At 63.9% G+C, this 57,671-nt stretch carries 43 protein-coding genes, 1 tRNA gene and 1 riboswitch (2 of these 45 cut by a window edge); of the genes, 22 read left to right on the top strand and 22 right to left on the bottom strand.

Annotated features, from left to right (window positions below):
• The 4 genes from AC5RU9_RS11660 to AC5RU9_RS11645 form a co-directional block, all read left to right on the top strand.
• Positions 1-503 carry the 3' portion of a P-loop NTPase family protein gene (locus AC5RU9_RS11660; protein ID WP_494016571.1) on the top strand. 334 nt of this gene lie to the left of the window's left edge, so the window shows 503 of its 837 coding nt (coding positions 335-837); the start codon falls outside the window, past its left edge; the stop codon is at positions 501-503.
• Entirely contained in the window at positions 500-2,536 is a 2,037-nt protein-coding gene (locus AC5RU9_RS11655; RefSeq protein WP_494016570.1) for a YhgE/Pip family protein, read from the top strand. The genes AC5RU9_RS11660 and AC5RU9_RS11655 overlap by 4 nt, the downstream gene beginning before the upstream one ends.
• Complete coding sequence (locus AC5RU9_RS11650) at positions 2,533-3,174, top strand: TetR/AcrR family transcriptional regulator (protein WP_211711443.1); 642 nt, start codon at positions 2,533-2,535, stop codon at positions 3,172-3,174. The genes AC5RU9_RS11655 and AC5RU9_RS11650 overlap by 4 nt, the downstream gene beginning before the upstream one ends.
• 132 nt (positions 3,175-3,306) lie before the next feature.
• The gene (locus AC5RU9_RS11645) at positions 3,307-3,960 is read left to right on the top strand and encodes a hypothetical protein (RefSeq protein ID WP_494016569.1); all 654 of its coding nucleotides are present in this window, start codon (positions 3,307-3,309) and stop codon (positions 3,958-3,960) included.
• 75 nt (positions 3,961-4,035) lie between these two features.
• Here the strand turns inward: AC5RU9_RS11645 and AC5RU9_RS11640 are convergent, their stop codons facing one another.
• The 6 genes from AC5RU9_RS11640 to AC5RU9_RS11615 all read right to left on the bottom strand — a co-directional run bounded on the left by AC5RU9_RS11640 (position 4,036) and on the right by AC5RU9_RS11615 (position 12,388).
• Positions 4,036-5,454 carry an NAD(P)/FAD-dependent oxidoreductase gene (locus AC5RU9_RS11640; RefSeq protein WP_494016568.1) on the bottom strand — a complete coding sequence of 473 codons (1,419 nt, stop codon included), beginning with the start codon at positions 5,452-5,454 and terminating at the stop codon, positions 4,036-4,038.
• A 75-nt stretch (positions 5,455-5,529) separates the two neighbouring features.
• A complete protein-coding gene (gene nikE, locus AC5RU9_RS11635; protein WP_494016567.1) occupies positions 5,530-7,134 on the bottom strand; it encodes a nickel ABC transporter ATP-binding protein NikE in 1,605 nt (534 codons plus the stop codon).
• Entirely contained in the window at positions 7,131-7,988 is an 858-nt protein-coding gene (locus tag AC5RU9_RS11630; RefSeq protein ID WP_494016566.1) for an ABC transporter permease, read from the bottom strand. Before AC5RU9_RS11630 ends, nikE begins: the two co-directional genes overlap by 4 nt.
• Positions 7,985-9,007: an ABC transporter permease gene (locus AC5RU9_RS11625; protein WP_494016565.1), complete on the bottom strand. Its 1,023-nt coding sequence runs from the start codon at positions 9,005-9,007 to the stop codon at positions 7,985-7,987. Before AC5RU9_RS11625 ends, AC5RU9_RS11630 begins: the two co-directional genes overlap by 4 nt.
• Position 9,008: 1 nt before the next feature.
• Positions 9,009-10,694 (bottom strand): ABC transporter substrate-binding protein, encoded by a 1,686-nt coding sequence (locus tag AC5RU9_RS11620; protein ID WP_494016564.1) that lies wholly within the window; start codon positions 10,692-10,694, stop codon positions 9,009-9,011.
• Positions 10,691-12,388 carry an amidohydrolase gene (locus AC5RU9_RS11615; RefSeq protein ID WP_494016563.1) on the bottom strand — a complete coding sequence of 566 codons (1,698 nt, stop codon included), beginning with the start codon at positions 12,386-12,388 and terminating at the stop codon, positions 10,691-10,693. The genes AC5RU9_RS11620 and AC5RU9_RS11615 overlap by 4 nt, the downstream gene beginning before the upstream one ends.
• Positions 12,389-12,564: 176 nt before the next feature.
• Here AC5RU9_RS11615 and AC5RU9_RS11610 point away from each other — a divergent pair, with 176 nt between their 5' ends.
• Both AC5RU9_RS11610 and AC5RU9_RS11605 read left to right on the top strand, forming a co-directional pair.
• A complete protein-coding gene (locus AC5RU9_RS11610) occupies positions 12,565-13,242 on the top strand; it encodes a TetR/AcrR family transcriptional regulator (protein WP_249184127.1) in 678 nt (225 codons plus the stop codon).
• A 119-nt stretch (positions 13,243-13,361) separates the two neighbouring features.
• Entirely contained in the window at positions 13,362-14,840 is a 1,479-nt protein-coding gene (locus AC5RU9_RS11605) for a gamma-aminobutyraldehyde dehydrogenase (RefSeq protein WP_494016562.1), read from the top strand.
• A gap of 31 nt (positions 14,841-14,871) precedes the next feature.
• On the opposite strand, the gene AC5RU9_RS11600 is transcribed toward AC5RU9_RS11605, so the two are convergent.
• Positions 14,872-15,795: an EamA family transporter gene (locus tag AC5RU9_RS11600; protein ID WP_494016561.1), complete on the bottom strand. Its 924-nt coding sequence runs from the start codon at positions 15,793-15,795 to the stop codon at positions 14,872-14,874.
• Between the two features lie 72 nt (positions 15,796-15,867).
• On the opposite strand from AC5RU9_RS11600, the gene AC5RU9_RS11595 reads away from it, so the two are divergent.
• A complete protein-coding gene (locus tag AC5RU9_RS11595; RefSeq protein WP_494016560.1) occupies positions 15,868-16,791 on the top strand; it encodes a LysR family transcriptional regulator in 924 nt (307 codons plus the stop codon).
• On the opposite strand, the gene AC5RU9_RS11590 is transcribed toward AC5RU9_RS11595, so the two are convergent.
• On the bottom strand, positions 16,772-17,296 hold the full coding sequence (locus tag AC5RU9_RS11590) for a SixA phosphatase family protein (RefSeq protein ID WP_494016559.1): 525 nt from the start codon (positions 17,294-17,296) through the stop codon (positions 16,772-16,774). The two genes, AC5RU9_RS11595 and AC5RU9_RS11590, sit on opposite strands and share 20 nt — an antisense overlap.
• 192 nt (positions 17,297-17,488) lie before the next feature.
• Positions 17,489-18,355 carry a winged helix-turn-helix domain-containing protein gene (locus tag AC5RU9_RS11585; protein WP_211711455.1) on the bottom strand — a complete coding sequence of 289 codons (867 nt, stop codon included), beginning with the start codon at positions 18,353-18,355 and terminating at the stop codon, positions 17,489-17,491.
• A gap of 640 nt (positions 18,356-18,995) precedes the next feature.
• Here AC5RU9_RS11585 and AC5RU9_RS11580 point away from each other — a divergent pair.
• From AC5RU9_RS11580 to AC5RU9_RS11565, 4 genes are all read left to right on the top strand, one after another.
• Positions 18,996-19,736, top strand: a complete 741-nt coding sequence (locus AC5RU9_RS11580; protein ID WP_211711456.1) for a response regulator transcription factor — start codon at positions 18,996-18,998, stop codon at positions 19,734-19,736.
• A 3-nt stretch (positions 19,737-19,739) separates the two neighbouring features.
• Positions 19,740-21,239, top strand: coding sequence for a sensor histidine kinase (locus AC5RU9_RS11575; protein WP_494016558.1), 1,500 nt, complete (start codon positions 19,740-19,742; stop codon positions 21,237-21,239).
• A gap of 133 nt (positions 21,240-21,372) precedes the next feature.
• A riboswitch (cyclic di-AMP (ydaO/yuaA leader) is annotated at positions 21,373-21,532 on the top strand.
• 4 nt (positions 21,533-21,536) lie between these two features.
• Positions 21,537-22,379 (top strand): aggregation-promoting factor C-terminal-like domain-containing protein, encoded by an 843-nt coding sequence (locus tag AC5RU9_RS11570; RefSeq protein WP_494016557.1) that lies wholly within the window; start codon positions 21,537-21,539, stop codon positions 22,377-22,379.
• Positions 22,380-22,632: 253 nt separating this feature from the next.
• Positions 22,633-23,760, top strand: coding sequence for a dolichyl-phosphate beta-glucosyltransferase (locus AC5RU9_RS11565; protein ID WP_494016556.1), 1,128 nt, complete (start codon positions 22,633-22,635; stop codon positions 23,758-23,760).
• A 364-nt stretch (positions 23,761-24,124) separates the two neighbouring features.
• On the opposite strand, the gene AC5RU9_RS11560 is transcribed toward AC5RU9_RS11565, so the two are convergent.
• The 4 genes from AC5RU9_RS11560 to upp are packed head-to-tail and all read right to left on the bottom strand — an operon-like array spanning position 24,125 to position 27,341.
• Positions 24,125-25,516: a pyridoxal phosphate-dependent decarboxylase family protein gene (locus AC5RU9_RS11560; protein ID WP_494016555.1), complete on the bottom strand. Its 1,392-nt coding sequence runs from the start codon at positions 25,514-25,516 to the stop codon at positions 24,125-24,127.
• 38 nt (positions 25,517-25,554) lie between these two features.
• A complete protein-coding gene (locus tag AC5RU9_RS11555) occupies positions 25,555-26,250 on the bottom strand; it encodes an HAD-IA family hydrolase (RefSeq protein WP_494016554.1) in 696 nt (231 codons plus the stop codon).
• A 30-nt stretch (positions 26,251-26,280) separates the two neighbouring features.
• Positions 26,281-26,658, bottom strand: coding sequence for a glyoxalase superfamily protein (locus AC5RU9_RS11550; protein ID WP_211711461.1), 378 nt, complete (start codon positions 26,656-26,658; stop codon positions 26,281-26,283).
• Positions 26,659-26,705: 47 nt separating this feature from the next.
• Positions 26,706-27,341, bottom strand: coding sequence for a uracil phosphoribosyltransferase (gene upp, locus AC5RU9_RS11545; protein WP_026542238.1), 636 nt, complete (start codon positions 27,339-27,341; stop codon positions 26,706-26,708).
• 22 nt (positions 27,342-27,363) lie between these two features.
• Here upp and AC5RU9_RS11540 point away from each other — a divergent pair, with 22 nt between their 5' ends.
• Positions 27,364-27,897 carry a nucleoside deaminase gene (locus AC5RU9_RS11540; RefSeq protein ID WP_494016553.1) on the top strand — a complete coding sequence of 178 codons (534 nt, stop codon included), beginning with the start codon at positions 27,364-27,366 and terminating at the stop codon, positions 27,895-27,897.
• A gap of 36 nt (positions 27,898-27,933) precedes the next feature.
• Here the strand turns inward: AC5RU9_RS11540 and AC5RU9_RS11535 are convergent, their stop codons facing one another.
• Genes AC5RU9_RS11535 through AC5RU9_RS11520 form a run of 4 tightly spaced genes read right to left on the bottom strand, consistent with a single transcriptional unit; the run spans position 27,934 to position 31,581 of the window.
• Positions 27,934-29,148: a DNA glycosylase AlkZ-like family protein gene (locus tag AC5RU9_RS11535; protein WP_494016552.1), complete on the bottom strand. Its 1,215-nt coding sequence runs from the start codon at positions 29,146-29,148 to the stop codon at positions 27,934-27,936.
• Positions 29,149-29,175: 27 nt separating this feature from the next.
• The gene (locus tag AC5RU9_RS11530) at positions 29,176-30,165 is read right to left on the bottom strand and encodes a glycosyltransferase family 4 protein (RefSeq protein WP_494016551.1); all 990 of its coding nucleotides are present in this window, start codon (positions 30,163-30,165) and stop codon (positions 29,176-29,178) included.
• Complete coding sequence (locus tag AC5RU9_RS11525) at positions 30,166-30,564, bottom strand: 6-pyruvoyl trahydropterin synthase family protein (protein WP_211711465.1); 399 nt, start codon at positions 30,562-30,564, stop codon at positions 30,166-30,168.
• 3 nt (positions 30,565-30,567) lie between these two features.
• The gene (locus AC5RU9_RS11520) at positions 30,568-31,581 is read right to left on the bottom strand and encodes a zinc-dependent alcohol dehydrogenase (RefSeq protein ID WP_494016550.1); all 1,014 of its coding nucleotides are present in this window, start codon (positions 31,579-31,581) and stop codon (positions 30,568-30,570) included.
• 114 nt (positions 31,582-31,695) lie between these two features.
• On the opposite strand from AC5RU9_RS11520, the gene AC5RU9_RS11515 reads away from it, so the two are divergent.
• Positions 31,696-31,785: transfer RNA gene (locus AC5RU9_RS11515), tRNA-Ser, on the top strand.
• A 1,262-nt stretch (positions 31,786-33,047) separates the two neighbouring features.
• Here AC5RU9_RS11515 and AC5RU9_RS11510 read toward each other — a convergent pair.
• The 5 genes from AC5RU9_RS11510 to AC5RU9_RS11490 all read right to left on the bottom strand — a co-directional run bounded on the left by AC5RU9_RS11510 (position 33,048) and on the right by AC5RU9_RS11490 (position 42,976).
• Positions 33,048-33,608 carry a DUF805 domain-containing protein gene (locus tag AC5RU9_RS11510; RefSeq protein ID WP_494016549.1) on the bottom strand — a complete coding sequence of 187 codons (561 nt, stop codon included), beginning with the start codon at positions 33,606-33,608 and terminating at the stop codon, positions 33,048-33,050.
• Between the two features lie 240 nt (positions 33,609-33,848).
• Positions 33,849-34,202, bottom strand: coding sequence for a hypothetical protein (locus AC5RU9_RS11505; protein ID WP_494016548.1), 354 nt, complete (start codon positions 34,200-34,202; stop codon positions 33,849-33,851).
• A 279-nt stretch (positions 34,203-34,481) separates the two neighbouring features.
• The gene (locus AC5RU9_RS11500; protein ID WP_494016547.1) at positions 34,482-34,796 is read right to left on the bottom strand and encodes a hypothetical protein; all 315 of its coding nucleotides are present in this window, start codon (positions 34,794-34,796) and stop codon (positions 34,482-34,484) included.
• 2,200 nt (positions 34,797-36,996) lie between these two features.
• Positions 36,997-42,546 (bottom strand): DUF6531 domain-containing protein, encoded by a 5,550-nt coding sequence (locus AC5RU9_RS11495; RefSeq protein ID WP_494016546.1) that lies wholly within the window; start codon positions 42,544-42,546, stop codon positions 36,997-36,999.
• A 148-nt stretch (positions 42,547-42,694) separates the two neighbouring features.
• On the bottom strand, positions 42,695-42,976 hold the full coding sequence (locus tag AC5RU9_RS11490; protein WP_026547649.1) for a hypothetical protein: 282 nt from the start codon (positions 42,974-42,976) through the stop codon (positions 42,695-42,697).
• Positions 42,977-43,210: 234 nt separating this feature from the next.
• Here AC5RU9_RS11490 and AC5RU9_RS11485 point away from each other — a divergent pair, with 234 nt between their 5' ends.
• The 9 genes from AC5RU9_RS11485 to AC5RU9_RS11445 all read left to right on the top strand — a co-directional run.
• The gene (locus AC5RU9_RS11485; RefSeq protein WP_494016545.1) at positions 43,211-46,072 is read left to right on the top strand and encodes a hypothetical protein; all 2,862 of its coding nucleotides are present in this window, start codon (positions 43,211-43,213) and stop codon (positions 46,070-46,072) included.
• Positions 46,069-47,412, top strand: coding sequence for a type 1 periplasmic-binding domain-containing protein (locus AC5RU9_RS11480; RefSeq protein ID WP_494016544.1), 1,344 nt, complete (start codon positions 46,069-46,071; stop codon positions 47,410-47,412). The genes AC5RU9_RS11485 and AC5RU9_RS11480 overlap by 4 nt, the downstream gene beginning before the upstream one ends.
• Positions 47,413-47,437: 25 nt before the next feature.
• On the top strand, positions 47,438-51,727 hold the full coding sequence (locus AC5RU9_RS11475) for a type VII secretion EssC family protein (protein WP_494016543.1): 4,290 nt from the start codon (positions 47,438-47,440) through the stop codon (positions 51,725-51,727).
• 19 nt (positions 51,728-51,746) lie between these two features.
• Positions 51,747-53,726, top strand: a complete 1,980-nt coding sequence (locus AC5RU9_RS11470) for a serine/threonine-protein kinase (protein ID WP_494016542.1) — start codon at positions 51,747-51,749, stop codon at positions 53,724-53,726.
• A 92-nt stretch (positions 53,727-53,818) separates the two neighbouring features.
• A complete protein-coding gene (locus AC5RU9_RS11465) occupies positions 53,819-54,376 on the top strand; it encodes an SRPBCC family protein (RefSeq protein ID WP_494016541.1) in 558 nt (185 codons plus the stop codon).
• Positions 54,377-54,502: 126 nt separating this feature from the next.
• Entirely contained in the window at positions 54,503-55,123 is a 621-nt protein-coding gene (locus AC5RU9_RS11460; RefSeq protein ID WP_494016540.1) for a hypothetical protein, read from the top strand.
• A 104-nt stretch (positions 55,124-55,227) separates the two neighbouring features.
• Positions 55,228-55,965, top strand: coding sequence for a YcnI family copper-binding membrane protein (locus tag AC5RU9_RS11455; protein WP_494016539.1), 738 nt, complete (start codon positions 55,228-55,230; stop codon positions 55,963-55,965).
• Positions 55,966-56,070: 105 nt separating this feature from the next.
• The gene (locus AC5RU9_RS11450) at positions 56,071-56,715 is read left to right on the top strand and encodes a DUF4232 domain-containing protein (RefSeq protein WP_494016538.1); all 645 of its coding nucleotides are present in this window, start codon (positions 56,071-56,073) and stop codon (positions 56,713-56,715) included.
• Positions 56,716-56,771: 56 nt separating this feature from the next.
• Positions 56,772-57,671: the start of an Lhr family helicase gene (locus AC5RU9_RS11445; protein ID WP_494016537.1), read on the top strand. The gene runs 4,074 nt beyond the window's last position; the window shows 900 of its 4,974 coding nt (coding positions 1-900); it begins with the start codon at positions 56,772-56,774; its stop codon lies beyond the right edge, outside the window.

Genomic DNA, 57,671 nt, shown 5'->3' with positions numbered 1-57,671 from the left:
AGCCCTGGCTGAAGGTCAACAGCTTTGAAGACATCGCCGGCCTCTGGATCGAACAGCTACCTGCGGGCCGACGCCTCGAACTCCTGTCCGCGCTCGCCCTGGCGGATCCTGCCACCGACCTCCTGGTGGTCGACTCCCCCGATCGGCATAGTGCCGATCCTGCCGCGTGGTTGCCTCGTTTGCAGGCATTGGCGTCCGACGCCGGTCGGCCGCTTGCCGTGGTGGCCGTCGTCGGCGCCCTCCCGGACAACTGGACCGGCGCCGCTGCGGTGATCGGCAACTCAGTCTCGCACCCGCCCGAACCGGAACTGGAACCCACCCCCTCAGCCCCTGAGTTGGACTCGGCCCCCGAACCGGAGACAGCCGTCGAGCCTCAGCCGGCCGCCCAGCCGGCCCCCGAGCCCCACGCCAAGCACGCCGCCGAAGCGGAACCCGACGCACCCGAAGCGGCCGAACCCGCCGCCGAACCTGATACCCAAAACCTCCAAAGGACTGCAAAGTGACTGTTCTGCGGCTCGCCCGCTCCGAACTCAAGCGCATGACCGGCGGGCTGTTGCCCAAGCTGACCATCCTCGCCCTGACCATGGTTCCGTTGCTGTACGGCGCCGTGTACCTCTACGCGAACTGGGATCCGTACGGCAACCTGAACCAGATCGACGCCGCCCTGGTGGTGGAGGACACGGGTGCCACCTCCAAGGACGGCAGCGAACTTCAGGCAGGCAAGAAGGTGGCCGACAGCCTGGTGGAAGGCCATGTCTTCAACTGGAAGCAGGTGGCCAGTGCCGAGGATGCGGACGCCGGCGTCAAAACGGGCGAGTACGCCTTCGCGCTGCGCATCCCCAAGGACTTCTCCGCCAATCTGGTCTCCCCCGGCAGCTTCGACGCCGCCAACCAGGCCATGCTCCACGTCACCACCAACGACGCCAACAACTACTTGCTGAGCACCATCGTGGACAAACTCACCACCGCGGTGCACTCCACGGTCGCTAAAGAGGTGGGCGAAGAGACAGCCAACCAGCTGCTCACCGGTTTCGGCACCATCCATGCTTCAATCGTCAAAGCAGCGGACGGCGCAGGACAACTCGCTGACGGTGTCGGCAAACTCAGCGACGGTGCCGCGACGCTGCATGACGGCACCACCCAACTGGTCACCGGCGCCGACCAACTGGTGGCCGGCCAAACCAAACTGCGCGACGGCGCGGTACAGCTCAACACCGGCGCCAGCCAGCTGAGTTCCGGCCTGACAGAGCTCAAGAACAAGACCTCCACCCTGCCCGCAGACTCCCAAAAACTGGCCGACGGCGCCGCGCAGGTTGCCGCCGGAAACGCCCAGTTGAACGCGAAAGTCCAGGACGTCGTGGGTCAGCTGGAAGCCGCGGACAAGGGTCTGCGCACCCGGGTTGTGGAGTCCAACGCACGGCTGGTGACATCCGGTGTTCTGACGCAGGAGCAGGCCGACAAGGTCCTGGCCGATTTCGATGCCGCCGCTGCATCAAGCCCGGTCACGGACGCCAAGGCGAAGATCTCCGGCGATGCTGCCAAGATCCAGCAACTCTCTGACGGCTCGGCCGCTGTGAGCGCCGGGGCCTCAAAGCTTGCAGCCGCCACACCGACGCTCACGGACGCCATCGCGAAGGCGGCCGCCGGCGCCGGGCAGCTCCAAACCGGCGCAGCCACCCTCGCCGCCGGCCAACAGTCGGCGCTTGACGGGGCGGTAAAGATCGACGACGGCGCCCGCCAACTGGACGACGGCGCCGGGCAGCTCGCAAGCGGTGCAGCGACCGCCTCCGATGGTTCGCACACCCTGGCCTCCGAACTGGCCAAGGGAGCGGGAGATATCCCCAACCCGAACGACGAGCAAAAGAGCAGCGTGTCCAAGGTGATCGCTGATCCGGTCGCAGTGGAGAACGTGTCACAGGCCAAGGCGGGCTCCTATGGCGCAGGCCTGGCTCCGTTCTTCCTGACGTTGGCGCTCTGGATCGGTGTGTTCATGCTGGTCCAGGCCATGCGGCCCATCACCCAGCGGGCCCTGGCGTCGAACGCCCCAGCCTGGAAAATCGCCGTCGGAGGCTGGCTGCCGTTCTTCGTGGTCTCCGTGCTGCAGGCGACCATCCTGACACTGGTGGTGGATTTGGGGCTCGGCTTGAACCCTGCCCACCCGATCGGGATGTGGCTGTTCATGCTGGCCGCGGTGATGGCGTTCAGCGCGATCATCCAGGGGATCGTGGCGCTGATGGGAACGCCCGGCAAGTTCGTGGTGCTGGTCCTGCTGGTCCTGCAGCTGGTGTCGTCCGGTGGCACGTTCCCGTGGCAGACCACCCCGATGCCGTTGCACGTGGTGCATGAAATCCTGCCGATGGGCTACGTCGTCACCGGCATGCGGCACCTGATCTACGGCGGTGAGCTCAGCATGATCTGGCCCACAGTATTGGGCCTGCTTGGGTACACTTTGCTGGGAGCGGCGCTGTCCACCCTCGCCGTCCGCAAGCACAAGATGTGGACCCTGAAGACCCTGAAGCCGGAGATCGCAGTATGAGCACCACCGAGCCGCTCGCTTCCGATTCCGCGATGGGCGGGGGCAAGAAGCTTCGCCCCGAACGAACCAACGCCACCAAGCAACGATTGTTCGAAGCATCCATGGAGCTGATCGGCGAACGCGGCGCTGCCGGAGTGACAGTTGACGAAATCGCCGCCGCGGCCGGGGTTTCCAAGGGAACGGTCTATTACAACTTCGGCAGCAAGTCCGACCTCATCGCCCAGCTGTTGCGGCATGGCGTGGACATCATGCTGGTCCGGCTCCAGGACGTTCAAGGACAAAGCAGCGACCCGCTCGAATCCATGAAGAACATGGTGGGCCAGGCGATGGAGTTCATGGACGACTACCCGTCGTTCGCCAGACTCTGGGTCAGTGAAAACTGGCGGACGCCTGGCGAATGGAGTGCGGTGTTCGCGGAACTCCGTGCAGAACTCCTGGCTGTCATTGGCTCGGCGGTGGCGCGTGTCGCGGAAGGGTACACAGTGGACGAGTCGATCGCCCGCGGAAGCCTCGAAGCGGCCATCTTCGGCGCGATCTTCGTCGTGGGCCTCGACCGGCAAACCTACAACCCCGAGCGCACCCGCGAGCAGAGCGTCGCCGCTGTGATGACCATCATGCACGGCTACGTGATCAAGTAGCCTCACACACGTTGCGAGGCCCGCTTTGAGGGGTATTGCGTGCCCTAAGCCTGTTGAGCGGGCCCCACAACGGTATCCAACTGCAATGTACTACGGCGTGGCGTGGCCACTTGGTCGGAGATGATTAACCCCATGCGTCACATGGGGAACAGCGGAAAGCTAGCGGTCATTGCCGCCTTCGTATCCCTCGGGCTCTTGGTGCTCGCCGCCGTCGTCCTTGAGGAACTGGTCCTGTACCTCTTCCTTGGCGCCGTGCTGGTTTGTTATCTGGCCTGCATCGTCCAGCTCTTCAACCGCCGCAGGTACCTGGTGGTCCTTCTCGGCGCGGTGGGGACCAGCCTGTTCATTGGCTTCAGCATCGCCTTCCTGCGGATGTGGGGGCTGGCGTTCAACCAGGACGCCAACGCCATGGGAAGTGCCGTCAGCACCGAAGACTCGGACATCTACTTCTACCTTGCCGCCGTGGCCGGTGTTGGCACCTTGGCCGTGATGTTCCTCGGAGCCGTGGTGCCGTCCTTCGGATCGCGGGCACCTGCTCCCGCTAAGCGACCGGCATCCGCGGCCAAGCGCAGTCCCGCTCCACGCAAGCCCGCGGCGCGCCCGGTTACGACTGTTGCTCGTCCTGGTACGCCTGCCAAACGCCCGGCTACGACGGCTCCACGAGGCGCCGGAACCTCCAACCCCGCTGCCGCAAAGCGTCCCGCGGCACCCCGGACCCCTGCAGCGGCAGCCAAGCGACCGGCGTCGAGCTCTTCTTCCCAACGCAGGCCGGCACCCAAACGCTAAGCCCTGCGTTGCGGGGCCCGCTCTACACGCTATCGGGTGGTCTAAACGTGCAAAGCGGGCCTCACAACGGGTGGGTCAGGAGTCGAAACCCAACCCCACGGCGTCGAGCGCTTTGAGGATGAGGTTCCGTTTGCCCTGGTTGTGGTCTGCCCTGTCCATGGACCATCGGGTCAGGTTGATGCCCAAGGAAGCCAGCGGTTCGGGCGGGAAGGGCAGTGGCCGTTTCCTGACCATTTCCACGCGCGTGCGCTCCGTGTCCAAGCCAGCCAACAAGTCCAGGAGGACGTCGGCCGCGAACGCCGTTGCACCAACTCCGAGCCCTGTGAAGCCGGCCGCGTACGCCACCCTGTTCTTGCGGGCGGTGCCGAAGAAGGCGCAGAACTGCGTGCTCGAATCGATGGGCCCGGCCCACTTGTGCGTGAACTTCAGGCCTTCGAGCTGGGGGAACGTGGTGAAGAAGTGGGATGCGATCTTCTCCCATGTGGCGGGCTGGTGCTCGTGCCGCTGGTCCACGCGGCGGCCCCAGAAGTAGAGGGCATCGTAGCCACCGAAAAGGATCCGGTGGTCCTTGGTGATCCGGTAGTAGTGGAACTGGTTGGCGACGTCCCCAATGCCTTGGCGCTTGGTCCAGCCGATGGATGCCAGCTGTTCGGCGTTGAGGGGCTCGGTCATGAGCGCATAGTCGTACACGGGCACGGTCATCAGCTGGTTGCGCTTGAGCAACGACGGAAACACGTTGGTGCCCAGGACCACCTGACCGGCTTCGACGTTGCCGCGCTCCGTGACGACGGTGACGCCGTGATCGTGGTCGTTGAGCTCCCTGACGCGGGTACCCTCATGGATCTGGACGCCCAAGTCCGTGACCACGCGCGCCAATTCGAGTCCGAGTTTGTACGGGTGGACCATGGCCACGGAGTCCTGGTGCCAACGGCCTGCGAGGTAGGTGGGTGAGTTGACCTCGGCCCGGATGGCGTCCCGGTCCAGGAAGACGCTCCCGGGACTATCGTCCTCGCGGAGCCAGGCAACCTGATGCGGTTCAACGGCCACGTTGAGTTCGCCCGTGCGCTCCCACTCGCAGTTCATGGCGTACTTCTCCACGGACTCCTGCATGCGGTCCAGGTTCTGCATTCCCAGCCGGTCCAAGGTGTCCAATTCGTCCGGCCACCGGTTCCTGCCGTTCTCATGGCCGTGGGTGAGGCTGGCCTCGCAGAAACCGCCGTTGCGGCCCGACGCCGCCCACGCCACCCGCTCGGCTTCGAGCAGGATCACGGTTCGGCCGGGGTCTCGTTCCTTGGCTCGCAGGGCTGTCCACAGCCCGGTGTAACCGCCGCCAACAATCACCAGGTCGGCGGCAGCATCGCCGTCGAGCTGCGGGTAGTGCGTTGCTTTGTCCTTCATGTCGTCGATCCAAAAGGGCCGGTGCGCGGCACCCTGCAGCGCGGCGGCTACGACGTCGGCCTGCGGGACATTCCGTTCGAAAACGGTGGTATTCACGGAAAACTCTCCTGTTTCTGGGGTAGGTTCTTGGCCGGCATGCTCAGGCAGTGACCTGCTCAGGCGATACGCTGCTCAGGCAGTGACCGGCTCGGCGTCCCACAAGGGCCGGGGACGTGAGGCGATGAGGTTCTTGGTGTAGTCGTCGCCAGGGTCTTCCAGGATCCGTACCGTGGGCCCTTGCTCCACGATCCGTCCCTGGTGCATCACGAGCAGCTGGGAGCATAGGCGCGAGACCACCGCCAGGTCATGGGTGACGAACAGGATGGTCAGCCCAAACTGGTCCCGCAGTTCCTCCACGAGTTCCAGTACCTGAGCTTGGACGGAGACATCCAGGGCACTTGTGGCTTCGTCCAGAACCAGGAGCCGGGGACGTGCTGCGAGCGCCTTGGCCAAGGCGACGCGCTGCCGCTGGCCACCCGAAAGAGCCCGCGGCCGCGCATCCAACCGTTCAGGTCCGATTCCCACTCTGCCCAGGAGTTCCGCGGCGCTGGCCTTGGCTTGCTTGCGTCCTTGCCCCTGGTGGAGGCGGAACACATCGGCCACAGCGTTGCCCACGGGAATCCGCGGATCCAGGGACAGGTAAGGGTCCTGGAAGACGATCTGGACATCCTTGGCCAGGATCTTGCGCTCGGAGGCTTTGAGTGACCGCCGGGGCCTGTGGACACCGCCCAGTGTGAGCTCGCCGTCGGTGGCGGTTTCGAGTGCCACCACAAGGCGGGCCAGGGTGGATTTACCGGAGCCCGACTCCCCCACCACGCCCAAGGAACCGCCTTCGGGGAGACTGAAACGTGCGTTGTCCAAAGCGGTAATGACTTCGCCACCGGGCAATTCGTAGCTCTTGGTCAGCCCGGAGACATCAAGCAAAGCCGACGCCCCAGCCTGTGGTTCGGGGATGTCGCCCAACTCGATGACGGGCGTCGCCTCCACTAGTTGCCGGGTGTACTCCTGCTGCGGCATCTGGAACACCGTCCGGGTAGGACCCTGCTCCACCACCTTGCCGCGACGGAGCACGTAGACGCGTTCGCAGAGGCTGGCCGCGAGATTCAGGTCGTGGGTAATGAACAACATGCCCATCCCCCGTGACTGCTGCTCTTCGCGGAGGAGCCGCACTATTCCGGCCTGGGTCGTGACATCCAAGGCAGTGGTGGGCTCGTCGCACAGCAGGAGGTCGGGAGAATTGAGCAGTGCCGCGGCGATCATCACGCGCTGGAGCATCCCGCCCGAGAGCTGGTGCGGGTGCTGGTCCATGAGCTCCTTGGCCCGGCGCAGTCCAACCTGCTCGAGTTGCTTCACGGCCCGTTCGGTAGCTTCGGCACGGGACAGCCCGTCGAACCGCAGCAGCGTCTCGGTAAGGAAGTCCCCCACCGTCCGGACGGGGTTGATGCCTGCCCTGGGGTCCTGGAAGATCATGGACGCGTGGCCGCGCCGGAGCTCCATAAGGCGTTGTTTGCTGGCCGTCAGGGTATCGAGATCTTTAACGGACACGGTTCCTGAGTACCGCGTGCCTCCGGGGAACAACCCCAGGGCGGCCCGGGTTGTCAGGGACTTCCCCGAGCCTGACTCCCCCACCAAGGCGACGGCTTCGCCGTCGTCCACGTGGAGGCTGACGCTGTCCAGGAGGGGTGGCCTGTCCGGGAAGCCGAGGGTGAAGTCTTCAATCTTCAGGAGCTGGCTCATGACAGTTTTCCTCCGATGCGGTCTGAAAGTTCTTCGCCGATGATGTTGACGGCCACCACCACCAGGACCACCACCAGTGCGGGCCAGAACGCGGGCAGGACGTAGCCGCCCAGCAGCGCGCCCCGGGATTCCTCGATCATGGCGCCCCAGTCGCTGGTGGGCGGCTGGACTCCGAGTCCGATGAAGGAGAGCGCGGCGAGGTCGGCCAGTACGTAGCCGAAGTTCAACGTCGATTGCGCACCCACTGTGGGAATGAGGTTGGGCAGGACCCGCCCCAGCACCACCCAGGGTGTCCGGAATCCGAGGACCCGGTACGCCTGGACGTAGGGCCGGCCACGCTCGGCCACCACCAGGGACTGGGCCAGCCTGGCGACGTAGGGCACGTAGGCGATGGTCATGGCGAGGATGGGGGCAAAGAGTCCCTTGCCGAAGAGGGCGATTGCCAGCATGGCCATCAGGAGCGCAGGGAAAGCAAAGAGAAGGTCGAAAAGCCGGCCCAGGACCTTGCCCAGCCAACCCTCGGACCAGCCGGCAACCAAGCCCAGCAGCAAGCCCAGCACCGTTGATCCGATCACCACTATGGTGGGTCCCAGCAGTGATGTCCGGCCGCCGTGCATCAGCCGGCTGAGGAGGTCCCGGCCCAGCGCGTCCGTGCCGAGCAGATGTTGCGCGCCGGGACCGGCCAGGACGTTGTTGAGGTCCACATAGTCGGGGTCGTATGGCGCCAGGACCGGGGCGAAGACCGAGAGAAGCACGACGGCGGCGGCAACGGCGAGCGCCGCCCACGCCATCGGTGACAGGAGGCTGCCGTAACGGCGTAGACCCGCCTGTGGCAGTTGCATCGCCAGGGTCATCGGGACTCCGTTCCGGCCGCGATACGCGGATCAATGAGGGGCTGGACCAGGTCCACCACGGTGTTCACAAGGACGAAGGCGGTGACCACCACCATGACGATTGCCTGGACCACGGCGAAGTCGAGCCTGTCGATGGATTGCACCAGGAGCTGGCCGATACCTGACAGGCCGAAGGTCCGTTCGATGATGGCGCTTGAAACCAGCAACCCTGCCACCAGGACACCGCTCACCGTGAGGATTGGGCCCAGCGCGTTGCGGAGCACGTGGCGTGCCACCACCGAGCCGCGGGTGAGGCCACGGCTTGTTGCCACTTCCACGTGCTCGCGGAGCAGCTGTTCATTCATGGAGGAGCGGGTTACCCGGGCAACCATGGCGATGTAGGTTATGCCCAAGGCGAGCGCCGGGAGGGTGAGGTGCCAGATCCGGTCCCATCCGCCGTCGCCGCTTCCGAAGGAGGGAAACCAGCCCAGTCCCACGGAGAAGAGGGCCACCAGGGCGATGGCCGCAACGAAGGGCGGCACGGCTCCGGCCGCGGTCAGGGTGATGAGGATGAAACGGTCGCCGAAGCCTTTGTTCAGGCTTGCCACGATGCCCGCGAACAGGCCCAGGATGGTGATAAACACCGCGGCGAGAGCCACGAGTTGAAGGGTGGTGGGCAACCGTCCAAGCAACACGTCCGAGACGTCCTGCCGGTAGGTCAGCGAACGGCCCCAGTCGCCGTGGAGGATGCCGCCGAGCCAGTTCAGGTACTGTTCCCAGGCCGGCTTGTCGAGGCCGAACTGCCGGGTGATCTCTTCGAGGGCCTCGGGCTTGGGGCTGCGGCCCCTGAGGAGGAAGCGGGCCGGGTCACCCGGCACCAGGAATCGCGAGAAGAACACGGCCAGTGAGGCGACAAACAGGGTGGCCACCAGGGCCAGCACCTTCTTGGCGATGAAGACCACCGGACGGTTTGCCCTGCTCCTTTTGCCTACCGGTTTCAGGGGTGGCGCGGGTGCCATTGCTTGATCCACAACGGTCATATCAGAGACCTCCGATCTTGGCTGCCCACGGGAAGTACATGTAGTTGATGGACGGATCGGCGCCGGTGATGCGCTTGCCCAGCCACATGGTGGTGACAGTTTCGTAGAGCGGGCCCCAGACGACGTCTTCACTGGCGATCCTGGCTGCCTGCCCGGTGAGCTTGCCGCGGGCGTCGGGGTCCTGCACTCCGTAGGCGGTGTTGACGAGCTCGTCGAATTCCGGGTTGCTCCAACCGCCGTAGTTGCTGAAGTCCCCGGTTCGCAGCACGCTGTACATTTCCAGGGGTTCGGTGCTGGACAGGTACCAGGAGGTCACCAGCAGGTCCACGTTCTTGCGGGCTTCGGGGTCGGAGAAGAGGGTGGTGTATTTGTCGTTGGACATGGTTTGGATTTCCGGGTCCAGGCCGATTTCCTTGGCAGCGGAGGCGATGGCCCGGGCTGTGATGTCGAAGGCTGCGTTCAATGACGCGGTGGCGAAGACAAACTTGCTTCCTTCCGCTCCTGCTTCCTTGACCAGCTTTTTGGCTTCCGCCACGTCATAGGGTGTGGCGAGCAATCCGTTGAAAGCTTCGTCTGTGGTCTCCTGGGAGGCGTCCTTCCACACGTTGCGGGTGGTCAGTGCGTCCGTCTTGCTTGCGTAGCCTTGTTCCGCGGCCTTGATCAGGGCTTCACGGTTGATGGCCATCATGAGCGCCTTCCGAACCTTGACGTCCTTGAAGGTGCCGGCGAGGTTGGTGAAGACCATGCTCTGCACTGACGTGTCTTTGCCGAAGTAGACAGATCCTGCGTCCCTGTTGGCTTTCAGGATGTCCATGGCGTTGGAGGGAATCGCGAAACCGCCGTCGATCTCGCCGGTCTGGAAGGCGTTGATGCGCGACGTTGCGTCCGGGAGCATGGTGAACGTGACCTGCCGGGACTTGGCTTTGAGGTCCGGATCCCAGTAGTCGTCGAAGCGCTTGAGGGTGATGCTTTCGCCGGGCTCCCATGCGTCGAAACTGAACGGCCCTGTGCAGTTCACGCCGGTGCTGGAGTTGCCATAGTCCTTGCCTGCGGCTTCCAGTGTCTTGGCAGATTCCACCACACCCGGTGCGCCCACCAACGAAGCATTGAACACGTAGTCCGGCCGCGTGGTGGTGACCGTTACCTGGTACTCGCCGGTCTTTTCGATCGACTCCACATTCTGGTAGGACGAGGCCCAGAAAGAGCCCACCTCGGGGTTCAGGTGTCGGCTGAGGGAGGCCACCACATCATCCGCTGTCATCTCGCTTCCGTCGTGGAATTTCACGCCTTGCCGGATGGTGTAGATCCACGTCAAGGGGTCCGGGTTCTCCACGCCGGTTGCCAGTCCGGGCGAGGTGGACAGGTCCGCGTTCCAGCGGAAGAGCGACTCGCAGACGTTGGACAGGACAGTGTTGTCCGGGTAGTCGAAGGCGTAGGCATAGTCCAGCGAGAACGGCTCCGCATACATGGCCCAGGTGAAGTTGTCGATTTCCTTGGCAGGTGCCGGCGTTGAGTCGGACAGCGTGAACTTGGGACCCCCGCCGGCTTCAGTCACGCTGGCCGGCCGGGCACCGCAGCCGGCCAGGACCAAGCCGGCCACGACGGCTGCGGCACCGATCGCTGTGATGCGCGACGGCGTCGTCCGCTGTTTGGGTCGCACCGCACCCCGCGCTGGTTGCGGCCTCATTGCAGTACCCGGGTCTTCCGGTCCTGGTCCGTGGCGTCAGTTGAACGGTTGTAGACGCACTCGCCCCCAATCCACGTCTGCGTCACCACCGCCCGGTGCAGTTCCTCGGCGGGGACGTCGAAAATGTTGACGTCAAGCACAGCGAGGTCGGCGAATTTGCCGGGTTCCAACGTGCCGGTGTCCGGGTCCAGATGGTTGATCCAGGCTGTGCCCTGGGTGTAGGCGTCCATGATCTGCTTGAGGCTGAGTTTCTGCGATTCGGGGCCAAGCGCCGGCAGGTCCTCCCCCGGTGCCGTGCGGTTAACGGCTACGTGGATGGCGGCGATGGGGTCTGCCGTGGAGACGGGCCAGTCGCTGCCGGCAACCAGGCGGGCACCTGCCGCTGCGAGTTCGCCAAAGGGGTAGTGCCTGTCCTCTGCGCCGGGTTCCAGGAAAGGCAGGGTCAAGGTGTCCAGCTGTTCCTCGTGGCAGGCCCAGAGTGCCTGCACATTGGCCGCGGCTCCGAGTTCCGCGAAACGGGGAATGTCCTCGCTGCGGACCACTTGGAGGTGGGCGAGGTGGTGGCGCTGATCGTTGGAGCCATTGGCGTCGCGTGCTGCCTGGAGTGCGTCCAGGGCGTCGGTCACCGCACGGTCACCCAAGGCATGGAAGTGGAGTTGCATGCCGGAGGCGTCGATCGCTGTGACGAATTCCTGCAGCTCACCCGTTTCGAAGAACTCGATGCCCCGGTTCTCCGTGTGGTGGCCGTGGTGGTCCAGGTAGACGTGGTGCATGGCAGCAGTGAAGTTCTCCGCCACACCGTCCACCATGACTTTGACCGTATTGGCGTTGAGCAGGAGCGGGTCACTCGATTCAGCGACGCGCTGCCGCCTCTTCACGATCTGGTCCAGCTGCGACATGCCCGCCGTCCGGTCCCACCACTGGCATGCAGTGACCCGGACTTTGAGGTCTCCAGCCTTGGCCGCGTCCACGTAGACGTCCAGATGGTCGGCATGTCCGCCCTCAGGGATGGGCACCCAGGCATCCTGCCAGGCTGTGATTCCCTGTGACAGCAACAGCTGCTGGGAGGCGAGCAGCCCTTGGTACGCCAGCTCGTAGGGCACCGCAGGCTTGACGTCATTGAACAGATCCATGGCGCCCTCGTGGATGGTGCCGGCAGGGGTGCCGTCGGGCTCGCGTTCCAGGCGCCCGCCCGCTGGATCCGGGGTTTCCCGGGTGATCCCCGCCGCTGTGAACGCAGCAGTGTTGGCCCAGGCTCCGTGGTGGTCCCTGTTCACCAGATACACCGGCCGGTCCGGCACCACAGCGTCCAGGAGGTCCCGCGTCGGGGTTCCACCGGGGAAGAAGTCCATGGACCAACCGGCGCCTACGATCCACGGAGTATCGGGGTTCGCGGCGGCGTAGCCGGCAACCAGCGCCACGGCTTCTTCTGCGTTGGCAGCCTCGGTGAGGTCGCACTGAAGCATTTCGATCCCGGCGAATATGGGGTGGATGTGCGCATCCTGGAAGCCGGGGACCACCAGCTGCCCGTCCAAGTCCACCCTGCGGGTCTCCGAGGTGACTGTCCCGGTGAGGTCCTCGGGTCTTCCGACGGCGATGATCCGGCCTGCTGCCACGGCCAGGTCCGCACGAACGGGTCCGGCGTCGTTGCCGGTGTAAACCCATCCGTTCTCAAACAAAATCTCTGCGTGCACTGTCGAGTCCTTTCATGGAAATTCAACTCTTCGGCACACACTATGAGCCGGATCACAGTAAAGTCAACAGTGTTGACATCAGTGCTGACAAAGTCTTTGACTTATCCGTGGAAGGAGGCAGCCATGAATCATGTAGGTTGAATATCAACCCGGATCGCGTGGAAGGCGGACAACTGATGGTGCAGCCAGCACAGTCGACGGACCGCCGAACGCGCCTGGACCCCGGCACCATCATTGACGCAGTCCTGCGGATTTCCAGCGAGGAACCCGGCGAGCGGCTGACCGTCCGGAGGCTGGGCCAGGAACTTGAGGTTGACGCGACCGCTGTCTACCGGCATTTCCGGAACCGGGACGCGATCGTCCGGGCAGCGCTGGACCAGTTGTTCATGATGTCGGTGGAGCGCACCCTGGCCTCGGCACGCGACCACAACTGGCGTGCCCGGCTTGAGGCCTACCTCGACGAACTCCTCAGGGTCTTCATGCAGCACCCATCGCTTGGCAGCGAGTCGTTCGCCACGGACACCTACGGCCCCGGCGAGTTGAAGGCCATCGAGTTCGTCCTGCAATGCCTCACCGACGCAGGGCTGGAAGAGGATCGCGTGGTGCACTACTACGCAGCACTCGAAAGCTACACCCTGGCCTTGGGCGCGGGGATCGCTGTGGAAATCCAGCGACTTCCCGATTCCGAAGGCCACGATCCCTGGATCAACCCCCGGGTCTTCACCCGCATTACCGGACATCCACTCCTTGAGAAACACCACGCAGCGTTGCAAAACCTCGATTCACTCAAAGCGTTCCAGGCGGGCCTTACGGCGATCCTGGACAGCGCCGAACGCGAAAGCAAGCAGGCCTAACGGGCCCTAACGGGCCCTGCGCCCAGCGCAACTGAAACCCAACCGCACAACGACACCCTCGGGCGTCGTTCATTCAGCACTGCCCGGACACCGCCGTCCGGCAGGGAAAGCACGGCACCATGCACCAGTTCATCAGCGGACAACCGTTCACCGGCACTTCAGGAAAGAGCATCGACGTCATCAATCCGGCCACCTCCGAGGTGGTGGCGAACGTAGGCCTGGCTTCCCTCGCGGACCTCGAGGTGGCCGTGGCCGCGGCCCGCGCGGCCTTCCCGTCGTGGTCCCGGACCGCGCCGGGCGAGCGCGCCGGAATCCTGCAGAAGTTCGCCAGGATCATGGAGGAACGCGCGGACGAATTCTCCCGCGTAGAGAGTTCCCAGACGGGCAAGCCATTGCGCTTGACCCGGGAGTTCGACGTTCCCGGCACCATCGATAACATCGACTTCTTCGCAGGCGCCGCCCGGCACCTCGAAGGCAAAGCCACTGCGGAATACTCCCCGCAGCACACCTCGTCCATCCGGCGCGAGGCCATCGGCGTCGTCGGGTCCATCGCGCCGTGGAACTACCCCTTGCAGATGGCGGCGTGGAAGATCCTGCCGGCCATCGCCGCGGGCAACACCGTTGTCCTCAAGCCTGCCGAAATCACGCCCCTCACATCGCTGATGTTCGCGCAGGCGCTCACGGACGCGGGGCTGCCCGACGGCGTGGTGAACGTGGTGGTGGGCGAAGGCCACACGGTTGGGGCGGCACTCATGCGGCACCCCGATGTGGACATGGTCTCCTTCACGGGGTCCACCTCTGTTGGCCGGACAGTGCTGGAAGCGGCCGCCGTCAACGCCAAACGCGTGCACCTTGAGTTGGGCGGAAAGGCACCTTTTGTGGTGTTCGACGACGCCACCGTGGACGCTGCGGTGCACGGCGCTGTGGCGGGCTCGCTCATCAACACTGGCCAGGACTGCACGGCAGCCACGCGGGCCATAGTCCACCGAAGCGTTTACGACGAGTTCGTGGCCAAGGTCTCGGCGCGCTTCGATTCGATCATCCTCGGCGCCCCGGACGACACCGAAGCGGACCTCGGCCCCCTGGTTTCCTTCAAGCAGCGTGACCACGTGGCCGGGATGGTGGAACGCGCCCGCGGCTACAGCAAGATCATGGCGGGCGGCTTCGCCCCCAGCGATGGGAGCCTTGGCAGGGGCGCCTTCTACCGGCCCACGCTGGTTGTCGACGCCGCTCCAGATTCGGAAATCGTGAAGGACGAAGTTTTCGGTCCTGTCCTGGTTGTCATCCCCTTCGACACGGATGACGAAGGCATCCGCTTGGCCAACGACACCGTTTACGGCCTCGCGGCATCAGCTTGGACCAACAACCTTCAGCGGGCGCTGCGGGCCACCCGCGAGATCAAGGCAGGCTGCGTCTGGGTCAATGACCACGTCCCGATCATCTCCGAGATGCCCCACGGTGGGTTCAAGCAGTCAGGTTTCGGGAAGGACATGTCCGCCTACTCGTTCGAGGAATACACCCAGGTGAAGCACGTGATGTTCGAGCTGGATGGCCTGGCTGAGAAGGACTGGCACCGCACGATCTTCGCCTTGCGCTGATCCCCTCCCGTTGCGGGGCCCGCTCTGCGCGCTATCGCGGGAGCTTAACGCGCAAAGCGGGCCCCGCAACGGGGGTTTCGGTGCGTTTCCGCGAGGCGCCCAGGACTGCGGTGGCCACGCCCAGCAGCAGGATCAGCCCGCCCAGGATTTCGGCTGGTGTGGGAATCTCGTTCAGGACCAGCCAAGCCGCCGTCATGCCCACCACCTGGACCAGCAGCGTGAAGGGCACGACGTCGGAACTCGGGTAGAGCGACAATAGACGGTTCCAGATGCCGTAGCCCACCAGCGAGGCGAACACCGCGGTGTAGATCGCGCTCAGGATGGTGGCCGGTTGAAGGTCGGAAAGTGTCGCCCAAACAGTGTCCGGGCCGTCCACCACCAGCGACAAGCCCGCCAACGGAACGGGCACCACCGCGCCGGACCACACCACCAGGCCAAGCCCGGACTTGGCCTTCGAATGCCGCGCCACCACATTGCCCACCGCCCAGGACAACGCCGCGGCAAGCACGATCATGAGCGGCAGCACCGGGGCCACTGCACTGCGCCCCAACGCCACCACCCCCAACCCTGCAATGCCAAGCACCACCCCGGCCAGTTGGCGGCGGCTGGGCCTTTCGCCCAGGAATCTTGAGGCAAGCAGGATGGTGAACAACACCTGCGCCTGGAGGACCAGCGAGGCCAACCCAGCTGGCATCCCAAGTGCCATACCGAGGTACAGGAGCCCGAACTGACCGGCGCTCATGAAGAGCCCGACGCCGACAATCGCCTTCCAGCCCACGTCGGGTTTGCGGATGAACAAGATGAAGGGGAACACGACCAGGAGAAAGCGCATGGCGACGAAGAGCAGCGGCGGCACGTCCCGGCCGTTCGCGTGCAGGCCGAGGTCAATAGCGACGAAGTTGATGCCCCAGAGGACGGCTACCAGGACGGCGAGGGCAGAATGGCGAAGGTTCACAAGTACACTCTGAACCCCCTAACCCTGAAGCACCAGCATTGATTTCCGCATGGAACCACGTAGATTTGCTTCATGATCGATATCTCAGCCCTGAGGGCCCTGGTTGCCGTGGAACAACATGGATCGGTGGTGGCCGCCTCCGACGTGATGGGCTACAGCCCATCCGCGGTGTCCCAGCAGATCAAGAAGCTGGAGAAACAGACAGGCGTTGCCGTGCTGGAACGCAATGGCCGCGGCGTGCTCCTGACGGAGCGGGGGCTGGCGCTGGCAGGCTACGGGCGTCGCATCATGGGCGAGCTCGAGGAATTGCAGGCCACCCTGCTCGCCGATCCCGCCAAACCCACGGGACTGCTGAGGATGGTGGCGTTCTCTACCGCCTGCCGCGGGCTTGTGGGACCCATGCTGGGGCGAGTGGCAGCCTCCCACCCCGCCCTGGACATCACTGTGCTGGCAGAGGATCCCCGCGAAGCCGTGCAGAGGGTGGCCTCCGGAGAAGCTGAGCTCGCAGTGGTCCACAACTGGAACTCCGTGCCTTTGGTCATCCCCGAGAACCTGGTGCACGAGGACCTCTGCGTGGACCAGGCCGATGTCCTCATCAACAGCGCCCACGCGCTGGCGGCGAGAACCGCCGTCGAGCGTGAAGACCTGCTGGATGAGACCTGGATCAGCACCCCGGCGGGCGCAATCTGCAACGAAGCCCTCCTGCAGATTTTCGCAGGACTGGGGCGGGTGCCTGATATCCGCGTGTACGACCCCGACTTTTCCACGCACATCGCCATGGTGGAGCAGGGGGTGGCCGTGGCACTGGTTCCACGGCTTGGCAGGCCGCCACTCCCCGCAGGCGTGGTTGCCATTCCGGTGATGAACCCCGTTCAGCAGCGCTCCGTGGGAGTGGTGTATCGCAAGACGATGACAGCGAGCCCCAACATCCGCTTGTCCGTACACATGCTGCGGGAAGTCGCTGCGGAACAGCTTCCTAGTGGCGAGGCACCTTAAACTGCGTCAACCGGGCGTCCTGCCCGTCCAGCTCAGCCCACGACTTTTCCGTCTCCAACACCGTCAACGCACTGGTGGGGTAGCGTGTGGCGGCATCCATGTAGGCGTCGTGATCAGAATCGCGGGACGCCAAATGCATGGCCAGATCCTGCACTCCGGGCATATGCGAAATAACCATCAGCGTGGTCACGGTGTCCGGAACATGATTGATCACCGTCAACATGCGGTTGGCTGAGGCGGCATACAAGCCGTCCTCGAGCTTCGGCGTCGGAGCTTTCTCCCCCAGTTCGTTGCACACCCAGGTGCACGTCTGGCGGGTCCTAAGGGCGGAAGAGCACAGGATGAAATCCGGAACAACCCCGTGCTTGAGCAACCACTGACCGGCCAACGGCGCCTCACGGTGGCCGCGCTCCTCCAAAGGACGCTCATGATCGGTAACGCCCACCGGCCAGTCCGCCTTGGCATGCCGCATGATCACAAGGCGCTTAAGGTGATGGTCGCTCATGCAACAACCCTATAGCCGCGAAGGCACATGCCCACTGCTCGGACGAGCGGAAAGGCGGCATGTCCCGATAGCGCCGTTGTTGCTGGGCCCACTCCGCCCGGGTTCCCTGACCGAGCTTGCGAGGGCAGGGAGGCGGAGGGGAGGAACGAGCGCAGGCGCAGAGGGATGTGCCGCCTTTCGGCAGTCAAAAGATCAGATGGAGTATTCCGGAGCGGCCCACACGATGACTTCGGGGTGCTCGTAGAAGCGGTAGCCTTGGCCGCGAACCGTGCGAACGGTGTTGGCAAGGCGGCCCAGCTTGGAGCGCAGCCGGCGGATGTGAACGTCGATGGTGCGCTCGTTCGGCACTTCCTCGGCGTTACGCCAGAGGCCTTCGAGCAGTTCGTCGCGACCCACGGTGCGGGTGCCGTTCTCAACGAGGTAGTTGAGGAGCTCGAATTCCTTGAATGTCAGGTTCAGCGATTCGCCGTCCAGGTGAACTTCACGGCGGGCGAGGTCGATCAGCACACCAGAGGGACGGGACTCCTGTTGCGGCGCGGGGCGGGCAGCTTCGGCGCGCTGCCGTGAGGCAACCGTGGGGTCACCGAAGGTGGAACGCACGACGTCGAGTGCGGACCCGGGTGCCCCGGCGGGGGCAACTGCGACGGCGGCGTAGCTCTCGGCGCCGGTCACCAGGGACTGCGCATAGGCGCGGATCTCCTGGGCAAGCTTGGCAATGGAAGTTCCAGCAGCGGCTGCCGTTTCTTCGTCGATGCCCATGTAAAGCACGAACCCGCGGGCTACATTGTCGTTGGCAACGGGGCGCAGCCGGTCGGACTGGGCAATCACCGGCGTGGGAGCCGTCATGGGTGCAGGCTCCGTGGTGGGCACGGCACGCAGCTGGCCATAGGAGTTGGGGTTGTAGCCCTGCGGGACGTAGCCGGGAGCCTGCTGGCCGGCACCCTGCGGGGCCGGAGAATAGCCCGGACGGTTGCCGAACCCGGGGCGAAGCCCTGCGTTTGACGCGGCCTTGTTGGCGTTACGGACGGAGATGTGGACGTATCCAGATGCAACTGACATGGAGTGCTTACCTCAAAAGTGAATAGCCGTCATCGCGGCTTCGAATGCTGGTGGTCCCCGCAATGAGTTTGGGGAGGGGCGCCCAACGCTGGGCTAGGGGGCGAATGCCTGAAACTTCTTGGGGTGGAAAGTTAGGCTTGCATTCGACAACAGCGGTCATCATGGCCAGCGGGTGCGCTGGGCCAGGTTGCTGCGGCTGCAGGTGCTGTTGAGTTCTTGTTCACATTGGAAGTGTGCAACGTAACAATGGCAACACGCAAGTAACAAAGCGCCGAACCGTCCACATTTTGAGACGTCCGGGTCTATTGTGCCGTAAATCACAATTCATGGGGTGCTGGAAATGAACGGCATTTCATTCGGCACAACGGAGAAATATAGGCCTTTTGGTGAATTATCTTCGGCCAATGAGGCATGATGCGGATCCCGCTTGCCGCCAACCACGTCCACGCGGAATCTCACGATCTGAAACAGTTGTTGTCCAATCGACCGTGGCCTCCTTCGATAATTTTTTGCTCCAAATCTGCTACAAGCCGTAGAAACACTGGGTTGCAGCCGGCTCCCACCTCGCTAATGTTGACTTCACAGCGTCCTCACAGGACGGGCAAAGCGCTGGCTAACCAGCAGAACGGAGACTTGTCCCATGGCCTCCTCGCACTCCATGACCAACAACCTCCCCCAGCTTTCCCACCCGGACGGCTCCCCCATCCGGGCTTTGGTGGTGGATGACGAACCCAGCCTCGCCGAGCTCATGAGCATGGGCCTGCGCATGGCAGGCTGGTCTGTGGCCGTAGCCGGCGACGGTCCGGCCGCAGTGAAGCTGGCCAAGGATTTCCGTCCCGACGTACTGGTGCTTGATGTCATGCTGCCCGGATTCGATGGCGTCGAAGTGCTCAACCGCGTCCGCGCTTTCGCTCCCGAAGTTCCCGCGCTGTTCCTTACCGCCAAGGACGCGGTGCAGGACAGGATCGTGGGCCTGGCTGCCGGCGGCGACGACTATGTGACAAAGCCGTTCAGCATGGAAGAAGTCCTCCTGCGCCTGCACCGGCTGGTCCAGCGGTCCGGGGTAGCGGCCATGGACACGGCCGAGCTGGTGGTGGGAGACCTGACCCTGAATGTCGATACCCGCGAGGTGACACGGGCCGGGCAGGATATTCCGCTGACCGCAACGCAGTTCGAACTTCTGCGCTACCTCATGGAGAATCCCAAAAGGGTTGTCAGCAAAGCCCAGATCCTCGACCGCGTGTGGGACTACGACTTCGGCGGACAGGCCAACATCGTGGAGCTCTACATCTCCTACCTGCGCAAGAAAATCGAAGCGGACCACCCGCCCATGATCCACACCGTTCGCGGTGCCGGGTACGTCATCAAGCCAGCGGACTAGCCATTGAGCACACTTTCCGGAGTGGCCAAAACGTCCCGGCGGAGTTGGCTCAACCCGTCCACCTGGCATCTGCGTACCCGATTGGTCCTGGTGGCCATGGCCCTGTTGGTGGCGATCTGCGGTGCGGTAGGCATCGTCAGCTACGCCTCCATGGACGCGGTCTTCAACAAGCAGCTCGACAGGCAGTTGGAGCAGGCGTCCAGCCGCGCGAATGACTTCGGCAGGGCGCCGTCGAACTTCCCCACTTCCCCGTCCGGAAGGCCCGACCCCCTGGAGGCGCGGGGCCAGGCCGCGGGAACGCTCAACGCCCGGATCGACGGCTCCACTGTCCGGAGTTCAGGACTCATCGACGCCCAAGGAAACCGCGTATCACTGTCCGCGGACGATGAAAAGATCCTGGTGTCGCTCCCCACGGACAACATGCCCGTGGACCGCTCGCTCTCCAATGGCGCGTACCGTCTGGTGGCCGTCGACAAGCCCTACGGCGACGTCATCGTGACTGGCCTGCCCTTGGCGGACAAGCAGAACGCCGAGGCCTCGCTGGTATGGACCATGGTGCTGGTTTCCCTTGGCGGCCTGGTCCTGATCGGGCTCGCGGGAACCGTCATCATCCGGCGCACCATGCGGCCCTTGGAGCAGCTGTCCGAAGTTGCCACGAAAGTATCGAAACTGCCCCTCGACGCCGGTGAGGTGGCCCTTGCGGTGCGCGTCCCGCCGTCGGCCTCCCATCCTGGGACGGAAGTTGGCAGCGTTGGCCATGCGCTGAACCAGATGCTGAACAACGTCTCCAGCGCATTGGAGGCCCGTCAGGAAAGCGAAACCAAGGTGCGCCAGTTCGTGGCGGATGCTTCGCACGAACTGCGGACCCCGCTGACTGCCATTCGCGGCTATACGGAGCTGCTGCGGATGACCGAGAATTTCACGGAGGACGGCAGGAAGTCATTGGCCCGCGTCCAAAGCCAGTCCGAACGCATGACCACCCTGGTGGAAGATCTCCTGTTGCTGGCAAGGCTGGACGAGGGTCAGCCCGTGAAGGTCACGGACGTGGACCTCACCCAGTTGGTGATCGAGACCGTCAGCGACGAAAAGGTCATGGCACCGGACCACATCTGGCAACTCCAACTTCCCGGGGAGCCCATCACGGTACGTGGCGACGCCACGCAATTGCATCAGGTGCTGGCGAACCTGCTCTCGAACGCCCGCAAGCACACCGACCCGGGAACGACGGTGGTCACCGGAGTCATGCTCTCAGCGGATGGCAGCGCAGTGGTGACTGTGACGGACAACGGTCCGGGCATTCCCCAGGACTTCCAGAGCCGCATTTTCTCCCGATTTGCCCGTGCTGACGCCGCAAGATCGGGGTCGGAGGGCACCTCGGGGCTGGGTCTCTCCATTGTCGATTCCATCGTTGCGGCGCACGGTGGCAGTGTTGAAGTGACCTCCAGGCCGGGGCGCACCGAATTTGCCCTGCGACTCCCGACCACCAACACCGAACGCATGTAACGAATCCGGCAAGACGACTCACCGCTTTCGTGATCTCTGTTACCTAAATGTGACTTCTGCGGAAACCTCCTGTACCGTCGAAAGGGTGGGTTGCCCCTAACCGGCCCACATCCGGGATGCGCCGAGCTCTGCCACTTCCCGGAGTCCGATCTTTCTCCGAGGCAGAGACGGGGGACCCAGAGTCTCCGGGCCCAGGCTTTTTGCCGGCCCTTGGGGTGAAGCCGCAGCGTGATGCGCGGCCGGATGACCTCATCCGAACCCGACAGCTAACTCCGCAGGCGCTGAGAGGTAATCACAATGTCTGAATTTAATGATCAGACGCGCCCTTCCGCGCGTCACCGCGACCAGAACGACACCCAGTTGACCAAGTCGCAGACCGTCCTCAAAAAGGCCGCCCGTGACGGCAAGTCCGGCAAGCGCATGCCTGTTGTTGCCGGCGTCATCGCCGCTGCACTGGGCGTTGCATCGCTCGGAACCGCCGCAAACGCAGCGTTGAACCTCCCCGAGGCAAGCCGCGTAGCCGACACCCAGGCCGCCGCCCAGGTCAGCACCAACAAGTCCGCTGAAGTCTCCGCTTCGATGGACGCCGCCGCAGCCAAGGGCGCAGCCGACCGGGCTGCTGCTGACAAGGCAGCCGCCGACAAGGCCGCAGCCGACAAGCTCGCCGCCGATCAGGCCGCTGCCGCGCAGGCTGCCGCCGACAAGGCAGCGGCAGATCAAGCCGCTGCCGAAAAGGCTGCTGCTGACGCTGCCGCCAAGCAGGCCGCCGACGCCGCTGCTGCCGCCGCCGCTGCGGAAGCTGCAGCCGCTGCTGCCGCCCCGAAGGCAGTTGACGATCCCGCCGGTGCAAAGGCCTACGCCGCCAGCATCCTTGGCAGCTATGGCTGGAGCGCGGGCGAAATGACCGCCCTGAACACGCTGTGGGAGAAGGAATCAGGCTGGCGGACCACTGCCACCAACGCTTCCAGCGGTGCGTACGGTATTGTCCAGTCGCTTCCGGCCGGCAAAATGGCTTCTGCCGGTGCGGACTGGCAAACCAACTACCAGACCCAGATCAAGTGGGGCCTGAACTACATCAAGGAACGCTACGGATCCCCGTCCGCTGCCCTGGCCTTCCACTTGGCCAACAACTGGTACTAAGCCAGACTGCTTGACTGCCGCGCCCGAAGCCGCCGTTCGCACCAGTACCCACTGGAGCGAAAAGCGGTAACGGGCGCGGCCTTGCCGTTTAACGCCGGCCGAGTCCGTTTCACAGGAGCGGCCCACGGTTCACAGTGACGTCACAGCTTCCGCCTAAAGCCCTCATAATCGGCGGCGGCATGCTGGGTACATGACGCTCACTGATCCTTCGACCTGCGCATCCCATCACGCGATCCACGGCATGAATTTGGCGATGACGCCAGAGCCCGCCCAGCGGTCCCGGCGCTCCCCCGTCGAAACCCGGACGCCCACCCCGGTCCTGGACATCACCATTCCCGCCTTCAATGATGAAGCCTGTCTGGAAGTGAATCTGCGCAGGCTCCACGGATATCTCAAAGAAACCTTTCCCCACGCTTTCCGGATCACCGTTGCGGACAACGCCAGCACGGACAACACCTTGCGGATTGCCGAGCGGCTGGCCCGCGAACTTCCTGAAGTGGTTGTTGTCCGGTTTGAGCAAAGGGGACGCGGAAACGCACTCCGACAGGTTTGGCTCGCGTCGCCGTCGCCTGTGCTTGCCTACATGGAAGCAGACTTGTCCACGGATCTGGCCGCTGTGGCTCCCCTGCTTGCACCGCTCATTTCGGGCCATTCGGATCTCGCCATCGGCACCCGACTGGCACCGGCATCCCGCGTTACGCGCAGCCCCCGGCACCAGTTGGTTGCCTGCAGCTACAACTCACTGTTGCGCACCGTCCTGGGGGCCGGTTTCTCCGATGCCCAGTGCGGCTTCAAAGCTATCCGTGCGGACGTGGCCCACCAGCTACTGCCCCATGTCAAAGACGAGGCCTGGTTTTTCGACACTGAGCTGCTGATCATCGCCGAGCGCTCCGGCCTGCGCATTCATGAAGTCCCCGTCGACTGGACCCAGGACCCAAACTCAAGTGTCGACGTCGTACGAACCGCCATTGCGGACCTGCGCGGCATCGGCCGGCTGACCCGGGACCTGCGGCGCGGGCGCGTTCCTGTCCGCGAACTTCGCACCGCCCTGTCTGCCGGACCTGCTTCTTCTCCCCGGGACAGCATTCTGGGACGAGTCGTCCCGGTTGTGGCGTGGAGCTTGGCTTACGCCGGAATCTTCCTGGCCTGCACCGGCTATCTGAACGTGTTTGTGGCGAACGTCCTCGGCCTATTCCTCGCTACCTGGGCCGTACATCCGAGCTTGGGGTTGCCCGGCTTGGTGACTGGGCTAGCGGTCAGCTCCGGTGCGCTTTTGCTTTTGCCCCTCATTACGACGCCGGACCGCTGGCTTGAGGGGGCAGTTGTAGTGGGTGCTGCCCTCGCCGCCGCCGTGGTCGGAATTAGTGCCCGCAGGACTTGAACCTTACGTGACGTGAGGATTTAGCGTGGTGGCTGCCGAGGGTCGGTGCCCAATGATTGCGTTCTACCGCCGCTCCAAGTCAGGGAATCTCTTGGAGCGAGGTCCAGTGGCATCTGTGGTGGCGCTGTGGTTGGTTGCCTCAGGATATGTCGGGCGATCCTTGGCCGGAATATAGGCACCCTTGTGACGGCCAGGCCTGCTTGGCCGTATGGCTGCCCCGATGACCAATGCGAGGATCAAGGCCACAACAACGGCTAAACCAACCAGCAAACTGTCCATGCTGACACTCTAAAGCCATGGGAAGGGCAGGTCCGATGAACGGAATGCCACGCGCGTTGCGGCTCATGGCAGAGGCCTCCGAGGTCTACGCTTCCGGCTCGGCCGCCACTGCGCCCCGCACTGCAGCAATGGACGCGGCGACGTCCCCGGCGTCGGTGGACCAGTTGCTCACCGAAATCCGAAGAATTTCACGCCCGCGCCAGGACGACCCCGACATCCACACCGCCCCCTCAGCCATCAATCGCTGGGTGATGCGGTGCGTCCGGTCGTCGCTGCCGAAGCTCACAGAGACCTGCGTGAACACGACGTCGTTGAGGACTTCGACGCCAGGAATATCGGCGAGTCCTTCAGCCAGTGCCCGTGCGTTTGCCGCCAGCCGTTCCACCATGGCGATCACTCCGTTGCGCCCCAGCTGGCGTAAGGCCGCCCATACCGGGATGCCGCGGGCGCGCCGGGACATCTCCGGCACCTTCTCCAAAGGGTCCCCCAGCCCCGTTTCGGTGGCAATCAGGTAGCTGGTGTGGACGCTGAAGGCCCTCCTCAGGGACTCGGGTCGGGAAACTATGGCGAGCCCGCAGTCGTACGGGACGTTCAACGTCTTGTGGGCGTCCGTGGCCCAGGAATCGGCCTCCTCCACACCGGCAAGCCGTTCACGCAGGGTGGGGCTGATGGCTGCCCATAAGCCGAACGCCCCGTCCACATGGACCCACGCGCCGCGGTCGTGCGCCACGGCGATGGCTTCCGTCATGGGATCAAACGCGCCCGAATGCAGATTGCCCGCTTGCAAGCACACCAGTGTCGGCCCCGGTTGCTCATTCATGGCTTCGGCCAATGCTTCCGGAATAATCCGCCCTTCGCGGTCAGCGTCCACCGGGACACAGGCTCCCAAGCCCAGGTACCGCAACGCCAGGTCCACGGCGGCGTGGCGTTCCCGCCCCGCAAACGTGGTGATCCGGGGGCCGCCGTTGAGTCCCAGCGCTTCGAGGTCCCAGCCGGCCTCGTCCATCAGATACTGACGGCCAGCCGCCAGCCCCACAAAGTTCGCGGTGGTGGCACCCGTGGTGAATCCGACGTCGGCGGTTGCGGGAAGGTGCAAAAGGTCCAAAAGCCAAGCCGCAGCTGATTCCTCGATCGCGGCGGCGGCAGGAGTGGCGAAGCGGAGCCCGGTATTTTGATCCCAGGCCGAGACAAGCCAATCTGCGGCCATGGCAACTGGCAGGGTTCCACCCATAACCCAGCCGAAGAACCTGCCGGACTGGATGGCCATCAGCCCGGGTTCGGCCAAGGCGGCGAGCTCATCCACTACTTCCGCGGCATCGGTGGCTTCATCAGGCAGGCGCGGGATGATGCTCTTCGCGACTTGGTCGGCATCGGCGGATGGGCGGACAGGGCGGGTGGGCACCGACGCGAGCCAATCTCCGGCGTGCGCCATGGCCCGCCCCAATGCAGCACCGTACGCCTCCGGCATCGCAGACATGCGCACAGCCTACTCCCGGCAAGCCGGGCCGAACAGTGCTAGAGGGTCAGAGTGAGGAGGTGACCGCCGTCGTCGTCCCTAACAGCGGTGACAGTCACGGCCGAGTAGTCCGCGATCCTCCACATGCCTGGCTCCAGCTCCGCATTGTGCCTGGCAGCGGCCTTGCCCACCACCACGGTTCGCATCCCGGCAGCGCGGGCTGCCGCAATGCCGGCGGGTGCGTCTTCGAAGACCACGACGTCGGCCGGGTCGGCTCCCAGCAGCGCGGCGGCTTTGAGGTATCCCTCCGGGTGGGGCTTGCCGCGGGTGACGGACTCGGCGGTCACGGTAGTGGACGGCATGGTGAGTCCGGCTGCCCGCATGCGGATTTCGGCCAGGATGCTGTCAGCAGAGGTAACCAACGCAACGGCGTCGTCCGGAAGTGCTTTCAGAAGGGCTTCAGCACCGGGAAGGGCAATCACGCCATCTGTCCGGGACCGTTCCATCTCGCCAAGTTCTGCCGTCAACGCTGCGAAGTCGGACCCGGCCGGCGCGTACCGCCGCACCGTGTCGCCGGCCTGGACGCCGTGTGAGGTGCGGAGGATTTCGTCAAAGTCCAAGCCGTACCGTTCAGCGAACTCTAGCCACACCTGCTCGACGATCGCTGTCGAGTCAACCAACGTCCCGTCCATGTCGAAGAGGACGGCGCGGACGGTCAGGGTTGGGTTCTGGGCGGCTTCGGCAGGATGGCTCATTGTTCCATCCTGCCGCACGCTCACGCGATGTCAGCCGTTGGGCCGCTGCGGGAGGTACTGCAGCGCCCATTTGTTGCCGTCCGGATCCGCGAAGTACACGAAGTGGCCCCAGGCCTGGATGTCGATGTCGCTGACGTCCACTCCGTTGTCCTTGAGCTGCTGGTGGGCCTTGTTGATGTCGCTGACCACGATCTGCAGGCTTGGAGCTGTTCCCGGAGGGGCATCGTTCAGGCCCTCTCCAATGCAGATGGAGCATGCCGAGCCCGGCGGTGTCAGTTGCACGAAACGGATGTTCTCCGAGGGACGCTCGTCGTAGTCGGCGTTGAAACCAACCTTGTTGACGTAGAAATCCTTCGCACGATCGACGTCGGAGACAGGGACAAATACCAGTTCAAGTTTCCAGTCCATGCGCCACAGGCTAGCGGCGCGGACCGGAAACCGGTAGGGGTGTCCCCTTAGCCGGCCACGCCGTAGAGGCGGTCGCCGGCGTCGCCCAGGCCGGGCACGATGTACGACTTCTCATTGAGCTTCTCGTCAATGGACGCCAGGACAATGTTGACGTTGGCGTCGGAAAGCTCTTCTTCCAGCTTCGCCAGTCCCTCAGGAGCAGCAAGCAGGCAGATGCAGGTGACGTCCGACGCTCCACGCTTGAAGAGGAACTTGATGGCCTCGCGAAGGGTGCCGCCAGTAGCAAGCATGGGGTCCAGGACGAAGATCTGGCGGCCGGTAAGGTCCTCGGGGAGGCGCTCGGCGTAGGTGATGATGTCCAGGGTTTCTTCGTCGCGGGCCATTCCCAGGAAACCAACCTCGGCCGTAGGGACCAGCTTGGTCATGCCCTCGAGCATGCCGAGGCCTGCGCGAAGGATGGGGACAACCAGCGGCGTCGGCTTGGTGAAGGCCGTGCCAATGGTCTTGGTGACGGGGGTCTCGATCTCGACCGGCTGCGTCTTGACCTCGCGGGTGGCTTCGTAGGCCAGGAGGGTGACGAGTTCTTCAGTGAGTTGCCGGAAGACCGGTGAAGGGGTGTTCTTATCCCGCAGAACGGTGAGCTTGTGAGCGACCAGCGGGTGGTCCACGACGAGTGTGCGCATCCCCCAAAACTATCATTGAGACATGAGCGCCACCGAGCCGTATCACGCAGACCACATGGCCTGGATGGGCCTTGCCCTGGACGAGGCCCGGTTGGCGCTGAAAACGGACGACGTACCTATTGGCGCAGTGGTGTTAGGGCCCGACGGCGGCGTGCTGGGTTCCGGACGCAACGAACGGGAAGCGCACGGGGACCCGACCGCGCACGCGGAGGTGGTGGCCATCCGCGAGGCGGCTGCTTCTTTGCGTCGCCGGGCAGCCAAGACCGGTGCCTCCGGTGATGGTTGGCGACTTGAGGACTGCACCTTGGTGGTGACCCTTGAACCGTGCGCCATGTGTGCCGGGGCCATCGTCCTGGCCCGGATTCCGCGCGTGGTTTTTGGCGCCTGGGACGAGAAGGCCGGGGCTGTGGGGTCAGTGTTCGACATCCTCCGCGAGCGCCGGCTCAACCACTGGGTGGAGGTCTACGCGGGCGTCCGCGAGGAAGAATGCGCGGCCCTGCTGAAGGATTTCTTCGCTTCGCATCGCGTGCCCGGCGGGGAGCAGCGCCCCTTCTAAGCCCTTTTTGTCACTGTTTACTTGGATCTGGTGTACTCAGCGTCCTGCGGCCTCGTCCAGGGCGTCGATCCGCACCTGGCGTGATGCCGGCGAGTCCAGGCTGAACGACCGGAAGTCACCCAGCTCCTCCCGGATCCAGGTTTCCACTTCCGCGATCCGTTTGCTGACCGCCGGCGTGGGCTTGGCGAAGGTCCACGCTGCGATGCGTTCTTTGCCGGGATCGTACTGCCACAGGCCGATGATCCTTCCGCGGTCCAGGATGGGGTGGTCCGGGAGGTCGGCCTGGAGCGCCAGGGTGGTGTCCAGTACTTTCTTGCCCTTGTCCTCGTCGTCGAACATGTCCGCAGAGTTCCTCCTGTGGAGGACCAGTGAATCGGTGCCTGCCAGCAGCTGGATCTGCTCGTCGCCCGGCTCTTCGAAGCCAGCCAAACGGTCGACGTCGGCGGGCAGCATCCACAGCACGTCGCCAGTTGCTGTTGGCACCTCAACGGCGCCAACAGCGGCGAGCGCAGCCTTGCTTTGGGCGACCGTGAAGCCAGTGAACCACTGACTCTGTTTGAGCGTCGCTCCCCCAGTCCACCGCAGGTACCGTTCGATCAGCAGGCGGCGGGCGCCGTCGTCGTCCATCCCGCTGGGCTGAAGGCCCCAACCGGTGTAGGCGTAGCGCTGTTGATCGAGGCGGCCGTTGATGGGCACGCGGCGGATACGGCCATCCGCCTGCAGCAGCCCGAGGGCAGTTGGCAGTGTGGTGGAGGCCCCCTTCTTCTTGCCTTCCTCCCCCAGGCTGCGGACGGAATCGCCGAGGACGTCCCGGAGCTGCTTGGGGTCCATGGGCTCGCTGGATTCCTGAAGTACGTGCTCCACCTGGTCCTCCAGGAGGGTGATCTCAGCACGGTCAACGCCCAGCCGGGCGAGCACCTTGAAGGGCGCTATGGCGGCGTCGCGGCCGATCTGAAGGGCCCACGGGTAGTCGCTTTGGCCCAAGACATACGTGCATCCGCGGGCGGTGGGGAGTTCGTGGATCCTCAGTGCTTTGACGTCCCTGTCCGCCTGCTCGCGGCTGATGCCCGCCCGCGCAAAGAGCGTGAGATAAGGGTTGGCACCACCCACCGAACGAGCCCAGCCTGCGTGGTCCAGGACTTCCCCGGACGTCTTTCCTTGCAGTGATCCGTCGAGGCCTTGCTTGTGCCAGGCCCAGGCGCGGAGGCGCTCGGGCGTGAGGGTTGCTGCGGGAGGAGCGCTGGTGGTCATCCGCCCATTCTGCACAGTCAGACGCTGCTACGTGATGGCTTTCAGGACCGTCGCGGCCGTGGTGTCCCAGCTCGGGAGGTGCTCCCGGGCCTGGAGCGCGTTGCTGCGCCAGCGCTGCTGAAGGGCTGGGTCGGTCAGCCAGTTCCGGAGAGTCATCGCCAGGTTGTTGGGGTCGCTGAGGTCCAGCGCCGCACCAGCGCCGGTGCCGCCCAAGGCTTCGACCGCACCAGTCCCCTGACGGACGATCACCGGGATGCCATGGGCCAACGATTCCGTCACCACCATGCCGAACGACTCCGACTGCGACAGGAGGACGCTGAGGTCGGCTGTGTGCCATTGGTCCTCAAGTTCCTGGCCCGTCAGCTCGCCGGTCAAGGTGATGCGATGCTGCAGCCGGTGATGTTCGACGGCGTCCCTCACCTTTGCTGCGTACGCCGGGTCGGCGTCGTGGGAGCCGATCACGGACGCGGTCCATTCCAGGTCTTGCAACTGGCTGAGGGCCTCGACCAAGAGGGTTTGGCTCTTGTTGGGAAGCAATGCGGCCACCAAGACGATGTGCTTCGGTACGGATCCGGCACTGGCATCGGCCGATGCTGCTCCCGGCGTCGCCACCACCACATCCAGTGCCCCGTGCTTGGCCACCAATTCCGCGGCTGAATGGGCGCTGGGGCAGATGATGCCCGTTGCTGCAGCCAACGCCTTGGCTTCGAGGTCGCCGTGCTCCGGCAAAGCCATGTGGGACAGGATCCAGACCCTGGTTCCATCACCCACTGCGCGTGCAACCTCATCCGGGGCCCCACTCGCCACGAGGCCGTCGGCAATCACTGTCGTACCGCCGTCGAGCGCTTCCGCGAACCGCTGCCTGTCCGCTGGGCTGCCAACCGGCCAATCGCCGTCGACCCTTACAGTCTCAACGTCCGCGCCCAAGGCGGTCAGGTGCTCCGCCAGTTTGGCGTTGTACTTGTTGCCGCCGGAGCCGTGGCGGACGTTCCCCGGGACCAGGAAGCGGACGTGCATCTACTTGGCCGGGAGCTCCAGCGAATAGCCGGCCCAAGCGTCGGGGTTTTCGCGGAGGACGACGTCGATGCCGCTGAGCGCCGGACCGTCTTCAGTGTCCTGGATCCGGGCGGCCATGGCGTCGGCGATGTGCTTGGCAAGTGCCTCGGTCGTGGAGAGCTTGCCTTTGAAGGCCGGGTGCTCGTCGAGGTTCTTGTAGTTCAGGTCCGCCAGGATTTCTTCCAGGATGCCGCCGGCCGCACCGATGTCCAGAACGATCGCGTCGTCGTTGAGGTCCGGGCGGCGGAAGCTGACTTCGGCAACAAACGTGGCCCCATGGAGACCTTGCGCTGGGCCGAAGGCCTCGCGGGGAAGGCTGTGGGCGACCATGAAGTGGCGTCGGACGGTCAGGCTGAACATGTGTTAATCCTCCGGGTTGGGGTATGCGACCACATGGCAGAAGCCACCGGGCTGTTCGAATAATTTAGCGAGAGTGGCGGGCAGGTTCCGGAACTGGCATTCGCTGGTCAGGAACGTGTCGAACAGCGGATCTTTCAACTGGTTCGCCGCTTCCTGCAGGCGCTGTGCGTTGGTTCGGCGGTGCCTTCTTGGGAGGGCCACGGCGCCGACTTGGCTGGAGCGAATGTTGAGCCTGCGGGCGTGGAAGTCCTCGCCGAGTGGGAGGGTCACTTCCTTGTCCGCGAACCAAGAGAGTTCGATGACGTCCGAATCGTCTCCGGCAAGTTGGAGGCTCAGTTTGAGGCCCTCGTTGGAGGCCGAGCAGTGGAAGACGATGTCGTTGTCGGCTTGTGCGTTTTCGGGGAGGGCGAAATCGATGCCGAGTGTTTGCGCGAGTTTTTGCTTTTCCGGGTCCGCGTCAACCATTTGCAGGCGATCGAGCGGGTACTTCCGCAGGAGCGTCGCCAGGACGCCGCCCACCAAACCACCACCGACGACGGCGACACGGTCACCCAGGCGCGGCCCCGCTTCCCAGAGGGCGTTGATGGCGACTTCGACGATGCCTGTGAGAACGGCACGCTTGGCCGGGACATCCTCAGGCATGACGGTGAGGTTGCTGGTGGGAACAACGTAGAGGTCCTGGTGCGGGTGGAGGCTGAAGACTGTTTTGCCGATCCATTCCTCCGGGCCTTGCTCTACCGTGCCGACGCTCAGGTAGCCGTACTTCACAGGGCCGGGGAAGTCGCCTTCCTGGTGCGGTGCCTGCATCAGGTCAGCCACCCGTTCCGGGACGCGGCCTTCGTGGACCACGCGCTCGGTGCCCCGGCTTACGCCTGTGTAGAGGGTCCTGACCAGGGCTTCGCCTTCTTTCGGCGCCGCGATCGTTTCGGTGCGCATTTCACCGTCGCCCGTTTTGGTGACCCAATAGGCGTGGGCTTGGAGGCCTGGTTCGTGTTCCTGTTCGCGCGAGATAGTCATGATGCTTACGAATCTATCGGTGTGGAGCTGCGGACGGAAGTTGGCGCGTGTTCCCGGGCTCGCGTCCGGGCCGTTTTGGGGAACCGGGCCCAACTCCGGTACCCTATTTCAGTTGGTGACGTGTCCGAGCGGCCGAAGGTGCAACACTCGAAATGTTGTTTGGTGTAAAAGCCAACGTGGGTTCAAATCCCACCGTCACCGCCAATGAGAAAGGCCCTGCTTCCCTGTGTTTATGAGGGAGGCGGGGCCTTTTGCTTGGTCACAGCGACCAGGGCTTCGACCATCCGAGGGCGCCCATGCGTGCGACTGAAGCGAACGTGACGACGGGTGCCGGTGCTGGAGCGGGAAACCGGACGGCAAAGCCGGAAGGGTCGAATCCAGACACACCGCGTCCCAGACAGGTACCTCCTACGAGAGATCACGCTCGCCTGATCACCAGTCAAGATCACCTCCGGACAAGTCGGGCAGGCATTACCGTACTAATCTGTACTCCCGTGCAGTAGGGATACCCTTTCTGAGGTCTTTGGTCTCAACCCGCGAAAACCAGCCGAGATCGAAGTCGTATTCACTACCCACGCTGAACGATGACGCGATCGCAACCTGTGAATCGAAAGTCACGCCACGGGATATATAAATCTTTCCGCAGTTTGATGTCTCGATGAGAACGCCCGCTGTGGAGGCCGATCCTCGGGTCCCTCCTGAACTGGATTTAGCGTCTGCGGAGACTATCTTGCATCGCAGACTCTCCACAGCGATGGAATCAAGTGCCGGCATCATCAAGTAAAGTGCGGTAATTGCCAGAAGTGCGATACCGGGCCACTTCCAAAACCACTTCAATTTTGCTCGGCCGGAAGGGTGATTCCGACCGCCGCCTCTCATCATCGCTTCTTTTCCTGTTCTGTGCCGCACCAGTGAACCCGAAGTTATCCCGCCAAGCGGTAGCCTCGCGCTGACGGGATTCCGCTCCCCAGATCCTTCATCACGACGCGCGAGAACCAACCCAGATCGAACTCGAACACGCTGCCTTTTGTGAAAGACGATGCAATCTTCCCTTCGTTTTCGAAAGTTACTCCTTGGGACACCGAAATGCTTCCGCAATTAGAAGTCTGCACTAAAACACCGGCAGTAGATGCTGCCCCCCTCGATCCGCCTGAACTCGTGCGCGGCTCAGCCGAAACCACCTCGCATCGGATACTTTCTACGGCAATGGAGTCCCATACTGGAATGAGGAGAACGAAGATACCCGCGAGGAGTATGGGGACTCCTGCTACCTGCCAGAGCCTCTGAAACTTCCGCCTGGGAGCCTCGCCTTCAGAAGGCATATCTCTTTTGGACATCGTCTTCCTGTCACACCGATGCCAGTAACTGGATGGTGCTGGGTTAGGTGCACCTAGCTGTTCCGAAGATTGCACCGGAACGCATCGATCTGGCGCCATTCACGCAGTGATGAGTATTGCCGTCGCCCGTCAGCGGGGGTCGAAGCGCCGGCCTTCCGCCTTGGACGGCATAAGCGCCAGAATCAAAACAGCCAGTCCGCCGACCATCGGAACAAGCCCAACGAACGCAAGCGGACCCGCAAGATTTGCATCATGCAAACGCCGCCAAAGCAACGACAGCTGAGGCACCACAATGGCCAGCCCCAGAACGACGACGAGAATGAAACCTGCCACCATGAGGCCTCCAGTCGGGGCGTTCACAATACCAGGAGCGGCCTCATAGAACACTTCTTTCCCGGTGGCCGGATCGAAACCCATGGATTGCACCTTAGGGTTCTGCTGAGCCCAGGCGGTGCTGGCCACGAACCCGATGGTCATCATGAGGTATGGGACCACCATCACCAGAAAAACGAAAAGCTGACTCCACCAGAACTCACTCCGCGAGGCGCGACCAGCGAACTTCGCATACTTGGCAAAGAACCGCTTCACCGACTTACCAAACGACGCTCCATATAGAGGACCAGCCAGCTCGCCCGAACCCGTAACCCCCGCAACGCCTCCGCCTGCAGAATCAACAGTCTTCATATCCATCTGTGTTCATGTCCTTCCCAGAAATTATCTATAGAAACCAACATACAACTATCTTCCACATGCAATCGTTCCGCGCCGCAATAATCTCATCTGTAGAAGATGATACGCATGAGCAATACTAATAAACCACCGATCAGAAGTGGAAACCCTCACAAATTAGACCGCCCCGCGAACCCGCCCTGTTTTGGCATCTCAAGCTATCTGGTGCACTGAACATGAAACACAGTCACCAGTCAAAAGCTAACGACGTTCGCCTGCAGTCAGTGTCACACCAATCAATAGGCCGAGAGGGCATCCCGTCCACAGCGCACCGCCCGTCAAGCCGATCACCGAGATAACATGGGAAAGAACTGCGAAGGCTAAGCTGCCTAAGATGATGGTGGCACTAAACGATAACGTTGCGGCGAAGTTGGATTTCCAATACGTCACACATCCAACGCCAAGGGCAGTAGCAATAACGACAATAGCGTTAGCAATCCATACGGATATTCCATATTCTTCAGTCCTATTGACACACAAAACCAGCATGAGAATTCCCGGTATAACGACGCCGCTCCAGTAGTACCATTCCGGAGCGACTCGTTTAGTTGGCACATACACTCTTTGCTTCGAGATTATCTTAGTTCGCTTCCACAACTCGTCAACAATGACATTTGCGCTCAAGCCCGAGCGAGCTGGCTATGGGGCAGCCTTCCTGATTGCTGGCACTTACTTCCGAAATCTAAGGCACAGGCAGCTGTCTATAACCCTTTTTAGAATGCTACCCAGGTAAGTAGCCACCAGCCACAAGTATTCCTTGCGCCATTATGAGCTGTCCAATGAGGCAGGCAAGAACCATTGCTATTCCGAATACGTACACTGCAAACGGCCGCCTCAACCCATATGATGTGCGTCAGGCTTCTTTCCTGCACTCCACAGTCCGAGCAGCACTAGTAGACATGGAATCATTGCAATCTGCATGGGAATGCCGCTTCCGCTCCGATTATACTTTCCGTCATAGGGCATTCGGGTATCCCATGGGACATTTGCAAAAACGAAAAATGCAACTCCGATGCAGATGAAAATTGCAATTAACGAACAAATGCGAAACACTTTGGTCGCTTTTTTTCCTAGTTCCAACTCTTCCTTCGTGAAACGACTGTCATTGCCCCCTTCTCCTGCGTCTGAATTGACATTATCGTTTACCACGCTTCTACTCGATTCCTCTTTCGATAAGCTCTCCGCTCACAGATTTAGCACTCTCAACGATATCCCTAACATGCGCACCGCCGCACGCTGCCAAAGGGTGCGTCATCCAGCCTGGATTAGAGTCCAGATTGGAGGCCCCGGGGAAGCGCGAACTGACCGCGCCTGCTGTACCGTCAAAAAACACTTCATAGATGCCGTATTTTTCGCCGCTGATTCGGTGGTCCACCGAGCCGCCAACTAGAGATCCGCCCGACGATTTGTCACGAAATACATGCCTGTGTTGCCCAGTCCCCCCGATATCCCATTCGTCAGTGCCGCCCGGCCCATCTGCTGGGCCGACAACTGGGATAAGTAACTCCCCGCCCCTGTACTGACACGGGACAACCCCCGCAGTAACCGCAGTCCCAACACGCGAACCCACAGCCGACACAGCTGATCCTGCCCTGGCCGCACCCGACGCATGGGCCCCGAACACAAATACAGTCACCAGCTGAGCGCTATCGCTCTTCTCCAGCGGTCAGTGTCAGTCCAACCAACAGACCGGCTGCAGCACCCGCCCATAACGATCCGTAAGCGACTACGATGACCGGGACAACATGGGAGAGTCCGGCGATAGCCAAGCTTCCTCCTATGATTACGACGCCAAAAGCAACCGCGGAAACAAAGTTTGATTTCAAGTAGGTCAGCCCGCCCACACATAATACGGCGACCATAAAGACGACAATGTTTGCCACCCAGACGGAAAGCCCAAACTCTGGCATTCTTCTAATACATGTAATTAGGACCAGAACAACCGGAAATAGAACCCCCAACCAGTAGTACCATCCGGGGGCTACCCGTTTAGTTGGCACATACGCCCTTCGCTTCGACACTAATTTAGTTCACTTCCACAATTCGTCAACAACGGCATTTGCGCTCAAACCAATCGCTCCGTTCAACACTTCAGTACTCATCCTGCTGCGACGAGGCCGCCGCGGGATGGGCCGTCGTTGCTTTCAGGTCCGCGTCGTTCGGGGGCGGCAATCCGGTCGGGTCAGGAGTGTTGAGTGGATCGCTCCCGGCAGTAGAGGCGGACTTAGCAGCGCGCCCCATGCCAAACCCGGAAAGAGACCTTAACGAGATGTCGCCTCCACCCAAGACCGGAAAATTCACGCCACCACAGAACGGAAGAAATACTAAGTTCCGAAGTAACCGCCTGCAGTAAGGATGGACTGAGCCATGACCCACTGGCCAGCAAGACATGCCATGATCATGACTGTTCCTAGAATGTATGTCCCGATGCGAGATCCCTTTCGCATCCGGTGCGCATCGGGCTCTCTACCGGACCGCCAAAAGAGGAAGAGCACAAGAAACACAATGAGCATGGCCATCTGCATTGGAATCCCGTTGCCAGAGCGATCAAACCTTCCGTCGTAGGGCATTCGCGTGTCCCAAGGGACGTGGGTGAAAACAAACACTGCGATAACCACACAAAGCAGTGTGACAATCACGCAAAGTATGTCTATATATCTACAGGCTTTCCTTCCGAGTCGCAAATCTTCACCCGTGAAATAATCCTTTGCCTCGGAATTCCCATTTGCACCATCCTCGTCATCTTCCACAGTGGCGCCCCTGTTCCTTGCTTTACAGCTCCATTGCCCACAAATTTCACGCATTCAACGATAGCCCCGGCATGCGCCCCACCTAACACTGCCGTGCTGTAGGTCATTCATCCCTTGTCGGGGCTCAGTTCCGGGGGCACCTGGTGCGTGAGAAGCGTCCCGGTGAGGTCAGCGAACCAATCGGTAGTCGCGAGCCGAGGGAATGCCGTTCCTGAGGTCCTTCATCACAACACGAGAGAACCAGCCAATATCAAACTCATAATCAGTGCCGACTCTGAAAGAGGATGCGATTTCCTGTTGATTTTCGAAAGATACACCGTTTGACACGGAGATCGTTCCACAGTTCGACGTTTCGACCAAAACGCCGGCGCTCGAGGCAGATCCTCTAGAACCCCCAGAATTCGTATTCGGCGATGCAGATACCACATGACAACGAAGGCTCTCGACAGCAATCGAGTCCCAAACGGGAATGAGCAGAACGAATAAACCAGTAATCAAAATAAAGACGCCCGTAAGTTTCCAAAATCGCCTAGATCTGCGGTTGCCGATTTGCTGGTGTGAAGCGTCGTTACTGTTCTCCGGCATCATTTTCCTGTTCCTCACCAACCACTTGCACGACGTCCGCTCAGTGGGCCTGTTGCGCCGTTGGCAAATCCTTGAACGGCGCCGTTTATAAGGTCACTCGTGGTCGCAGTACCCGGCTGCAGCTCTGTATTGACTGCACCCACTATTCCACCACCGATCCGATTGACCACCTGCTCAGTCACGACCGAACCCCAATTGTAGGGCGCCCCGCTGTGAGCGCCGCTGGAGATTGGGCCTGTCCAATTAGGCAAGCGGGCGGCCACGTCATCGGCCCATGACGCTCCCGCCTTTCCGACAACCCAGGATCCTCCTGCGCCTGTCAAGAATCCGGTTCCGGCGGTAGCGAAGTAACCTCCGATCGTCTGATCTTCTTTATCGTCAAGTGCATAAGCCACGACATTGCTACCCGACCCACCCGTACCAGCTGACAATGTACTCCGAAGGGTCGTGCTCCCCAGCACGGTGTTTGCCCTAGTCACGAAGTTCGACGTTGAGCCCATGGACGTCGCAACACGGGTTGCGTTCGCCGCACGGGCCAACAGACCGCCGGCGGCCCCACCAAGCCCCCCCGCGACGGCGCCAATTGCGGCATCCTTCCATACCTTGTCCATGTCGACTTTTCCGGAAGAAGCCTTCTGCACAATCACTGAAGCTCCGCCCGATGTCAGGGCCCCCGCAGCCGCTCCGACGAGGGCCATTCCAACGGGTCCACCGACTCCGGTGAACATCAGCCCCACCCCCACGGCAATCGCGGCCCCCGCGGCGACGTATTCCCAGTTATCTTTCCACCAGTCTCCTGCTGCGGCGAGGGCGCCGCGGGAGGAGCCGTCGTAGGCTTTCAGGTCCGCGTCGGTCAGGGGCCGCAGGCCGGTGGGGTCGGTGGTGTTGAGGGGGTTGTTTCCGGCGTAGGCGTAGGGGTTTCCGTCCCAGCCCGCGCCGAGGACGGGGGCGAGGGGGTCGGTGGAGAGGAACCCCCGGGTGGTCGGGTCGTAGGCGCGGGCGCCGAGCCATTCGAGTCCGGCGATGTCGATCCCGCCACCGGCGGTCAAGGCGATCCCGGCGGGCAACAGACCACCCAGCCCGGCACCGTTTGTTGCGGGGCTACCGGGGGTGGGGTTGGTGGGGGTGCCGAGGGCTGCCCAGGGGTCGTGTTGGTCGGTGGGTCGGGCGGCACGCCACCCGGGCGCGGTGAAAGCGTCACCGATGCCGGTGACGCCGCCGGGCAGGGAGAGCACCTGGGTGCTGTTGGCACCGGCGAGGGTCGGGACGGGTGCTGCGGTGTCCCACCACAACGGTGCCCCGTCCACGGTGGCGAGTTCACCGAGCGCGTCCACGTGCAACCGGTGCCGGGCTTGTTCGGCCCCGTCCCGGTCCTTTTCGAGGGTGCCGGTGAGGTAGCCGGTGGGACCCCAGGCGTATTCGGTCCAGGACCCGTCCGGCCCGATCACCCGCACCCGGCGCCCCAACCCGTCATACACGTACTCGGTGACAGAACCGTCAGGTTCCGTCACCGCAAGAAGCTGCCCTGCGGCGTCGTACTCAAACGTGCGGGCCCCGGCGGGGGTGGTTTCGCGGAGCAGCCGGCCCCCGGCGTCGTACTCCCAACCCACCACCGCAGAAGTGGTTCCCGTTCCAGCAGCGGCGGTGGTGGAGGCGGTGGTGAGTTGCCCGGCGGTGTCGTACCCGTACCGGGTGGTGACCCCGCCCCGGGACAGGGCAGTAATCCTGCCGCCGTCCTCCCGGCCGATCAGGGTCACATCAGCAGACCCCGGGTCATCGGCGTGGGTGCGGGTGTGCTCGACCAGTGCCCCATCCCGGTACACCCATTCCTGTGAGTATTTCCCGGCGGTCGCGGACGTGACCCGGCCGGAGGGGTCATGGGTGAAGGTGGCGTCCCCGAGCAACGGGTTCGACACGGCCGTGACCCTGCCGGCGCGGTCGCGGGTGTAGCGGGTGGTCCCGGCACCGGTGGTGAAACCGGTCCGGTTCCCGTCCCCGTCGTACTCCCACGTCAGGGTCTGGTCACCGGTGGTGCGGCGGGTGAGGAGGCCGCGGCGGTCGAAGCACAGTTCGTGTTCGACCGCGTACCCGGCCCCGCCCGTGTGGTCGGTGATAACCATCCTGCGGGCGGGAAGGTCGCGTTCGATGGCGGTGATCAGGGACCCGTCCACCGAGATGGACGCTTCCCGCCCGGCCGGGTCGTAGGTCCAGGTGGTCGTGTGCCCGTCCGGGTCCGTTTGGGAGATCTGCCGCCCGGCCGGGTCATACCTGGCCGTCGTGACACGGCCGAGCGAGTCAGTGACGGTCTCGACCTGGTCCGTGGCCGTGTACGTGCGGGTGGTCACCCCACCTGTGGGGTCCGTGATCTTCGTGAGGCGGCCGCGGGTGTCGTACTCGAACCGGGTCCTGCCCCCGACCCCGTTCGTCGTGGCCACCAGTTCCCCGGCGGTGTTGTAGGTGAAGCGGCGGGTCCCGTACCAGGGATCCTGGGAAAAACTCAACCGCCCGCACTTGTCGTACCCGTACCGGGCCGTGCCCTCCCCCGGAGTGTGCTTCGCGGTCAACCGCCCGCACGCGTCGTAGGCGAACGTTTCGACCTCCCCGCTCGGCAGTGTCCTCGCCGTGAGGCGCTGATCGACGTCGTAGGACAGTTCCGTGACCGCCCCGACCGGGTCAATACTGCGGAACGGCCGGCCGCAGTGGTCGTACTCGTACCGGGTCACCGCCCCGGCCGGGGAGGTGATCGAGGTGATCTTTCCCGCCGAGTCGCGGCCCAGGACCGTCAACCCGCCCTCCCCATCGACCAACTCGACCGGGTTCCCCGCCGCGTCATAGGACACCAGCTCCGCAGACCCGTCCACGGACTCAACCCGCGTCGGGCGCCCGTACTCATCAAAACTGAACGCGGTGGTGGTGAAGGCGTCGGTCAGGGACGCGGTCCCGGCCCTCCGGTCCGTCACCGCCCCGGTCCGGACCCCGGTCGGATCCACGACGGCGGTCAGCGCACCGACCGTGTCGTACTCCCGCACCCAGTCATGCCCGCCCGGATCCGTGATACCCACCAGCCGGGAAAGGTCGTCGTGGGTGAACCCCCACCGACCCCCGTCCGGCAACACCGCGGCCGTGAGGTTCCCGAGCTCATCAAACACCCGCTCCACGACCCGACCGAGCGGGTCCGTGGTGCTCACCAGTTCACCGTGGGGCCCGTACCCGAACACGGTCCGGCCCCCGTCCGGGGCGATCACCGCGGTGATCCGGCCCGCGGTGTCATGCTCAAACGAGACCACCGCCCCGTCCGGGTCCACCCACCGCACCAACACCCCGGCAGCGTCATAACTGAACCGGGTCTCCGCCCCCGACGGGCTCACCGCGGTCACCGGGCGCCCGGCCTGGTCCCGGACGATCCGGGCCACATCGCCGGCGGCGTTGCGCGTCGCGGTCAAGTCCCCGAAGTCGTCGTACTCGAACCCGATCGTGACCCCGGCCGGGTCGGTGACCTGGGTCAGGAGCCCGTCCCGCCACCCCAGTACGGTCCGGCCACCCAGCGGGTCCACCACCGCGGACGGGTCCCGGGACAGCTCATCAGCGTACTCGTACGTCACGGTCGCGCCGGTAGCAGTCACCAAAGTGGTCAGGCGGTCCTGGGCGTCCCAACCGTATGTCAGGTCCGCGCCCTCCGGGGTCACCGTGCGGGTCTTCCGGCCCCGGGCGTCATACCCGTGGACCGTGACCGCACCGTCACGCTCGGTCAAGGACACCAGGTTCCCGTGCCCGTCATAGGCCATGGACTGGCGCCGGTCCTCCGCATCCAGGACCCCCACCAGGCGGCCCTTGGAATCAGCAACCCACGAATTCGACCGGGACCCGTCCTCATCCGAGACCACCGTGACCCGGCCCGGCAAATACGCGAACCGTGTCCGCCGCCCATGCGCCGTGACCTGCAAAACCACCCGCCCGGCCCCGTCATAGCTATTCTCGGCCTCCACCACACCCGCAGCAGAAACCACCGAGGAGATCAGACCGGCCTCGTTCCACTCATACGTGCGAGTGCCGGTCTCCGTGCCCACACTGGTCAGGCGGCCCTCGGCGTCGTACCCGTACTGGACCCGGCGCCCGTCCGAGGAACGCACCACACCAACCACACCGTCGACGTAATCGATCTCCACGAACCGGCCCCGCACATGCACCAACCGGTCAACCACCCCTGGCCCGCCGTCATCGAGACCGTCACTGCGGTGGGCGGAGATGGTCCGGCCGGGTCCGGCCCCGGTCCCGAGCCACACCCCGCCGGTCGTGTAAGCCCACCAGGTGCCCTGGTTATCGGCCACGACCAACACCTCAGACACACCCGCAGGGATGGAGGTCAGCTCCGCCAGGCGCGGCGCGCCGGCCGAGTGGCGGGTGAGCCAAAAGTTCTCCCCGACCGCGCGGGCCCACCCGGTACCCTCGCGGGGGAAGTCCACCGCCCTGCCGTCGGCCATCAGCCACCGGCACCGTTCATCCGAGAAGACCAGGTGCTGGTCCAGCACCGACACCCAACCCGGACCAAACACCCCGGGGGTGTCCAGGCCGGAGCCCAGGGAGTTATACATCCGGGTCACCGCCAGATCAGCGGCCGCCCCGGCGAACCCGAGATCGGTTTCGGGTTCGATGAAGTTCCCCGTGGCCGTGTTCACCGGATCGTTCGCATACCCACTGGTGGGCATCGCCCCGGCCGCCGTGGGCGGGTCAATGACCAACCCGGTCCGGGTCCCGGACACCCCCGCCGCGGCCAACGCCTCACCCACCGCCGCGTCCGACAGGGTCGAAACCGCGCCCTCACCGCCGGCAGCAGCGAACGCGTCCGCGACCACCACCGCCCACGCCGCGTCCGCCTCATTCGCCACCAGATACTGCCGGAACGCCGTAATTACACCCGCCGCGTCGATCCGGCCCCAGGAACACTGCCCCGCGAACGAGGACAACTCCCCCTCCAAGGACCCCGGAACCGACGCCACCGCCTCATCCAGGCCACGCGAGGCAGCCGCGAACGAACGCAACGACTCCGGACGGGCCGAAGACGTCCCGCCCCCGAACCCGCCACCCGGGGCAGGAGTCTGCCGGGACCCCGGTACCGGGGACTCGGAAGGGAACGACGGCGCACTGCCCGGCTCCATATTCGGACGCGGCGCCTCACCACCCCACGCATCCCCGATCAGCTCGAAAAGATTGCGGTTGTTATGCCGGCGCACCCACTCGTTATTCTCCCGCCGCCGGGCATCCTCCTCCCGCGCCGCGTCGATCATGGTCCCCACATACCCCGCGACCGTCCGCAACGCCGCCGCCAAAGACTCAGCATCCCGGGCAGCGGTGGCCGCGTTCGCGGCGAACACTTCCGAGAAATGCCCCCGGAAATCCTCCCCCGCACCCGAAACCAACGGGCCCCGTGAGCCCGAATGCTCCAAAACCCGCGACGCTGCGGACTCAAAAGCACCCTTCACCGACTCGGCAACCCCATACACAAACCGGCCACCATGACCAGCACCGGAATCAGGCAACAACGGCATCTCAACGAACTCGGTCACAACCACAGCCCCCCCCCACAGAACAAGAACGCGAACACAACCAACAAACCCACCAAACCGCACCACCACAGCGCAACGGCCAGGTGACCGTGCCGCACCCTCAGCGCGGCACGATCACCCGGCCACCACACTCACACCAACAAACGAATCAAGCCCCACCACCAGCCGAGAAAATATCCTGCGAAATCTTCTGCAACTGACCCCGCAACTGCTCCAACTCCTCTTTGGCCTTATCCAACGCAGCCTTCGTCTCCGGCCACGTCGAACCACGGAACTCAGCAGCCAACGGACCATCCCACACATTCGGATCCGACAACACACGACCCTGCGCATCCAACGCCGAAATCTGATCCGTAAAACCACCAGTAATAATCGACTGCACCTGACCAATAGCAGCCTTGGCCTGCTCAGTAGACAACACACGCGACATAGAACTTTCCTCCCAATAAGAACAATCGCAACACCCAAGCCAAAAAACCCAGGCAACCGAACGCCCCTTAAACTACCAACACCACCCAATAAATCCAACAAACAGACAAACAACCTGTGGAAAAGAGTAGGGTCGTGTGACCTGAGGGATGCCCAAGGAGCCCGATTAGTCCATTCGTCAGCGCAACCCCGTATGATACTCAAGGCACCGTGAACGGAATGAGGGGGACGATCCATGCCCAGGCAGGCTAGTTTTAACCAGTACAACCCGGGGCGTCGCATCCCTCCGGGTCGCGCTCTTGGTATCGCATTGGTTGCACTGGGAATGGTCGCGACGACGTCATGCACCCCGACACCCAAGCCCGAGCCGGTAGAGAACCCCGTCAAACTCCTGCAGAGCGTCCGCGTAGGCCTGTCCTCGGCCGCCGGAGTGCACACGGTGGAAGGCACCACCATCTCGGTCTCTGCAGCGGGCGAATCCTCTGCGGAGAACACCACTTACGACGCCGCCCAAGTAGTGGGCGAACTGCCGGTCCGTGTGAGCCTGCAATACCGCGCCGGAGAGAAGTCGGGCTCCGACCTCGCCGAGCTCAAAGGCCATACCGGTCCGGTGGAGATCAACCTGACGCTCGAGAACCTCACCGTCAAGCCACAGACCATCCAGTACGACGCCGCAGGCCAGGCCCGTTCCGACACCGCCCTGGTGGGCGCGCCACTGACCGTCGCCGCATCGACGAAACTGCCGGGCCTCCGGGCGGACGACGTCACTCCGGGCTCTGCCGATGGCACCACAGGAACCAACGGTGTCCTGAGCAGCACCGAGGATGGCGCCACCGTCGTCCAATGGGCCACCGTGCTGGCTCCCCCACGCTCCGGTGCCAGCACCACGCTGCGTCTCGCCGCGGACGTGAAGGACTTCCAGGTTCCCGAAATCGATGTGGCCGTGCAGCCGGGCCTGAACACGGACCTCAGTGCCAACGGAGTACTTGCCAGCGCGTTTTCCTCGGGCTCGGGTTCGGAGATGGAACTTCAACGGCGCACCATCTCCGTGGTATCGGACGTCAACACGGTCCTGGCGAAGGCCGGATCCACCATCACCGAGGTCCGCCGCAACCTGCAGGCAACGTCCCAAACCCTTGGAGCCAAGACCGCAGGCGAGCTCCGCGACAACTCACAGGCCCTGGCCGGGACAATGAAGGACCTGAAGCAGCAACTGAAGGTTCTGGGTTCGGACTTGGAGGCATCAACAAACGCCACCCAATCCACCACCATGTCCCAGCTGAAGCTAACGGTCTCCGCGGTAGACGCGATGCTTGGTGACACCTCCGCCACACCCCCGATAGCTCCCATCACCGGTGACGGTTGCACCGCCGAGGTGGCCAAAGCGGCGCCCGCGGCCACGGTGTACTCCAGCGTCCTCACCATGTCCTCACAACTGGATGCCTACGCGAAAGTCAGCGCAAGTTGCCGGGACACGGTAGCCAGCGCCCTCAAAGCCACCATGGGTCCCGAAAACCCGAGCCAGGCGGAGTGCGCAGCCCAGGGTTCCATGACGTGTTCACTCTACGGTTCGGCTGTCACTGTCACAGGTGCGCTTCTGGGCTTGGTGCAGAAGGGCGACGAACTCGTTTCCGGCCTTCAGCCGCAGGTCATTGAAGGTGCGATCAAAGACCAGGCGAGTTCCGCCGTCGCACTTGAAAAGGTGCGCGCCGACCTCGGTGCGATGCTTGACGGCTCCGGGACGTCCCAGGATTACAGCAAGGCACTCGCAGCGCTGGAGGCGGCGATCAAGTCGTCCACTGACTCTGCAACCGCGACCCGTAAAGCCGCGACAGCGGCCCAAAACAGCGTTGATACCCTCAGGCAAAAATTGCTCGCCATCGCCACGCGTGCCAAGACGGCCAAGGGCGAATTGGGCCAAGGATCGTGGCTGAACGGCTCCATGCTCCAGCAGAACCAAAAACTGGCTGATGAACTCTGCAAACTGTCCGACAACGGCCTCATCCCCGGCAAGGGCAAGCTCTCTGCCAAGGACGTTGAGCGCCTGCGCTCTTACCTCACTTCGGTTCCCTGCGAACCGACCGATGCAAACGGCAATCCTTCACCCCAGCTGAACACGCCCCCGGGCTTCAAGGAACCCCTTGACGTCCGGCTGGAGGGCCAGTCAGCTGCCTGGGACGAAGTCCTTGCAGCCACCGATACCACCGCTGCTGACCAGGCGATTGGCCAGGCATTCACAGCCCTGGGGACCACCTTCGACGATGCCGATACCAAGCTCGAAGCGGTTAGGTCAGCAGTCAAGACGCTCGACGGCGCCGCAACAGGAAGCGTCAACGGCACCAAAAAGGGACTTGAGTCCCTGGACGCTGCCCTCGCCAAAGCGATCGACTCCTCCGGCACAGTGACAACGGCACTCGCGAAGCTGAAAGAGCAGCAAGACATGCTCGGCGACAAGATCAAGGAATCTCTCCGCGACGTTTCGGCTGAAACCGCCGCAGAGGTCTACAAGACCGTGGGCGAACAAGTGCGCCAGGTTGCCGAGATCGGCGACGCCAGCTCCGAGGCAGTTACGACCGCTTTCAACCGGTCCATCTCAGGACTGAAGTCCACCTCGGATGACGTTGTGAAGGATGCCGAGGGAACCGTCAACAAACAGCGGGACGAGTTGTTGGGACAGAGCGGTGACCTGGCGGCCGCCGTGTCCAAGAGCACCCAGGCCTCCTTGGACAACATCGCCTCCAGCACGTCAGGCTCCACCCGCGACGTTGAGGGCGCCAGCGCCCTGCTGGCCTCAAGCCTCAACAAAGTGATGCTGGATCTTGGCGACCGCTCCGTAAACGGATCAGGTTTGCTCGGCTCCATGGCCACCAGCGCGGCGAAAGCGGACACCGCAGACTTCCAGTTGGCCCTGGCATCCCAGAACGCAGAAGGCTACGCCAACATCCGTTCACGCGATGTCGCGGGCCTCCTGCTTCGGCAGGCACAGTTCAAAGCCTCGCTCACTGCCATGGACGAACTGCCACCGTTCAAACTCGAGGTTCCCGCAGGTGCGACCTCCCAGACCCTGTACACGCTGAAGATCGGCGGCGCGGCATGAGCCCCCGGAACCGTCTCTTCGCCCTGATCGCTGCGGGAGTCGCCGTCGTGGTTGCTGCCGCCGTGGTCCTGACCCTGACGCTGAACCGCCCTGCGGAGGCGCCGCGGCCCGATCCCGTTGCCGCCACGGTTCCCGTAGCGCTGAAGGCTGACGGCCTGCCGTCAGACTTTTCGATCGGCGTCGTCATGACCTTCGGCCAGTCCGGCGAGCCCGGCACCGAATACAACCGCGCAGCACAGGGCGCGGTGGTTGCAGCTCAGCGTTTCGGCCAAGGTGGCGCAAAAGTCGCCCTCCCAACCCAGAACGACCGCGGCACGGAAGACGGCGCCCGCGCCGCCGTCGCGGCGTTGGCGGAGCAGGGAGTGTCCGGCATCGTCGTGGCCAGCACAGGTCCGCAGTCCGTTGCGGCCGCAAAAGCAGCCGAGGAGCGAGGTGTCCCGGTGATCCTGCCGTACGCCCAGCCGTCAGAACCGGGGCAAGCCACCTGGACCACCGGCCCAACAGGAGCCTCGGTGGACGGCGCCCTCCAAAAAGCCTTGAGTGGCAAGAACCGGGTGTTGTTGGTCAACGACGGCGGACCGGTCCCCGCGTCCGTCACGATCGCCGACACGCTGGCGCTGGAGGGCTTCTCCGATGTGGCTGGCCTGGCCCAGGAAGCGGCGATCCGTACAGGCGACCAGCTCCGTCCGCCGGCCAAGGATGCGCCGGCGGACGCCGAAGGCATCCGGACAGCCAACCCGGCGGACGCCGTCGTGGTGTCAGCGGCAACGCCGCAGCGCTTGGCGAAGCTGGTCCAGGCCCTGCAGTCACGTGACGTGTCAGTGCCGCTGGTGCTTCCCGACGGCGCCACCAGCCCCGCGTTCGCGTCCTCGCTTTCCGAGCTGGACGGCACAGCTTCCGGTCAGCTGATCAGCATTGCTGCAGCGACGGGCGATGCAATCGCCCTCCAGCAGGACGCCCAGGGACGCGGAATGTCCGCTTTCCTTTCAGGCATCAGGTTGGCCACCGGGAATCCGGCGATCAAAAACCTGACGGACGATACCCCGTTCTCAGCAGACGCCTGGGCCGCCGACGCCCGCAGCCATGACGCCGTAGTGGCCCTGGTCCGCGCAGCTGCACTGGCCGGGAGCAAGGAACCGTCGAGGGTCGCAGCGTCACTGCGCACTCTGTCCTTCGGTCCCGGCGAAGGGCTCGCCGGACCAGACCTGGACTTCACGCGATCCCAGGCGCTGACCGCTGAACCAGCTCCGGTCTACGCCTCTCCCCAGGATCTGGGTCTTCGTCCGGCGGACGAGAAGGCGCCGCGGCTCGTCTGGGTACCGGCACCAGCCAACCCTTAACCAACCACTACAGTAGGAGCTCCCGGTGCGTGTGCTGATCGACCTGGACGACCGTCGATTCGAGTGCGAGGTTGCCCGTGCCGCGCCCGCCACCACGTTGTCCGACCTCGTGGAGGCCGCCGGCGGACCGCGGGTTGCTCCTGATGAGCCGGTGTTTGTCAATGAAACAGAGGTGCGTGGTGCGACGCCGCTGTCCGAGCTGATTCTGCTGGAAGGTAGTCGGATCTCCCGGGCGCCGTGGCCGGTGCCGCAGCGTGTCCGCGGCTGGACCCTGACGCTGGCCGGCGGTCAGCGGACGGGTGGTGTGGTGGACGTTCCCCGGAACCGGGACATGCTGATCGGCAGGTCGCCCCACGCGGATCTCAGCCTCCCCACCGAAAGCGCGTCGTGGGATCACTTCCGGATCCACCGCGAAGATGACGCGCTTCGTGTGCTGGATGGCGGCTCCACCAACGGCACATTGGTCAATGGGGAACCTGTAGGCGAGGACGGAGTCCTTGTCACGCAGACGGCCACCATCACGGCAGGCGGAACGGTCCTGCTCCTCCGCCCGGCGTTGGAAGAGACGCCTGCTCCCGCCCCCGGCAGCCTGCATAACCTGACGCCCGCATCCACAGCCCCCTTCAACAGGCCACCGCTTCCCGGGCGCGCTCCGGCCGGCGATCCGTTGGTTCCCCCGGCCCGCAAGGATGTTCCGCCAGCGAACAAGTTCAGTTACATCACTGTGCTGGCTCCGTTGGTCATGGCGGTTGCGATGGTCATGATCCTCAGGGACATGCGCTTCGCCATGTTCGCAATGCTCAGCCCGGTGATGGCGGTGGGCATGTGGTTTGAGCAGAAGCGCCGCCACGCCCGCGGCCTCAAGGAAGAGGCAGAGCGTTTCGATGGTGCGCTCAAGGAGTTTGAGCAGCAGATCCGCAAAGCCGCAGAAGTGGAAACTGCCCGACGCCACAGGATGGTTCCCGATCCTGCAACAGTGGTCCGGCGTCCGGCCCTTCCGGCCACGTCACTGTGGCAGCGCCGTGCGGACTCGGAGGACTTCCTGGCCTTGCATGCAGGTACGGGTGACGTGCCGTGGAAGCCGGAGGTTGACCGGGCAGCGGGCTCGCGCCCGGACGAAAAGGTCAAGGAAACACTCTCGGCAGCCAGACTTTTGGCCGCCCCTGTGCTGGTGGACCTGACCGACGCCGGTGTGGTGGGCATTGTTGGTTCACGGGAGGGAGCACTAGCGTTGGCCCGCTCCCTGGTGGCCCAGGCCGCGGTCCATGTTGGTCCGGCAGACCTGACGATAGGTGTGTTCTGCGACGCCGGGCGGGCCGACGAATGGGAATGGGCCTCGTGGCTCCCGCACAACCGCCAAACAGGCAGCAGCACCGGCGAGCGCTGGATGTCAGCGCACCGTGAAAGCAGCCTTGCCATGTTGCGGACACTCAAGGATTCCGTGGAAGAACTGCCCACCCCGGCGCTCATGGTGGTCCTGGATTCCGATGTCCTTACCGAGGGCAGGGATGCTCCGGCCCGTGCGTTGCTCGGCATGGGCCGCTCCGTTCCCGGCGGCCACGTCAACCCGCAGAAGCGCCCACCCCGCGTGGCTGGAATCGTCATCGCAACATCCGAGGAGCAACTGCCTGCCTCCTGCACCACCATCATCAGGGTAGGTGCCGACGCCGCCGCCACGGTGGACCAGCCCGAGGACCTGACCCGCGTGGAGGACGTCATTTTGGCGGGCCTCGACCAGGAAGAGGCCCTGCGTTGCGCCACGCGCTTGGCACATTTTGACGACCCCGAGCTCAGCGTCCCCGGCGCCTCTCTGCCCTCGCTGGTCCGGCTGCCCGGGCTCCTGGGTTACGAACGCCCCGACGCAGCCACGGTCCGCCGCCTGTGGCAGGCACCCTCCGGCGTTTCCACACCTATCGGCACCGGGGAAAACGGGCCATTGACCCTGGACCTCGTCAAGGACGGCCCGCACGGCCTGGTGGGCGGCACCACCGGCTCCGGCAAGTCCGAATTCCTGCGCTCCCTCGTAGCCGGCCTCGCTGCCCGCAACGATCCAACTCGATTGAACTTCATCCTGGTCGACTTCAAGGGTGGAGCCGCCTTCAAAGCCTGCGAGCTCCTCCCCCACACCATCGGAACCATCTCCAACCTGGATGAGCAACTCGCAGACCGGGCCCTGATCGCCTTGGAGGCAGAGATGGAGCGCCGCCAACGGGTATTCGCGGAGGCAGGCGAGGGAATCGACAACCTCAGTGCCTACCTGGCGACGAACCCCGCCGAGCCGATGCCGCGCCTGCTGCTGGTAGTCGATGAGTTCGCGATGCTGGCCAAGGAATTCCCGGATGTGCTCACTGCGCTTGTCAGCATTGGCGCAGTGGGACGCACCTTGGGAGTCCACATGATCCTGGCCACTCAGCGTCCGGCCGGTGTGGTGAGCGATGACATCCTCGCTAACACCAACCTCCGCGTGGCGTTGCGTGTCCAGAGCCGCGATGACTCCAACAACGTCATCGGAGTACCCGCTGCGTCTGCCATTGGCCGGGCACAGATGGGCCGCGCCTTCGTGAAGCTTGGCCAGGACGACATCACGCCCGTCCAGACCGCGCTGGTCACCGGACAGGCGCAGCTCGACGGCGGTCCCGCCGTCGACGTCCGGGACATCCGGCAGTTCGGCGTCCCCGCGCCCGCACCGGCACTTGCCCGGTCCGCTGCTGCGGACGAGAACGACCTGGACCTCCTCATCGACGCCGTCGTCGAAGCCAACGCGGAGGCCGGCTACGCCCCTCCCCGCCAGGTCTGGCCGGAGGCATTGGGCGAACGCGTGGAGCTGGATGGCTTTATGGCGGACACCGCTACGGCAGGCACGGGAACCGTTGACCTTCCAAGGGTCGGGCAGGTGCAAGGCTCCAGCGTCCTGGTCACCCTTCTTGATGAGCCGGAGCTGCAACGTCAGTCCGCGGCCGGGTGGGACATGTCCGTTGGGAACCTGATGCTGATGGGCGTTGCCGGCTCCGGTACCAGCACCACTCTTGCGTCCATCGCCCTTGCCCTTGCCAAGGATGCGGACCCAGCCGATCTCGATCTGATGATCCTGGACATGGGTTCGGGGGACCTCGAAACGCTTAAGCGCCTGCCCCACACCGTGGCATATGTGGGAACCGGTGCCGGTGCCAAGGAGCAACAAGCGCGCTTCCTGCGGCACCTGAATACCGAGTTGGAAAGTCGAAGGGCAGCGCCGGGTACGCATCGCCGGACCGTGGTGCTGCTTGACGGCCTGGCGTCCCTGCGCGATGAGTTCCAGGACTTTGAAGGGCAGCAGCTCCTGGGCCTGTTGTACCGGGCGTATGCGGACGGGCCCGCCCTGGGCCTGTCCTTCGCTGTCACCACCACCCGCGCCAAGGCTGTTCCCTCTGTCATGAACGAGGTGACCCTGCAGAAGTGGCTGTTCCGGCTCGCCGACAACTACGACTACTCCTCGCTGGGTGTCCGGGCGAAGAACGTTCCCGCGGCGCTCCCCGGACGGTGCGTGGATCCTCGTACGTCCTTGCAAATGCATGTTGCAACGCCCGGAATCGGCCTCCGGGCGGCTGTGGACCGTGTGCGGCAGATCTGGGGGGACGCACCCGCCAAGACCACGGCGATCAGGAGCCTGCCCACCGACGTCACCATGGCGGATTTGGGCGTGAAGCCACAGCTGGAGACCGAGCCGTGGCACATCCCGGTGGGAATCCGCGAAACGGACCTGGCCCCTGCCTTCCTGGAAATCTACGAGGGTGAGCATGCCCTGATCGCAGGGCCGGCCCGTTCGGGAAAATCCACGTTGCTCCTTGCCTTGGCCGATGCTGTCCGGGGCGCGGCCACCTCCCGGGGACCCGCGCAGGTCTGGGGCATCTGCGACCGCCGCTCACCGTTGGCCACTGCTGATCTGGACCGCATAGCCGTGGGCGTGGACGAGGTTCCAGCGTTGCTGGCCTCGCTGCGGATCGAGCGCGGCCCTGTGTTTTTGTTGATCGACGACGCCGAACGCTTTGAAGACACCGATCAGTCCATTGCGGGAATCGTGGCTTCCGGACCTCCGGGGCTCTGCATCGTTGCTTCAGGACGTGCCGCTGACCTCCGCGGACTGTACAGCCACTGGAGCAAGTCCATCCGAAAGTCACGGTTGGGCGTTCTGCTCCAGCCCGACGTCAATTACGACGGCGAACTGCTGGGTGCCACTCTTCCGCGGAAGGCACCTGTGGCCTTGACCGCCGGACGCGGGTACTTAGGGGTGGGCGGGCAGATGTCGCTGATCCAGTCGATAAGCCCGGGCAGCTAGGGAGGGTACGGACATGCAGATGGCACAAACTGGTCAGGCGTTGGGAGCCTCCTACCGCTTCGGCGAGCGGGTGGGCTCCGGCGCGGTGGGCGAGGTCTGGACGGTCACCTCCACGGACGGGCGGACCTTGGCAGCCAAGGTGCTGCGCCCCGAGCACGCCGATGACCCGTCCCTGGTGGAGCGGTTCGTCCGCGAGCGATCGGTGTTGCTCGGCCTTCAGGACTCACACATCGTCACGGTCCGCGACATGGTGGTTGAAGGTGAACGGCTTGCCATCGTCATGGACTACGTCGCTGGCGGCTCGCTGCGCGACGTAGTCAAGGACGCCGGACCGCTGCCTCCCCAAGACGCCGTGAACGTCGCAGCCGAGATCTTCGATGCCCTGGCATTTGCCCACTCACGAGGTGTGACGCACCGGGATATCAAGCCTGACAATGTGCTTCTCACCAAGCCGTGGTCCGAGTGCGGGTCCGGGGATGTGCGGGTTTCCGACTTCGGCATATCCGACGTCGTGGGCGAGAAGATCCGTCAAACGACGGGCCTGATCGGCACACCCCAGTACATGCCTCCCGAACTCATTAGCCAAGGCCGTTCCGGTCCTCTTGGCGATGTCTACTCCGCTGGCGTTCTGCTCTACGAACTCCTTGCGGGCCGGACTCCATTCGCCGGTCCTGGTACGGACTTCAGCGTGGCGTACCGTCACGTCTCATCGCGGCCGCCCCGGATTCCGGTGGAGGATGCCTTGTGGGGCGCCCTTGAGAGGTTGCTGGCCAAGGATCCCGAGCAGCGCCCAACCGCCCACGAGGCCGCTGCGACCCTCCGACGCCTGGCGCCGCGCCTTAGCGGAATCAAACCGATCCCCCGCGGGGAGGCACCCGAGGAATTCGACGACGTCGAACGCCACGCCACGGTGGTGCGTGGGGCATTTACCGATGACGATCTTGAAGCCTTGGCAACTGCGCCTCCCTCCAGCCTCGATGCCGCACCCCCGGAACTCGGCCAAGCGGGCAATGCGACCATCGTCCGGTCCATGCCCCGTCGTGACGAGGTGCCGTCCACCGCCGTCGAACGGTCCGAGGCCCCTGACGCGACTCCTTTCTGGCGGACCCGCAAAGCGCTGCTTCTTGCAGGTGGCGCAGTCCTTTTGATCGTGGCGATGGTGGCTGGTTTCTTCCTCCTATCCCCCACAGCCCAGCAGGCAGCACCTGCGGTTCAAGGCCAACAGCTCTCCGCTCAGCTGCAGGACCCGGCGCTGCCGACCGGCCTCACCATTTCACGAAGCGCCACGTATGAACCGTCCTCCGGGCAGGTCCGTTTGACGGTGTCCTACTCGGCGCAGAAAGCACCTCTGTCCGGTGAATTCCTTGAGGTCATCCCGGGGCTGGCAGAGGGAGATACCTGCCCGGCTGCCACGTGGGATGGTGCTGCCGCGAGCCGGAACCAGGCCTCCATCAGCGGCGTGGACGTTGAGTGCGGGTGGAAGCTTTCGGGCGTGGAGATCCCCGCAGGCGGGTCCATCCAGGCAACCGTCAAGGTACCGGTGGCACCCGCGGACCAAAAGTCACTCGATGCGTGGCTGCGCTCAGGCTCCGAGGCAACCAAAGCCGCAACCCAGGACCCGGCAGTCAAGGGAACGGCCTACCCCGTACAACGCCTGAAGGGCGTGGAGGTGCGTACGCCTGCCCGGGTTGTGACGCCCAGCCCCCTGAAGATCACTTTGGTTCCTGTGTGGGCGGGCGGTGCCGACGAGTTGAACCCGCTCTACGTCAGCCCCTCGTCGGGCAAACCGTCACAAATGCTCGCCGCCGTGACGGGAGGCGAGAAGGGTCTGCGATTCGCCGATGGTTGCGGCGGGGCGTTGGCAGTAGACAGTTCGGGGCTCACCGTCACGGCCCTGCAGATCACGCCCCAGTGCACCGTGCGGGCCAGCGTTGGAAACTTCACTGAACTCCAGTCCGCGCCATTCGGCATCACGTCGCGGGAGAACGCCGGGGACTAGCTTGCGACGCCGAGGGGTTGGCTTTCGCGACTTTCAAGCACCTTAATGCCACGGGATCCAACCCCTCGGTACCATGGGAAGTGGAGGCAACCATGGCCAAGTCACCGCAACGAACAAGCAAAAGCACTGACTACGAGTTCGTCACAGTCTGGCGGGTGGCGGGAACCCGCGAGGAAGTAGTTGACGTCCTCGGCAACGCAGCGACGCTCAAACAATGGTGGCCCGCTGTCTACCTCACGGTGACGCCGTTGATTCCGGGGGGACCCGACGGCGTTGGAGCCTCGTTCGATCTCCACACCAAGGGCTGGCTCCCCTACACGCTGCGTTGGCGGCTCACTGTTACCGAACCAGTCACGATCGACGGCTTCGCCCTCACCGCCGCGGGAGACCTCAATGGCACCGGCCGCTGGACCTTCGAGACCGACGGACCGGAAGTTGTCATCACCTACGACTGGCGGGTCAGCACAGCCAAGCCGCTTCTTCGACGGCTCAGTTGGCTCCTCAAACCGGCGTTCTCGGCGAACCATCACTGGGCCATGGCGCGCGGCGAAGAGAGCCTGAAACTGGAGCTCCGCCGTCGTCGTTCCGGCCAGGCCAGGGACATACCCGAACCTCCCAAACCCACTTTTGTTAGGCGCGCGAGGGGTTAGCTCCCGGCGCGGTTGTCCACATAGCTACCCATCCGAGGCCGGACCCGTTCCGAACTCCCGATAGAATCAAGACGCTGATCAACCAGCAACACAAGAGACGCCGACACAAGAGTTAGGGGTGGACCCGTGCGCATATCGCAGGCCCGGGCGCCCTTTCATGCTTTGCGGTCTGCCAGCGTCTCGCTGGTCATTGTTCTCCTGGCAGCTGGAGCGCACGTCGCAGGTGGCGGAGAGCTTCCCACGGCCCCGGTCCTGATCGCGCTTATGGCACTGACAGCGTTGGCCAGCACGTTGGCCACCCGCTTCAAGCTCAACGTCGTCACCCTGGTCACGCTTTTGGGCGCGGGCCAAATCGCACTCCACGAGGCATTCACCGCCCTTGGACCGATCGTGGCCGCAGCACCCGGAACCAGCCACCACCTGGGCGCGGAAACCCCGCCCCCAGCCTTGGACATTGCTTCAGCCCATGTCCATGAACTCAGCGGCACGTTTGGTGCCCTGATGCTGATGGCACACGCTATTGCCGTCGTAGGCTCTGCTGTTCTGCTGGCCAAGGGCGAGGACGCGCTCTGGCAGCTGGCCTCCTGGCTGCGGCCGCTGCTCGCCCTGCCCACTTTGGTGTTCAGGCCCGACGCCGGAGCGTCACCAACCGCCGTCGGCGCACTTAACGTCTTCATCCCCCGCCCTTGGCGGAACCTCAGGCAAGACAGCCGACGCGGGCCGCCCGCCGTCGTCGTACTTTCCTAGTTCCGCCCGGCACCAACGCTGCAATGCGTGCACAAGCCTTGCATGGTGACGGGCTCCATACCCGTACCCCCGCGCCGTAATCAGCGCACCCGAAAGGCATTCCCATGAAGACGTCCTCGATCCGTCGTACCCTGTCCGCAACCGCCGTAGCCGGTGGAACCGCCGCCCTGATGATGGCCGGCCTGGCGGGAGCATCCGCACACGTTTCGGCCGATCCGAACAAGACCGCAGCCAACTCGTATGCGCTGGTGACGTTCGGTATTCCGCACGGTTGTGACACCTCGCCCACCACCAAGGTGACCATCAACCTGCCTCAGGAATTGACCGACGCCCAGCCGACGGTCAACCCCAACTGGACGGTCGAAAAGGTCAGCGAAACCCTCGCCGAACCCAAGAAGCTGGACGACGGTACCACCATCACCAAACGCACAAGCCAGATCGTGTACACGGCCAAGACCCCGCTGGACCCGCACCTGCGTGACGCTCTGGTCCTCTCAGTGAAATTGCCGGATGCAGCAGGCAAGACGATCTATTTCCCCACCCTCCAAACCTGTGAGCAGGGTCAAACTGACTGGTCCGAAATTGCCAAGGAGGGCCAGGATGAGCACGATCTCAAAGCACCGGCCCCCTCTGTCACCATCACTGCCGCTGACGCAGCGGGAGACCACCACGCCGCAACCGCCGTCTCCACCGAGCAAGCATCGGTGGTGACCGACGACGGTTCCCAGGCCCGCAGCTGGGCGGGCCTGATCGCAGGCATCGCCGGACTTGGCCTGGGCGGCGCTGCCTTCTTCCGCAGCCGTTCAGCCAAGCCGGCTGTGGCCCGGGCAGGCACCAAGTAACAACACCGCGGATTGGCGTCCGGAAGATCACGATCCGGGCGCCAATCCGTGCTCTTGGCCGTGGCTGAATTGACTCATGTCGCGGCCAAAGCAAGGCTGGTGCCCATGTGGACTCAGCGCATCAAAACCGGACTTGTGACGACGACGGCAGCAGCCTCATTGCTGCTCCTTGCGGCCTGTGGGCCCAGCCCCAGCCCTGCGGGATCCAGCAGCGCCCCGCCCACCAGCACGACACCGTCGGCGTCGGCGTCGGCTTCGTCCACGCCCTCCCAAACGGCCACGATGACGCCGTCGCCCTCTGCGACAGCCACGTCCGCCGCACCCGCAGCCCCCGCGCTGTGCAAGGCAGCATCGCTGACGGCAGCAACCGACGCAACGGGCGGCGGAGCAGCAGGCAGTGTCTACGAAAAGCTGATCCTGACGAACTCCGGCACGGCCGCTTGCGTCCTGGAAGGTTTTGCAGGTGTTTCGCTGACTGCGGACGCCACCGGTGAACCGATCGGCGAGCCGGCAACGCGCGAAACCACCACACCCGTTACCAAGATCGAGCTGGCGCCGGGCAAGTCTGCCTGGGCTCAAATCCGCTACACGCAGGCCGGAAACTACGGCGACTGCGCGCGTGTTTCCGCAGCAGGATTCCGAATTTACCCGCCGAATGACACGGCTTCGCTGTTTGTTGCCGAACCCCACGATGCGTGCAGCAATGCCGGGATCAAGCTCCTGACCGTCACTGCCTTCCAGGCCGTCTAACCGTCTCCCCCACGGCTGCGGCTAATTCTGTCGGAGCCGTGGGGCATGATGGAGGAATGCAGGAGCCGCAGGCGTCGGAGGGCGCCATCAGCCGTTTCAGCCAGGCAACCAGGGAATGGTTCCTAGGCGCCTTTTCCGAGCCCACGCCCGCGCAGGATGGCGCTTGGAATGCGATCTCCTCCGGCTCCCATGCCCTTGTGGTGGCGCCTACGGGCTCCGGCAAGACCCTCGCCGCCTTCCTCTGGGCGTTGGACCGTCTGCATGCCACTCCAACGGATACGCTGCCCGGACTCGAAACGGTTCCCGCCAACGGCAAAGGCCGGGCCAAGCGCCCCAAAACCAAGACCCGCGTCCTCTACATCTCACCGCTCAAGGCCTTGGGCGTGGACGTGGAGCGCAACCTCCGCGCACCGCTGATCGGCATCACCCAAACCGCCAAGAGGCTGGGCCTACCGGCACCGCTGGTGACTCTCGGGGTCCGCTCCGGAGATACAACGGCGGCAGATCGCCGAACGCTGCTGACCAACCCGCCGGACATCCTTATCACCACTCCGGAATCCCTCTTCCTCATGCTGACGTCCCGGGCCAGGGAAACGCTCAGCGAAGTGGACACCATCATCATTGACGAGGTTCACGCTGTAGCCGGCACCAAGCGGGGTGCACACTTGGCGGTATCGCTTGAACGGCTGGATGCGCTCCTGCCCAAGCCCGCACAGCGCATTGGCCTCTCCGCGACGGTCCAACCCCGCGAGTTGGTGGCACAGTTCCTGGCGGGCCAGGCGCCCGTGGAGATCGTCGCACCTCCGTCCAAGAAAAACTGGAACCTGACAGTCACTGTGCCTGTCGAGGACATGTCGGACCTCCAGGGTGCCGCAGGGGCGTTCGACTCGGGTCCGGCCTCGGGTTTGCAACCACAGGCCTCCATCTGGCCGCACGTGGAGGAACAGATCGTGGAT

Source organism: Arthrobacter sp. B0316-5-4, assembly GCF_059090325.1.
The sequence above is the reverse complement of the archived record's forward strand: the minus strand, read 5'-3'. Positions and strand labels throughout refer to the sequence as shown.

Coding starts and splice junctions, on each gene's coding strand:
- AC5RU9_RS11650 (WP_211711443.1), top strand. CDS start 2,533: ATGAGCACCACCGAGCCGCTCGCTTCCGATTCCGCGATGGGCGGGGGC.
- AC5RU9_RS11645 (WP_494016569.1), top strand. CDS start 3,307: ATGCGTCACATGGGGAACAGCGGAAAGCTAGCGGTCATTGCCGCCTTC.
- nikE (WP_494016567.1), bottom strand. CDS start 7,134: ATGAGCCAGCTCCTGAAGATTGAAGACTTCACCCTCGGCTTCCCGGAC.
- AC5RU9_RS11630 (WP_494016566.1), bottom strand. CDS start 7,988: ATGACCCTGGCGATGCAACTGCCACAGGCGGGTCTACGCCGTTACGGC.
- AC5RU9_RS11625 (WP_494016565.1), bottom strand. CDS start 9,007: ATGACCGTTGTGGATCAAGCAATGGCACCCGCGCCACCCCTGAAACCG.
- AC5RU9_RS11620 (WP_494016564.1), bottom strand. CDS start 10,694: ATGAGGCCGCAACCAGCGCGGGGTGCGGTGCGACCCAAACAGCGGACG.
- AC5RU9_RS11610 (WP_249184127.1), top strand. CDS start 12,565: ATGGTGCAGCCAGCACAGTCGACGGACCGCCGAACGCGCCTGGACCCC.
- AC5RU9_RS11605 (WP_494016562.1), top strand. CDS start 13,362: ATGCACCAGTTCATCAGCGGACAACCGTTCACCGGCACTTCAGGAAAG.
- AC5RU9_RS11595 (WP_494016560.1), top strand. CDS start 15,868: ATGATCGATATCTCAGCCCTGAGGGCCCTGGTTGCCGTGGAACAACAT.
- AC5RU9_RS11590 (WP_494016559.1), bottom strand. CDS start 17,296: ATGAGCGACCATCACCTTAAGCGCCTTGTGATCATGCGGCATGCCAAG.
- AC5RU9_RS11585 (WP_211711455.1), bottom strand. CDS start 18,355: ATGTCAGTTGCATCTGGATACGTCCACATCTCCGTCCGTAACGCCAAC.
- AC5RU9_RS11580 (WP_211711456.1), top strand. CDS start 18,996: ATGGCCTCCTCGCACTCCATGACCAACAACCTCCCCCAGCTTTCCCAC.
- AC5RU9_RS11570 (WP_494016557.1), top strand. CDS start 21,537: ATGTCTGAATTTAATGATCAGACGCGCCCTTCCGCGCGTCACCGCGAC.
- AC5RU9_RS11565 (WP_494016556.1), top strand. CDS start 22,633: ATGACGCCAGAGCCCGCCCAGCGGTCCCGGCGCTCCCCCGTCGAAACC.
- AC5RU9_RS11560 (WP_494016555.1), bottom strand. CDS start 25,516: ATGTCTGCGATGCCGGAGGCGTACGGTGCTGCATTGGGGCGGGCCATG.
- AC5RU9_RS11555 (WP_494016554.1), bottom strand. CDS start 26,250: ATGAGCCATCCTGCCGAAGCCGCCCAGAACCCAACCCTGACCGTCCGC.
- AC5RU9_RS11550 (WP_211711461.1), bottom strand. CDS start 26,658: ATGGACTGGAAACTTGAACTGGTATTTGTCCCTGTCTCCGACGTCGAT.
- upp (WP_026542238.1), bottom strand. CDS start 27,341: ATGCGCACACTCGTCGTGGACCACCCGCTGGTCGCTCACAAGCTCACC.
- AC5RU9_RS11540 (WP_494016553.1), top strand. CDS start 27,364: ATGAGCGCCACCGAGCCGTATCACGCAGACCACATGGCCTGGATGGGC.
- AC5RU9_RS11535 (WP_494016552.1), bottom strand. CDS start 29,148: ATGACCACCAGCGCTCCTCCCGCAGCAACCCTCACGCCCGAGCGCCTC.
- AC5RU9_RS11530 (WP_494016551.1), bottom strand. CDS start 30,165: ATGCACGTCCGCTTCCTGGTCCCGGGGAACGTCCGCCACGGCTCCGGC.
- AC5RU9_RS11525 (WP_211711465.1), bottom strand. CDS start 30,564: ATGTTCAGCCTGACCGTCCGACGCCACTTCATGGTCGCCCACAGCCTT.
- AC5RU9_RS11520 (WP_494016550.1), bottom strand. CDS start 31,581: ATGACTATCTCGCGCGAACAGGAACACGAACCAGGCCTCCAAGCCCAC.
- AC5RU9_RS11510 (WP_494016549.1), bottom strand. CDS start 33,608: ATGGATATGAAGACTGTTGATTCTGCAGGCGGAGGCGTTGCGGGGGTT.
- AC5RU9_RS11490 (WP_026547649.1), bottom strand. CDS start 42,976: ATGTCGCGTGTGTTGTCTACTGAGCAGGCCAAGGCTGCTATTGGTCAG.
- AC5RU9_RS11485 (WP_494016545.1), top strand. CDS start 43,211: ATGCCCAGGCAGGCTAGTTTTAACCAGTACAACCCGGGGCGTCGCATC.
- AC5RU9_RS11480 (WP_494016544.1), top strand. CDS start 46,069: ATGAGCCCCCGGAACCGTCTCTTCGCCCTGATCGCTGCGGGAGTCGCC.
- AC5RU9_RS11470 (WP_494016542.1), top strand. CDS start 51,747: ATGGCACAAACTGGTCAGGCGTTGGGAGCCTCCTACCGCTTCGGCGAG.
- AC5RU9_RS11465 (WP_494016541.1), top strand. CDS start 53,819: ATGGCCAAGTCACCGCAACGAACAAGCAAAAGCACTGACTACGAGTTC.
- AC5RU9_RS11455 (WP_494016539.1), top strand. CDS start 55,228: ATGAAGACGTCCTCGATCCGTCGTACCCTGTCCGCAACCGCCGTAGCC.
- AC5RU9_RS11450 (WP_494016538.1), top strand. CDS start 56,071: ATGTGGACTCAGCGCATCAAAACCGGACTTGTGACGACGACGGCAGCA.